Here is a 57,671-nt window from a genome sequence, read left to right on the forward strand (position 1 = left end):
AGCGGGCAAAGAAAGCTGGAAATGGGCGCCCAACAGCCGAAAAACTCGATTCCGGGGCGCGTAGTTTCCGGATTGTGAAATCAAGCAGTGCTCACCTGCTCGGGCGGAAAGCATACCGTGTGTGCGGCGAGTACTTCAGCAGCCTGCTAGCCACCGGGAGGACATTTGAATTTAGCCTGGACAATAAATGTTAGCCCCAATTAGTAATGTCACCTCTGAGCCAAATAGAAATGTCACCTAGCGACTTTAGCGGCCTATCCTGACCAGCTTTCCTTCGTACACGGGAGCCAGCCATGCATGGGCAAGGAACCATCACCATGAGCATGCGTGAACTGGACCGGCTTAAGGCCATTCAGGCCGTGTTGGATGGACGTCTGGCGCGTTGGCGCGCGGCGGAACGCCTGGGCATCAGCGCGTGGATAGCGTCAAGCAGGATGTCCGGTTTACCGACAAACATCTTGGCCGGCGCATTGACTCATCAGAACTGCAACCCGTGCTGACCTGTTGCCTCACGTAGTTTGCTACCAGTCGGATTGTCCGGCGGGAGCAGCACAACGTGACGAGGCAAATCAGCATGACGACACGCAAGGAGTTGCTCGAAGCGCTGCGAGTGCGGTATCGCAGCGCGGCGTTCGGTGACCGGATCACGATTCTCGATGAGTTCGTGGCCCTGACTGGGTATCACCGCAAGCACGCCATCCGGCTGCTGCGGCAGCAGGTGGCGTCCGCGGCGACGAAGGCGACGCGCGACCGCGACCGGCTGTACGACGAGGCAGTTCGCCAGGCGTTGACGGTGTTGTGGGAAGCGGCCGACAGGGTCTGCGGCAAGCGCCTGAAGGCGTTGATCCCGACGTTGGTTGATGCCATGGAACGGCACGGCCATCTGGACCTGGATCCGGTCATCAAGGCCAAGCTCTTTCAAGTCAGCGCGGCGACCATCGATCGCATGTTGGCCGCTACGCGTTCACACATCGACGGGCAGCGCAAACGCCGCAAAGGCGTCGGCTCGGCCATCCGACGCAGCATCCCGGTACGCACCTTCGCCGACTGGCGCGATCCGCCACCCGGCTACTTCGAGATCGACATGGTCGAACACTGTGGCGGCCCGAAGACCGACGGTGACTTCGTCCACACCCTCACGTTGACCGACATCGCCAGCGGCTGGACAGAATGCGTGGCCATGAGGACGCGCAACCAGATGCTGGTAATCGAAGGGTTCGACAAAGTGGCTGCCGATCTGCCATTCGCGATGCTTGGAGTGGACTCGGATACCCATCGAGCCAGCATTCATGGTCGCGGTAACCAACGACAGCGAACTCTTCATGGACGCTTGGCAAAAGAGCGTTCTGCTTGTCAGCCCGTCTACGCTGCTCTTCGTCGTTAGAACCGTTGCTCACCTTTGGCGCCAGGAGTATCAGAGCAGAAATGCGCAGGACATCGCGAAACGTGGCGCTGAGCTGTACGACAAGCTATGCGGATTTGTTGGCGATCTGCAAAAGGTTGGCGAGAAGCTGGGGCAGGCAAAGGCAGCGTATGACGATGCCCATAGCAAGCTGGCCACCGGCAAGGGAAATGCGATTCGGCAAGCTGAGATGTTGCGTGCCTTGGGGGTGAAGCCGGGGAAGAACTTGCCCTCCGCGTTGGTTGAGGGCGCTCACGCCGATGACGAGATCATTGTGCCGCCCTTTGCGGAACTTCCTTCGGCGTCGCCTAGCGAGCCCAATAGTTTGGCTGGGAACGCCTAATTTCGATGCCTCAGAAATATCCGCCCAGTCGCGAACACGACCTTCTGCCTTGTGCGCAGACGTCGCCAGCAACTCATGCCGGCGCCACAACCGATTTCCTGGGGCAGCATCTCCTAGGGAATGCCGGACTTCAGGACGAAAAGAATGCCCGTGAGCACGGCCGTATCGTCCAGCGGCTTGCGCCCGGGATTGCGGGCGCGCCGAGCTTTCGGTGGCAACAGTAGTGGCTGTATGAGTGCCCGCAGGTCGCGTTGCCAAAGCGGAACGCCCCTGACCAGCAATGCCGCGGTGGCATCGGACACCAATTCCGCTGACAAGACTATCGGGGCGTAAGACTGACCTGCCGTCCTTCACGCAAAGAAGGAGCGTCACACCCCACCGCCGCTCCGGTCGTTCGTCGCCATCCGCGGCATACATCCTCCGGCCGGCGAGAGCTTGGGGTCATCCGTCGGCCGCGACTCAGCTTTTCGGAGGCTTATCGCCCCGCCCCCGCCACTAGGCCCCTGCTCCGATCGGCATATCTGTGGATACGGCGAACAGACCAGTCAGCAAGTGATTGATTTCATGGGCATTCCTTGTGGGCACCAGCCGGAACCCCGCATGAATGCTAGGGGCAGCTACCTCAGTAGATTGCATCGAAATCAAAGGGATACCAGATAACAGCACGGTCCGACCAAGAAGAGCAGCAGGAGTGTTACTCGCAGCGAGGCAAGCGGACAGAAAACACCGTTTCTTACATGGCACAAAAGTGCCGCGCCGAGCACGTTGAGCAATCAATCCATCAATCCTTGTTGGGCAGCCTTGCCACAAGCAGCCGCAATTTCTGCTGACGCGCCCCCGTGCGGTGCGGTACACGTAGCTTCAGTAGGCTCATGAGAAACAATCAGACGGCTTTCAAAGCTAGCGGAACGGTTAGGGTGATCTGGAAACCGAGGGCAGTCGCGCTCCGGCGCCGCGCGACTGCCCTCGGTTTCCAGATCACCCCAGCCGCGTAAATCCCTTGAAACATGGGGCTCTCCTGATTGTTTCTCATGAGCGACCGCGACGGCGCCACCGACAAGGCGCTGGCGGCCACCTGACCGGTGCCGCCCGGCAAGTCATCGCGCCGGCGTCCTCACACTGTCGAGTAACGCTTGTTGGGTAGGCCGGCTCCAGGGCCTATCATTAATAGCTGACCTATCAAACAAGCGTTTGGCGCTTATGAACTATATGACCACACCTACGGCCCGGACGCGGCATCCGCCAGCACCGGCAAGACGTCGGCCCGAACAACCCGACGAGGCTCGCAAGACCGCACAACCCGGTCAATTTGATCCGCAGAGCAAGCAGATAGCGGATCTTCGCGAGGGTACCTGCACGCAGTAGTTCCAGACTGCACCATCACCAAGGCGCTATAGCGTGTGCAAGCGGCTGACAAGCGGATCGGGGTTTCGCCACGATCGTGGCGTCTCCTCTCAGGCCCTACCATTCCTTGCGGCATCTTGGGCGACAACTTTCCGGGTACCACGGTGCCCGGTCAACCGAGGTGCAACATGGCATTGAATTTTCCCAACCCGAGCCGAAGCTTCGATGCAGCCAAGCACTGCGTATGGTTCTGGGGTTACGACAATGCGCGCGAAGTCACATTCCTGGTCAATGACGCCGTGCTCGCGAATCTCGAACTGGCAATGGGCTCGGCTGAGCCCAAAGTGCTGGCGGCCTTCGACCGCGCCGCGACCAGATCCTCGAACTCGCCAGGAACCGCTATGCCAACGAGCGCCAGAACCATGCTCTGCTGAAAGCGGTGCATTGCGCAGACGATGGTGCCTGACATGGAAACCACCACCAAAGCTCCAGCCGATGATTCCGCCAATGACTCAGCCGGATTCTGGCTCGGCTAGCTCGGCCCGGGACTGATTACCGGTGCCGCCGACGATGATCCCAGCGGTATCGCCACCTATTCACAGGCGGGCGCGCAGTTCGGCTTCAACATGCTGTGGACGGTGCTCTTCACCTATCCGCTGATGATCGGCATCGAGGTAGTCAGCCCGAGGATCGGGCGGGTGAGCGGACACGGGCTGGCCACCAACATCCGGCGGCACTATCCGGCATGGCTGCTATACGCCGTGGTCGGTCTGGTACTGCCGCTCATCAAGCAAAAAGCCGCCTCCACGCATGTACGCGGAGGCGGCGCCTAGCGGCGGCAATCCATACCGCCGCGAGCTTTTAGCCTTTATGCCAGCCGGTAATTAGCGCTGGCCTTGCTGGCCACCCTTCTGGCCTTGCTGGTTCTGCTGCCCAGCCTGGTCGGTCCGTTGGCCTTGTTGCCCTTGCTTGTCGTGCTGGCCGCCTTGTTGGCCTTGGCCACGATCCTGTTGCTGTTGTTGGCCGCCCTTCTGGTCTTGGCTGCCGGACTGGCCACCTTGCTGACCGGATTGCTGCTGTTGCTTACTTTGGTCTTGCTGGCCTTGGCCGGGTTGCTGTTGCTGTCCCATCGTGCTCTCCATGGCGCGGCGGAATGCCGCGTTTATGAAAGGGGGCAAGCTGCGTGCCCCGCTTCGGGCCGCATGCCACCTCTCGATCACTCGAAATCTAGCGCCAATAATTATTGCTACGCAATAATTCACACTAATTCCTGGCCAGCCAACGCGCTACCAGCCCGCCCTCCGTGCAGGCCCCATCGGAGAACACGTCGCGCCGGTCAGTCACCCGGGCACCTTCCCCATAGCATAGGCCCGTAAGCGCCACGCCGGCGCATCGCAGCAGACAGTTTTCTTATCGGGCTTATGACGCGCGGCTATATGAGATCGCGGGACCGCTAAGGTCGACGTGGACGACGTTGGCTTCGTCAGCCCCTATCTCACCAGCAGCCTGCTAGGCCGTGGCGGTTGTCGCTCAGGGTATGGCCCATGTAGCGCAGTTCACTCGCAGTCTTGCCCTTGCGGTACAGCCTGGCATCGGGATCGCTCTTGGACTCGTGCGTGTCGTTGCTGCGCTTGCGACCCTTAAAGTTGCCGCCGTCGTTATTGTCCTTGTCGCCGCCGTCCTTGCGCACGAAACTCTTGTGGCCTGCCCACGCCTGTATCAGCGTGCCGTCCACGCTGAAGTGCTCGCCCGACAGCCAGTTCTTCTTCTGCGCAATGGCCAGCACCTCGTTGAAGAACTGGATCACCGCATCATGCTTGCTCAACCGTTCGCGGTTCTTGGTAAAGACCGTGGGCACCCAAACTGGATCGTCCATCGACAGCCCGATGAACCAGCGAAACAGCAGGTTGTACTGCGTCTGCTCCATGAGTTGGCGCTCGGAGCGAATGCTGTAGAGCACCTGCAGCAGCATGGCGCGCAGCAACTTCTCCGGCGCGATACTGGGGCGGCCACCCTTGATATCGGCCTCGTACATCTGCGCGAACAACCGGTCCATCTTCACCAGCGCCTGATTGGCCATGGTGCGGATCGAGCGCAGCGGATGGGACTTCGGCACGAAATCCTCCAGCCTCCGCATAGTGAACAAACTCTCGGTGAAGGTGTCTGCGCCGCGCATGAATGTGGGGTTGGGTGGGGTCCTCAAATCAACGCTTCGGCCAGTCGTTGCGCTGACTTCCGCTGGAGGTATTTCAGCGGCCTGCTAGTGTTCTGTCCCACAAGAAACTTTATTAATGGTTGCGGGGTCTGATGGTCACTGTCTTTGTGAGGAGCGACCATGGGACGACCAGGAATCAAAGTGGAAGTGTCAGCCGGTGAGCGAGAGCAACTTACCTCAATGAGCCGTTCAAGATCGTTGCCTCATTCGTTAGTGCGTCGAGCAAAGATCGTATTGATGGCCGCCGACGGTCAGCTCAATTCAGAAATTGCAACGCAGTGTGGGGTGACGGCACCAGCGGTGACTTTCTGGAAGAAGCGATTCTTGGCACATGGACTGGCTGGCTTGCACGATCAAGCCAAGTCGGGGCGACCTCGTACCCATGACGATGAAGCAGTGGCCGAATTGCTGAGCAAGGTGCTACATGACACCCCGCGAGGCTCCACACATTGGAGCGTGCGGTCGGCGGCCGAGGATACGGGCATCTCCAAGAGCTCTGTAGCGCGATACTTTGCTCTGTTTGGTGTGCAGCCGCATCGCGCCAAGAGCTTCAAGCTGTCGAGCGATCCGTACTTCATTGAGAAAGTACGCGACATAGTCGGTTTGTATCTCAGCCCGCCTACGAACGCATTGGTCTTGTGCGTGGACGAGAAGAGCCAGTGCCAGGCGCTCGAGCGCACACAGCCCGTACTACCCATGGGCTTGGGCTACGTAGAGGGCGTCACGCATGATTACATTCGTCACGGCACTACTACGCTGTTCGCTGCACTCAATGCCGCCACGGGCGAGATCATTGCGCAATGCAAGCCCCGGCATCGGCACCAAGAGTTCATCTCGTTTCTGAACCACATTGACAAGGCCGTTCCAGCAGCACTTGACGTCCACATGATCGTGGACAACTACGCCACTCACAAGCATCCCAAGGTCAAGGCATGGCTGGCCAAACGCCCGCGCTATCACATGCACTTCACGCCGACGTACTCGAGCTGGCTCAACCAAGTCGAGCGCTGGTTCGGGCTGATCACGCAGCAGGCGATCCGCCGTGGGTCGTTTGACAGCGTGCGCCAACTGGTCCTGCAAATCCAACGCTACGTCGAGCACTACAACGTTCACAAACGCCCCTTTGTCTGGACCGCTACTGCAGATTCGATCCTCGCCAAAATCGAGCGTCTATGTAAAGTTATTTCTGGGACACAACACTAGGGAAGTCACTACTTGGGTAACCCTCTCAACAATTGCAATCTCATTGCCATTGGTCGACACGACCGACAAGGAAGCCAGACCCAGGCCTGCGGGACCGAATTGCCTATCTTTTATCTTTGAGCCCAATATGTGGAAATATGCAACGGTGTCGATTCTGGCTTTGCTCGCGATCTCAATCGGGAGGTTGACTGAGGCGGGGGCAGAATCACCTAAGGTGATCGAAAACTCCCTCGGGATGAAGTTCATCTTGGTCCCGTCTGGGGAATTCATGATGGGTAGCAACGAGTCGCCAGAAGAACTTGCCAAGGCATTTCCGCAATATGAGCGTGACCGGTTGCTGGGAATTGGCGACGAAGCACCGGTGCACAAGGTTCGCATCACTCGGTCGTTTTACCTGGCGCAATACGAAGTCACGGTGGGCCAATTCAAGCGGTTTTTGGAAGCATCTGGCTACACGCCCGAATCGGAAGCTGATGGCACGGGCGGCTACGGCTACAACCCCAAATACGACCCCGAGAAATCGGATCGGCGCGATGCCTTTGAGGGGCGGAGTCCAAAGTATTCATGGCGCAACCCTGGCTTTCGCCAGGGTGACGATCATCCAGTCGTGAATGTCACCTGGAACGATGCCGTAGCGATGGCAAAATGGCTCAGCGAGAAGGAAGGGAAGACATATCGCCTCCCAACCGAAGCCGAATGGGAATATGCCTGCCGTGCCGGCACCAGCACACGCTATTACAGCGGAAACGATCCGCAATCGCTTCTTAAGGTTGCAAATACGTTCGATGCCGATACCCAAGAGAACTGGCCGAAGTGGAAGAGCTATGCGACGCAGGGGCACGATGGCTTCCGATTCACCGCGCCGGTGGGCAGCTTCGCACCAAACGCACTGGGCCTGTATGACATGCATGGCAACGCGTGGGAATGGGTGGCAGACTGGTACGACGAAAACTACTACGCAAGAGCGCCCATTGAAGATCCCCGAGGTCCCGCGTCCGGCGACGTGCGCGTGCGTCGCGGTGGATCGTGGCACACTTGGCCCTTCTACGCCAGGTCGTCGTTTCGCAACTGGAACACGCCGCAGACGCGTTACGCGCTGGTCGGTATGCGCCTCGTAAGGGAAACGGATGCCGATGCGCGATAGCCGCTGATGCCGATACCTCGACCAGCGGGCAGCGAGAGAAAGGGCCTTCGTCGGTCTTTTGCCCTCTGTCTCACCTGGGCCGAGATTCGGGATAAGGTCGACTACAGTGACAGCTACATTGGATCGTTGGAGCAAGCGCGCTAACGCGGAGCGGTTCGCTGGCTTGTTCACTCGCCATGCCGGGCGTGCTATAAGGCCGTCGCTGGTTGGCTAGCCTATATTTCAAGTTGAGCGTTCTTGAGCTTCCCATTAGTCTTCTCGATGCGACCCCTCACTTCCCCGCGCAGCTTAGAGCATTTTTCCTTGCTGGCTGCCTCCGACGATGGACGAGAAAGGCCTCGCCGGCACCGGGTGGAGCGGCGAGGCGAATGAAAGGTTGAGAGGAACCTTCCAATGGGACTTCTAGGATGCACTTGGCTCGGCGGCGCGAATGTCTGCTAACGCACCTAGCAAACACGCGTTTCGGCGGGTTCCTCCTCTGCCTATTCTGAAGAAGGCACGACCCTCCCTTAGGGGCCCTGCTTTTTTGTCGAGCAGCGACCCATGGAAGCCATCGTGGCACCAGCCGCAATATAGGGAACTCCCTTTGCCCGTACTGCGCGCCGGTGTCGGCGACTATCTCGATTTCATATCGTTCCCCTCTGCTGGACCTCATCCTTAAAATGGGCTCGAGGCAATGCCTTCCACAACGGAGCCGTGGCCAACGATCCAGCAAACTCTCCGAATTCCCGTTGCTGTCTTCTTCTGCGCCTGCTCGGTGCCATTCGCGGCACGAAGACGCCCCCCGCAATTTCCACCGCCACGAGCCGAGGCGTCCCGGCGCGAGCGGAAGCGGTGCCGGTGCGTGTGCAGCAGCCGCGTGAGCACCGTCTCCGGGCTCGGCGCCTGGTCTGCCGGCACCGTGCGCAGGCGCCCGCGCTCCGAGTATTCGATCGCCGCGTCGTTGCGCCAACAGCAGCTTGAGCACGGCCAGCTGGGCGGCCTGCCTCGGCCAGCGACCCATAGCGGCGCTTGACGCGCGCGAGCGTCCAGTGCACGTAGACCGGATGCCCCAGCGCCTCGGCCATGGATCTGACGTCGACGCCAAAGGTGTGGCGTCGATGATTCCCGGCCTGACGGCCAGCCAGATTTCAGTCTCCATGGGGGCGCTTGAGGCCAGCGGCCGGCATTCGCCGGGCCAACGAGCGCTTGGCAGAGTATCAGAGCCGCATCCCGATTGCCGCGCTTTGGGGCGACGGCGACAAGGCCTCGGCCGACAGGATGTCGCTCGATGCCTCTAGGCACTGTGGAACGCTCGCATCGATCCGCGCCGACGCACCTACGCCGCCGGCATCGATACGCACGTCCGTGACCGCTGGGGCATCGTCTACGACCAACCGATCGTGCTCAACGAACGGCAGGCCCTGCCTCGCGTCTTCTCGATTCCCGAGGGCATGGAGCCCGCCACTGTCCGGCGCGTCTCGCTCACCGCCATCGAGCGAGGCTGGGATGAACTGTTGCGGCTGGCGGCATCGATCAGATCTGGACGTGTCTCTGCTTCGCTGGCGCTGCAGCGCTTCGGCGCGGCCGCCCGCTGCACCGGGCGGCGGAGCATCTCGGCAGGCTGCTGCGTGGTTTTCCTGTGTAATTACATCGCGATTGAGGAGTTCGGGCGCGAAATCCAAACGTTGTTGATTCGCGGCGAATCTGTTCGTCATCTTCAGCGTGCGATTTACTATGGAAAAGTCTCACACGAGCGTGGCCGGCGCCGCGACGAGATGAAAGTAATCTCGGGATCGCATGCGCTGCTGACCAACATTGTTCTGGCGTGGAACACCGCCCAGATGCAGAGCCGGAGCGCTACGCGGATGCGCTCCTACAATGATCCCGGACGGCGACGCGTCGGTCTGCGTGAGTCCGAGGGTACGAGGAGTCCTTGCACTCAAGGTGCGGGCCGAGCTAAGGTTGAATTAGCGGCGGACTTTCAAGTCTCTTCGTCGGACGTACGGCGCCCATCTTGACTCAGCGCGCTCCTACGCTGCTCAAGTCGAGCAAGGGGTCGACAACCCTCGAAATGCCAGTCTTCGCCCACCTGGGATCGTTTTCAACAACATGCTGTAGGTAGAAAATGTTGGATCCCAGGTTCCGTTTGACAACTCACGAGGCGGGCCCCGCGATGGCACCCAATTCCGGTGGCAAGGCCGAACAGGCCGGCGACAGCGCGTCGCTGAAGGTGCTCGCCCGCGTCGGGTTGACCGCTTACGGCGTTGTGCACCTCTTGATCGGCTGGCTGGCGCTGCAGATCGCATGGGGCGCGCCGGCCGGCGAGAGCGCCGACATCTCCGGGGCGCTGAGAACATTGGCTGATCAGCCCTTTGGCAGGATCCTGCTATGGCTGGTTGCGGTCGGCATGGTGGCGCTCGCGCTCTGGCAGGCCAGTGAAGCCATCTGGGGCTATCGCAACCGCGTAGGTGCCAAACGGGTCCGCAATCAAGTCACCAGCGGGGCCAAGGCCGTGATCTACGCCGCCCTGGGGGTCAGCGCAGCTTCGGTCGTGCTCGGCTGGGGATCGTGGGACGCGCAGTCCCAGCAGCAAACCACCTCAGGTGTGCTGGCGTGGCCCGCCGGGCGGGTGATCGTCGTGGTCACCGGGCTGATCATCATTGGCGTCGGCGTGGCCGGGGTGGTCAAGGGCGTGAAGAAATCCTTCAACGAGGAGATTGACACTTCGTCGATGTCTCCAGTTGCCCGGAAAGGCGTGGCGCGACTGGGCCAAGTCGGATACATCGCCAAGGGGGTGGCACTGGGCGTGGTTGGGGGCCTGCTCAGCTATGCGGCGCTGACCTTCCACCGGCAGAAGGCGCCGGGGCTGGACGGCGCGCTGCATGCGATCCTGGCGCAGCCGTTGGGGCGGTTTCTGCTTACGGCCGTGGCGCTTGGATTCGTGGCCTTCGGCCTGTTCGCGATGCTCGAGTCACGCTACCGCCGGATGTAGCCCTTCTGGACCGAGTGAACGTACGCTGGTTCAGCAGTCGGGAGCGGGCGCGCGTCCCGACCGTCATCTCCAAGGGTCCGCTGCGCGAGGTGCAGAGAAGCTCGGAGATTGTCTGCGGCAGAGGGGCTCGCACATCAAGGACCTCAGGCTCGGGCGAATGGCGTCGACCGCGTTCAAGTTCCAGCGCTGTGTGCAGTTGGTCAAGTGCTTCCACGCACTCCAGCACGATGGCCTGGACGCGACTCGCTCTCTCGTCATGCACCTGCGACCCGGGCGTTGCGGCGAGCCGCTTGCCGACCGCCAGCTTGAGCCTTGCCTGCCTCGACGGCGCGGAAGGAGATCCCAATCATCTCAGTTCGAGCAGGTGGATCCGAGTGTTCGGGCGGTGCTTGCGCAAGCGCGTGCGCTGCTGCCGGTCGGCGCTCAGCATGACGTGGTGCCTTGGGAAAGGCTCCAGGTTCCGCAGGATGTCGACGGCTCGCGCTGCACGAGTCCGCCGCGACACAGAGGGCGTACCGCAAAGAGGCCGAGCGACTGATTCTCTGGGCCGTGCTCGAGCGTGGCCGGGCGCCGAAGATGCGATTGCATACCATGCCTTCTTGCGGCATCCGGGGACATCCTGCTTGACGCTATCCAGCCACCCACTCCTTGGTCACCATCCCGGTGGTGAGCCACAGCCAGAAACGCAAGAAGTGGCTGGCGATGGGATGCAGATCAAGGGCCCGGTGGGCTTGGTGACGATGCAGAAAGATGGTGACCGACGCGATAGTGACGTGGGTCAAGCCCAGCGTCACCAACGCATAACCCCACCATGGGAGATTGAGCAGGCCAAGTTGCATCACCGGCTCCTTCGCAGGATCGAAACGCGTAAGGGACATGTACGCCGAGTGCGCCGTCAATTCTGTCCGCTGGCGCACATAGGCTAACCCCAGGCGCGGCCGCAACCGCGCGTCCATTCCCCGTCAGTTTCCAGTATCTGTTTGTGATATCAGCGATCGACCACTTCAACGCCGCTCGTCAGCGTCAGCCACCGCCCCACTCTCCTTAAGTATCATCAACAGGTGCTGGAGCTGACGGGAAACGGGGAATGGAAGCTGCACCCCTCGCAGAGCTACCACTTTAGCTGGTAACCGCTGGTGCCCTCTCGCACGGCGGCAGAGCCGATCGGAGAAGGCTGCTTTGGCAATGCCTGCACTTGAACGCGCCACGAAGCAACGCGTCAGAGCGGCTCCCGCCGGCGCCGCCCTACTGCTGCGTCTTGGATTCCTCCGTGGCGTCACCATACGAGGCCTGTGTCGTGCCGACGATCTGCTCGATCTTGCCAGTCATCTGGGTCTTTGTTTCCCGTACGGTCAAGTGAGCGGTCGCATCGAGAAGACTAAGGGGAGGATCAAGGTGGCAAAGGTGCCCGGGATCGCCGAGTGTCGAATACCGAAGCGATGTCCCGCAACGCCGCTTCCCTCGTCCTTGTCCGGTGGCGGACAGACGCGAGCCGGGATTCGGCACACAACAACTATGCGATCGCGCCGCCAATGCTGGAGAGCGCCCGGCGAGGTCAATCAAGTTCCACGGAGATCGATCATGAAACTCACTGCGCCTTCATTCCGGCCGAAGACTGTATTCGTGCTGTCAGCCACGCTACTTTCAGTGCTGACGCTGGCGGGCCCCGCCGGGGCCATTACGGCCACGGATTCGCAGGGGTCCGCGCAAGTTTTGAAGATGGCGAAGCAGGACCGCATCGAGGCACACATCCGCGATCTTCATACGAAGCTCCAGATCACCGCCGCCCAGGAACAACTCTGGCAGAAGGTCGCGCAGGTCATGCGCGATAACGCGAGCAAGATGGAATCGCTACGGCAAGCGCGGGAAAATGATGTCAAAGACATGACCGCTGTGCGCGACCTCCAGTCCTATGGGGAGATCGCCGACGCGCATGCCGATGGCATCAAGAAGCTAACGCCCGTGTTCCAGGAACTATACGACAGCATGTCGGACGTCCAGAAAAGGAATGCCGACCTGATCTTCCGGACCAGGCACCCGCACGCCTCAAGGAATGGCTGAGGGCTGAACCTGGGCAGCAAACGCAGACGCAAGCCACGCGGTGCGGCTCGGGCTCCCGCTCAAACACTGGAGATCATTGTGAAAACCTCAATAGCTTGGTCAAGTCGGACTCGCTCGGCGAGCGCGAGGATCGCCAAGGCATTTGGCCTGACGATGGTAATTGGTGGCCTGTGGGCGACGCCGGCGTTCGGCGAAGACAACCACGACTATCCCAGCCAGCAGCGGCGCGGCCAAAATCATGACTATCAGCACCGTCCGGGCCAGCAGGAGCCTGGCGGCAACTGGCACGGCAATCAACGCTACGACCGCCGTGGCGGCAATGGCTATGGCAACCAGCGCTATCGCTATGACGACCAGCGCTCTGGCTACGTCTATGCGCCGCCCCCCGTCACCTACGTACCGCAACCATCACCCGGAGTCACTTTGGTCTTTCCTCTGCAGTTTCGCTAACCGGGTGAGCATAGCTGGCATAGCTCGCCAGCGCTTGGCCTCAAACAACGCCGCGAGATAATGTCTAGTGCCCTAGGGCAGCTCTATCCATTAGCGTTGCGCTACCTATGGGATCCCCCTGCTCATGTCGCGTCTCCGTACGCTGTCGTACCACATGAGCGTTCGCGTTGGCGTAGCCTTAACAAATGGGGGGACAGCCCCGAGACGATATTGCGGAGCGGATAGTTCAAACTGATTGCGATTGGACCGATTGTTGCAGCCCACACGGGGCTGGTACGCATGAAGAGGAACGACATCGCAAACCTATGAGTAGTTATGTCTGATTCAGAAGATCCGCGCTTTGCGAGGCAAGCGGCGCATCTCAAGCCTTCTGATCTCTCCAGCGTGCAGGGCCTGATCAGCCTCGCCGTCGGCGTGACGGTCGTCGCCGGTCTCTATTTTGGGCGAGACGTTCTGATCCCGATCACACTTGCGATCTTGCTCAGCTTCCTTGTGGCACCTCTGGTCAATTTCTTTTGTCGTATAAAGCTAGGCCGGATTGTTTCGGTTCTACTCGCTGTGATAATTTCGGTTTCGGTGATGGTCTTGTTGGGGGTCGTGATCACCGCGCAGATTACGGATCTCGCCGTCGGCATCCCTCGTTATCAGGCCACCATCGAAGAAAAGATTCATACCGCGCATCGATTGACCGTTGGAAGGCTCAGCAGTCTGGCCGGCACCGCTGGCAAGGCGTTTCAGCGGGCAACCGTGGATCTGCCACAATCGTCGGAGGCTCAACCGCCCGCAGCGCTTGCCGTCGAAGTGCGCGAGCCGGCTCCGACGGCCTTTCAGTTGGCACGGCAAGTGCTATCTCCCGCCATCAGGCCGCTTGAGACCGCCTTCATCGTATTCATCGTGACCATTTTTATCCTGCTGCAGCGTGATGACCTGCGAGATCGGGCAATCCGGCTATTTGGCTCGGGCGATTTGCATCGGACCACCACCGCAATGGACGACGCCGCGCGGCGTCTCAGTCGATACTTCGTTTCGCAATTCGGCGTTAACGCGACCGTGGGCGCTGTCATCGGGACAGGGCTGTTCTTCATTGGCGTTCCAAGCCCAGTGTTGTGGGGCATCTTGGCCGCGCTGCTGCGTCTTGTACCCTATGTCGGAATCTGGATCGTCGCTATTCTCGCTACCGCACTCGCCGCCGCAGTCAGTCCTGAGTGGTCCATGGCGATCTGGTCACTGGCGCTTTTCGCGACCGTCGAACTGCTAGCCGCTCAGGTCGTTGAGCCGATGTTATATGGCCATAGCACCGGCCTTTCCCCGTTTTCAGTGGTGGTCGCTGCGATTTTCTGGAGTTGGATATGGGGCCCGGTCGGACTCATCCTGTCCACCCCGCTGACTCTTTGCCTGGTTGTCCTCGGCCGGCATGTTGGGCGACTCGAAGTTCTCGACGTGCTGCTGGGCGACCAGCCGACGCTGACTCCGGTTGAGAATTTCTACCAACGAGCGCTCGCCGGCGATCCGGATGAAGCACTTGAGCAAGCCGAACTCCTGCTGCGCGAACGATCACTCTCCTCCTATTACGATGAGGTCGCCCTCAAGGGATTGCAGCTCGCGGCCAACGATGTGTTGCGCGGCGTTGTAACAGCCGCGCAACTGGCGCGAATAGAGGCCACAACGAACGATCTCGTCGAGGGTCTGGACAGCTTCGTGGACATTGATCCGGTCCCAGCCGACGCTAATGGCCACGAGTTCGCGTTGGCACCGTACGTCGATGAACAAGGAGTTCCGCGCCAACCGACTCCATACGGCCCGTCGCCAAGCATCGAAAATCTTACGGCGCGAAGCGCCGAAAGCCTCGTCCTTTGTATAGCAGGAAGGGGACCGCTCGACGAGTTGGCATCGACCATTCTTGTCCAACTCCTTGGAAAGCACGCTCTTGATTGTCGAGTTGTCCCCCACGAAGCGGCCTCGCGCGCCAGAATGCACAATCTGGACGTCACCGCGGCGACAATTGTGTGTATTTTTTACCTGAACATTGACGGCATTCCGTCCCACCTGCGCTACCTTGTGCGGCGCGTGCGGCAACGTTTTCCGGACGCGTCGATCGTCGTGGGCCTCTGGCCAATAGGCGATACAGATCGGTGGAGCGAAGCTCTCCAGAGCGCCATCGGTGCCGATCACTATGCCACTTCGATTCGGGGTATGGTTAGCGCCTGTTTGGCCTCCACCAGAACTGCAAGTGCGATCGCACCATGAGCCACATCTTGGCGGCGTGGTGACGTAATACCAGGCACGCCACACAAGGGAAAGATCACACACCATATCGAGCCATTCTTCACCGCATGCCACAGTCAAGACTAGTCGGCAACAAACGGTGAGTGGCGATCTACCCGCCTCCAAAGCCGTATCCCGTGAAGTCTTCTCCATCCCCAGGGTTGATCGTCAACGCTCGATGCGTGCGGAGACGAGAATGATGCTCGAGCCATGTTCTTCGGCTGCTTGCGCATTGGGAATATCGGGCTTAGCGCCGCAAGCGCGGCTGTAGGCCCCGCAATCGTGCGCTGGATCGCGGCCTTGCGGCTCACCCCCTGTGCATGCCGACTTTGGCCAGATGCTCGTCTGCGACGGACATCCTGTACCCAGCTAAATCGTCGGCGCAGGCTGCCCCGGCGTGAGTGAAACCGCACCGACGTCGGAGGCACGTTCGATCTGCCTTGGCCAGCTGCGGCTGTTAGCTAGCGATACGCGACGCGCTTCACCGGCTTCCTCACAGCCATCGCGACGAGTGGAGTCGGCATGATTACCTGCGAAGGCGATTTCACTGCCGAGTCTGTGATCCTCTGCATCGCGGCACCTCAACTGCGGGCCGGCATGTCAGATGCTTCCGCTGTGCCAGCCTCGCAGGAAGTTAAAGGAGGCCGAGTCGTCGCGGGTCACGTGTTTCCATTATCGTGTCACGGCGAGGTCGCGTCTGCAGCTGTACGCCGCCCCGGTGGCGGCCTGCACTCTCGTGCAATGTCGACTCGATAGCGCACGCATGATCGGGGGCGGCAACCGCTGGCGGCTTGCGCCGGCGCACCATCGAATGCCAGAGATTGGCGCCGAACACGGACTCCGTCCCCTCTTCGGCCATTGGGCGCGAACTGGCGACGTCCCGCGGCACGCGCTCCTGAAGCAGGAATATACTGGCCTGGATCATAGGCTCGCGATGGAAGCGCTCCCGCATCTTTCCACCGTGAAGCGTGTTCGCGATAGCAACAATGGTCATGCCTTGATGGTGAGCCATGAAGCTGCGGACGATCTCGACGTTCTCACGATCGGAAAGCCGCGTCCGAGTAAAGTCGAGGGCCTCATAGAATCCGTAGCGTCCGCTCGCTCCTATCTCCGTCAGACGGCTATAGTTTCGTCGCGCGCCTTGCGGGTCCACCATGGCCGCCAGGGCCGTCGCATAGGGTGCAACCACCACACTATCGCCAAGGCCCCGCTTCAGCCCAAGCCCGGGAACACCGAAATTGGAATACTGATAGGTAAACTCCATATCGCGGGCGTTGTAAGCCGACTCGGAGATGCCCCAAGGAATCCCCAGCGACTCTCCATACGACTGCTGGCGTCCCACGACGAGGCGATTGGTCTGCTCAATCAGGCTCCCCGGGGGTGCGCACATCACCAACGAAGGCATCAGGTACTCGAACATCGAGCCTGACCAGGAAATCAGCGCTGATCCCGTCCCCAGAGGTGTCGCCATCCGGCCCAGGCCAAACCAATGGCGTGTCGGCACGTCGCCCTTGGCGATGGCAAACAGACTGGCGAGCCTGGCTTCCGAGGCGAGCAAGTCGTAGCAGCACGTGTCCAGGCGGTTGTCCTCCAGCGAGTATCCGATCGACAGCAGTTTGCGTTCCGCATCGTAGAGGAACGCGAAATTCATCGCCAGCGCCATTTCGCGTGCCGTACTGGAAACCGCCTTTAGCCTGGCCGCCAGCATGTTTGCCGCATCGGCGAGCTGAATCTGGTCGCGGTCATGTTCGGCCGCGGTATTCCTGAGCGCCTCAGTCCAGAACACCAGGTCAATGGACATTTCGTCATCGCCAGTGGACGAGATAACGCGAGCCGCCCTGGCGGCCTCCTCCGTCAGGCCTCTGAGCGTTGGCGAGAGCGTTGCGATTGCGGGTGTCTCACCCAATTGGGCGTCGATCCGCGCAAGGAGGTCGTCGATCGGACATCCTTGCCAGCCGCTCCTCCGAGACAATCCCGCAGCGGCCTCGCGCGCCAGCCGCACGGCGTCCACCATGCCGAGCCGGGTATCCGGCGCAACAGGGGCAGCGACCCACTCTTCACAAGCATTGGCGAGCACAATCAGATGGCCGGCGAGATTCCCGCTGTCGACTGATGAGATATAGGCGGGGTCCAGCGCATGCAAGTCCCGTGTCCCGTACCAATTGAAGAAATGGCCCATGCAGCGGGGCAACTTGCGCATGGCCCCCAACGCCGCCTCTAGCCGCTCAACGGTCTGCATCGTGCCAGCCCAGCCGAAGTCACGCGCGGCGATGGCGGAGAGCAAGTAGAGGCCAATATTGGTTGGGGAGGTCCGGTGTGCAATGGTCGGCTTCGGAATCTCCTGGAAATTGTCGGGTGGAAGCATATTGTCCGCCGGCGTCACAAATGTCTCGAAGAACCGCCAGGTGCGGCGCGCGGCCAGGCGCAAGTCGCCCGCATCGGCATCCGAAACCGGGCGCCCGTGCGCGAGCGTTGAGGGGCGGCTACTCCACTTGGCGAGCGCAGGCGCGCCAAGCCATAGCAGCGCGAAAGGTACGAGATACGGCCAGGAAGATGGAGCGAAGCCAATGCCCGCGGCGATCACCAACAACGCGAGTAACGTGCCGCCCGCCATCTGCCGATAGAAGCCGGTCAGATCCAGTCGCGGGCTTGTCATCGACTGCGCGGCGGTGGTCCATTCGAGCAAATGCTGGTGAGTGCCATACAGACGCGCCAGTGTTCTTAGGATGGCATCGCCCATCCGGAAGGCCTGGTCGGGCAGAAAAGCAAGCGTAAGGAAGGTCTGCGTCGCCGCGAGTTGCAGATCGGCGACCAGCATCCAAAAGCGGTGGCGCAGGTGAAAGCCGGCGGGATGCGGCAGCAGCGAAAGTAGGCTGGGAAGGAATGCCGGGATCGCAACAACGGCGAGGAGAAGCCGCGCGCCCCACGCACCGGAAGGCATGGGCGGCAGGCAGCTCGCACCAAGCGCCAGCAACAAGAAAGGCGAGAGCAGGGAGCGCCGCAGGTTGTCCAACATCTTCCAGCGGCCCACTATCGGCACCGTCCGACTTCCCGTGCCGTGCCCGAAAATCCAGGCCAGGAGTTGCCAGTCGCCGCGTGTCCAACGATGCAGGCGCTTGGCGCAAACGTCATAGCGCGATGGAAAATCCTCAATGACCTCGACGTCGGAGGCAAGGCCTGCGCGGGCGAATATGCCTTCGAGAAGATCATGACTGAGCAGTGCATTCTCCGGGACTCGGTCACGCAGGGCTGCCTCGAAGGCGTCGACATCGTAAATGCCCTTGCCGGTATAGGAGCCTTCGCCAAAGAGATCCTGATAGACGTCGGAGGCCGCCGCCGCATAGGGATCGATGCCACCAGGGCCAGAGAAGATCTTTTGATAGAGCGAACCGTCGCAGCCGAGCGGAAGCGAGGGCGCGACGCGTGGCTGAAGAATGGCGTAGCCGCCCACGATACGCTGCGATGCAGCATCGAATCTCGGCCTGTTTAGCGGGTGCGCCATCTTGCCGATCAGCTTGAGCGCCGCATCCCTTGGCAGCCGCGTATCGGAATCCAGGGTGATTACGTAGCGCACCGCGTTAGGCACCTGGGGCGCGTGCCCGGCGACTGGCGTGTAGCTCGTATCGGTGGCGCCGCGTAGGAGCCGGTTGAGTTCGTGCAGCTTACCTCTCTTGCGCTCCCACCCCATCCATTTGCCCTCGGCAGCATTGAAGACGCGCCGGCGGTGGAGAAGCAGGAAGCGCTCGCCAACGGGTCCCGGCCCGTAGCGGCAATTCAACTCTCCAATTGCCTCGGAAGCTACCGCTAGCAGCCGCTCGTCGCCCGGCTGGATTTCCTGGTCGGAATCGACCCCGTCCGATAGTAGCGCGAAGGTCAGATCACCGCTCCCGCCGGCGAGGTAGTGGAGTTCCAGCCCCTTGATCTGCTCCCGAAGGGCCGCTTCGTTGGTCAGCAGGGTTGGCACGGCAACTAGCGTTCGCAGCGATTGCGGAACGCCTGACTTGAGTTCCAGACCTGGCAAGGTCTTCGCGCCAAGCCTCCAGGCCACTGCGCGATTGACGAGCGCGGTCGCTACCTCGCTGACGGGCAGGAACCAGAGAAGCGCAAGCAGCGCGCGCCACTGGCCCACCAAGCCGCGCATCGGCAGCGCCCACAGCGAGATAGCCAGCAACCCCAGCGTGACGAGCAGGATTGCGCCGACATAACCGCCAATGCCTAAGCCAATGCCAAAGCGGCAGATCCGTAGCCGCGCAGGGGGCCGAAAGCCTATCGAGCGCTCAAAAGCCGGCCGCCCCTCGGCAATCAGGTAATAGCCGGGATCCCCGGCACGCTCCGCCTGCGCCGCATTGGCCGCGCCAGCTGCCGCGGTCTCGGCAAGCTTCAACACCAGGTCGGCTATATCGAGCTCCGACGCTGACGAACCCCGAGCCAGTTGTTCGATCGCGCTTCGGTAGAGGTTTCGGGTTGGAAAATCCATCGCGGCGAACGCGCTTCCCGCGCGCAACCGCGCATCAACGCGGCTCACGCTCTCGAATAGCGCAGCCCAGTCGATCGCGGAAATCAGCCGCATGCTAGTGATGACATTGCGTACGGAGACATTGCACGCGCGCTGGGTGCGTTGGGCGCGCAGCACCACCTCACCGATTGAAATGTCCTCCAGTCCAAACCGCTCCGCCAGCCAGCCGAGTGCTGCAGTGGCGTTCGGAACCTGGGCCTTCAGCTGTTTCGCGACCTGCGCGACGAAGAGATCGGACAAGGGGGCGGACGAGCGCATGGCGATATCCGTGTCGAGGATGGCTCTGGTGCATCCCGAGGCGAGCATCCGCCTGGCCAGCGCATCTGCGTTGCCGCGGTCGACTATGCCGGCCACGATCTGTTCGGCCAGCCTGCGCAGATTCTCGATCAGAACAATGCGCATGGTGATTGCCACGGCCCACAGCTCGGCGATCGTAAGCGGCCGCACCTGCTGATAAGCGGCGATGAAGCGTCGCAAAGTGTCCGGATCGACATGGCTGTCGGTGTGGGCGACAAAGGCCCAAGCTATTCCGAACACCCTCGGATAGCCGGCGAACTGTCCTTCGGCCAGCTTCGGCAGCTGGCGATCATAGCCGTGGAGCTGATCATCCCGGATCGTGCGGATCTGCGCCTCGACGAAGTGATAGTTGTCGAGCAGCCATTCTGCTGCCGGTAACCCATCCGGTCCGCTCGTCAGCTCTTTAGCACTTGCGCGGTAGGCGGCAAGCAGAACGCTGGCGTTGTCGTTGAGTCGGCTACGCAACGAAGTGACATGTGGCGGGGTTATCGTTACCGACTGAGCCATTGCCAGGCATTGCGCGTGCAGTTCGAGTTGTTCGATGTCGAACGGTTCCTCCCTGACTGGTGCCTTGCTACTCCATGGGGACGATGCAGAGGGGTTGCCGAAAGCGCGTCGCAGAACGGAACGCATGAGCGACTTCCTAACCGGCGCGGGCGCGGGTGGTAATGGGCCGGCTTGGCCAGGTTTGTCCGGGGTTGCACTATGGCGCACCTTCTGGTGGAGTTCTACAGATTGATTGTCGGTACTCTGCGCCTTCATTGCCGCCTCCGTTCCATGCCAGAACCGTTCTAGTTCGCTAACAGAATCCCCCAGTTGGTTCCGCATGCTCGCCTGGTATCACTCCTCTTTCCAGGATGGTGGCTCCCTACGCTGTCAAGTCCAATACTTGATGATCAGCGCTATCAGCCTTATGGCCGCCGCTTGGATTCTGCTTTGCATCTCCATACGAGATTTGCGCCCGGCCGAAGCGTTGCTCGGCCTTGCCGTTCAACTCGGCCGTCCTGTCTTCCTTGCCATCGGCGAATACCTCCTTCACTCTTCTCTTTGCCCGTTCGACGCGGCCCTGCATTTGAGCTTCGTTCATGACGATGCTCCTTGATAAAGATGGATGACCGCTCGAAACGGTCGGTGTTTCGCGGCCTATACCTCGCCAAGCAGCACAGCCACCAGTATGAACAACAGCGTTCCTATCACACCGCTGGAAACGATCGCCAGGACCGGTTGTAGGGCCAGGTCGGCATCGCGCCCCTACTCGACACTGTAAGGCTGGCAGCCGTTTTCCCTGCTGTCGGTACGATGACGGACATTTGCGATGGCTCTTTGCTGTCGCCGCGGGTTCGCAGGCGCCGCTTATCTGCGAGCAGGCTGCGGGGGAGCCGGTCGCGAGTCCATCAGGCGGACTCCGCCATTGCTAAGTCCGACGCGGGGAAACTAGAAAGTCACTTAATTAATACAGGGCAGCAACGCAGCAAATAGAACAAGACCGGCTCTGACATTCAGGGACGGAACCGAGCAACCATGCCGCCTAAACCGCTGATGAAAATTATCCAAACTGTACGGCCCCGGACGGCGGCGGGCGCCTGGGACGGGCTATACATAGAGGAACGAATGCACCCAAAGCCTTGCGGATCACGTGAGTCTCGACAAGATACGTCTTGCAGGATTGAAGTCATCCGCGCCACAGATGGGTAACGTGCAGTCATGACGCCATGCGGGGACTACGCATCGGACTTGCCTGCCTGCTTGCCTATCACTTCGTCTTCCTCGCCTTCAGTCATGGTCACCACTTTCAACTGCGATCTCGCCGCGACACCGCTCCCACTGGCACACCCCTGGCAACACACCGTGGGAAGCTGTCACGCACCCATAGCGCTGCGCGCCGATTGGCAAGCCCAACTGTGCCGTGCACATCTCGATCTCGGCTTCCGCCATGTGCGCTTTCACGGCATCCTGTGTGACGACATGAGTACCGTCAGTTATGGCGGCAACCGGTGGTCGTACTCATTCTTCAATGCCGACCAGATACTCGATTTCCTGTTATCCATTGGCATGAAGCCGCTCATTGAACTGTCATTCATGCCGACGGCGCTGGCGTCTGGCACGGCTACCGTATTTCACTATCGTGCCAACATAACCCCTCCAGCGGATTATCGGCAGTGGGGCCTGTTGATCCATGAACTGGTAAGCCATTGGGTCGCGCGCTATGGCATCGCCGAAGTCTCCCAGTGGCTGTTCGAAGTCTGGAACGAACCCAATCTGCGACAGTTCTGGACCGGCGACCAGCAGGGCTATTTCGCGCTCTATCGCACCACAGTCGACGCGATCAAGCGCATCGACGATCGCCTGCAGGTCGGCGGCCCCGCCACCGCGCAGAATGCCTGGATTGACGAGTTCATCGGCTATTGCGAGCAGAACAGGCTTGCCGTCGATTTCATCAGCACACACTATTACCCCACCGACGCGTCTCCTCAATTTGGCCCAGACTCAATTTCGCAACTGGAACACGCGCCGAAGGATGTGATGCGAGAGCGTGCCTTGCAAGCACGCGCCCAGGCGCGCGGACGTCCTCTTCTGTATACCGAATGGAATATCACCGCCAATCCGCGTGACCCGCTGCTCGACCAGGCATTTGCCGCGGCGCTGGCGGTGCGGATTGCAATGAGCGTGGACGGCATCGTGGATGCGTATGGCTATTGGACGTTCTCCGACCTCTTCGAGGAAGGCGGCTTCCCGAGCGCTCCCTTTCATGGGGGCTTCGGCTTGTTGACTTTGCACGGCATGGCCAAACCGGTTTATCGGGCATTCCAGCTGATGTTGCGTCTTGGCGATGGTCGCCTTCCCGTCCTGGGCAGCCATGAGACAGTTGCCGTCTGGGTAGGAAAACTGAACACTGGCCAGCGCCCCACCTCCAGTGTATTGCTGGTCAACCAGGCGATGCCGCGTCATCCCATTTGCAGTGAAACGGCACAGCTGAGGCTCTCGGGGACGGCCGGCCGGCGCCCGTGCCGGGTAACCGTATCGCGCATCGATCCGGATCATTGCAACCCGGTGGCGGCGTGGCGCGCGCTTGGGCAACCGGAATACCTGATCACTGAAGATGTCGAGCGAATCAGTGCCGCGGCGACGCTTTCGGATGACGTGCATGCCTTCTCTTTCGATCGCGAAACGACAGTGATCGAGGTCGTCCTGCCGCCCCAATCGGTGGCATCGCTGCGAATTGAATGGAGCCAGCCGTGACGGATGTCGTTCGCCAGGAGCAGAATTCCGCAACTGACATGCTGCAAAGCCTGCAGCGGGATTCGTTTGCGTACTTCATACACGAGGCGAATCCGGCAAACGGTTTGGTGTCCGACAAGACGCTCGACAACTGGCCGGCCAGCATAGCGGCAATCGGCATGGCGCTCACGGTCTACCCGATCGGCGTCGAACACCATTTCATATCGCGCAACCACGCCGTGCAACGGACGTTGGCGACGCTGCGGTTCCTGGCAGGCAGCGAGCAGAGCACTGCGCCCAATGCGAGCGGCTACAAGGGGTTCTATTATCATTTCCTGGATATGACGGCAGGTCGCAGGGCCTGGCATTGCGAGTTGTCGAGTGTCGATACAGCGATCCTGATCGCCGGAGTGCTGACCGCTGCCGCGTACTTCCAGGAGGCTTCAGCCGGCGAAACCGAGATCAGGCGGCTGGCGGATATGCTCTACAAGCGGGTTGACTGGCGATGGATGCTTGGAGCCGCTCCGCTTGTGTGCCACGGTTGGACACCGGAACATGGATTCCTGAAATGGCATTGGGAGGGTTATGACGAAGCGCTGATCCTGTATGTCCTCGCGCTTGGGTCGCCGACCTTTCCCATTCCCGAACGCTGCTACCTGGCATGGTCCAAAACCTATCGATGGAAGACCATTTACGGAATCGAGTATCTATACGCCGGTCCGTTGTTCATCCATCAGTTGTCGCACGTCTGGATCGATTTTCGCGGTATCCGCGACCCGTTCATGCAGGAACATGAGTGCGATTATTTCGAGAACAGTCGCCGCGCCGCCTTTGTACAGCAGCAATATGCGATGCGGAATCCGCTCGGATTCATGCAGTATGGGGAATTCTGCTGGGGCACGTCCGCCAGCGACGGACCCGGCGCGGTCACCAGGAACGTCAACGGCCTGCCGCGCATCTTCTTCGACTATGTTGCGCGCGGGGCGCCCTTTGGCCCCGATGACGGCACACTCGCACCATGGGCCGTGGTGGCCTCCCTGCCGTTTGCCCCCGAGATCGTATTGCCGACGATCGAGCACTTTAACCGGCTCCGGCTCTGTGAAGCCAATCCTTATGGCTTCAAGGCGTCTTTCAATCCAACGTTCCCATGCGAACCCGCCCGCAAAGCCGGTTGGGTGTCGCCCTATCACTTCGGCATCAATGAAGGACCGACGGTCATCATGATTGACAACTACCTGACCGGGCTGGTCTGGGCGCTCCTGCGGCAATGTCCCTACCTCGTAAGCGGCCTGCGCCGCGCCGGCTTCAGCGGCGGATGGCTGGACTGAATCCCGGGACTAGCGGGTACACCGGAGCGCCATCTCCCGTCCGCATGTGTTGCCGGCAGCAGGCGCCGTGGGGGCCGGCCCGGCCGACGGCCAGCGCAACCGTACGTTGGCGGACCGAAATTGCATATCCCTTGCGGTAGATTGCTCACCATACGCTACCCGCCGCGCGGCCCAGCCAAGAATTGAGCCGCTTCATCATGGCCCACGAAGTAGACGACGAATCCGCGCATGCCGGTGGATCTTCGGACTCGGTTCTGCGGAGCACGGCCATGGCCGCCGCTGCCCGGACAATGCCGTGCCGCAGCTTCGACAGTCCTGCCGCGCCGGCCCCGCAAGTACACCTTCTCTCGAACGGCAACTACCACGTGATGGTCACGAGCGCTGGGGGCGGCTACAGCCACTGGAACGATATCGCGCTGACGCGATGGCGCGAAGACGCAACCTGCGACAACTGGGGCTCATTTTGCTACGTTCGCGACCTCGCGAGCGGACACTTTTGGTCCTCCACCTATCAGCCGACGTCAGCGCAGGCGGATGCCTGGGAAGCAGCATTCCCGGAGGGCCGCGCGACATTCCGGCGCTGCGACCGCGACATCGAAACGACGACCGATATCGCGGTCGCGCCGCAAGACGACATCGAGGTGCATCGGGTTCGCGTCACCAACCGTTCGCTCGCCCACAGGAAGCTCGATCTAACGAGCTATGCCGAGATCGTGCTGGGCCCGCCGGCGGAGGATGCCGTCCACCCTGCCTTCAACAAGTTGTTTATCGAAACAGCAATCGACCGGGAGCGCCAGGCGATCCTGTGCACCCGACGGCAGCGCACCCCCGACGAGCCCACGCCTTGGATGTTCCACATGCTCGCCGAGCATCCTCCGACAACGGGCGACATCAGCTACGAGACGGATCGCATGCGGTTCATCGGCCGCGGCCATACCACGGCGGATCCCCAGGCGTTGCGCGGGAATGCAGCATTGTCCGGGAGCGCCGGGCCTGTCCTGGACCCGGTGGTCGCGATACGCTGTTCAATTACGCTTGGCCCAGGCGAAACCGCGATCGTGGATTTGGTCAGCGGCGTCGCGGCAACCCGCGAGGCATGCCTTGCACTGCTCAGGAAATGCCAGGATCAGCAGTTCGCGGACGGCGCTCTCGCCGCGGCGCCCGCCTATAGCCGCGCGCTCCTCAACAGGCTCCATGCCACCGAGGCGGACGCGCAACGTTTCGAGCGCCTCGCCAGTTCCGTGATTTACGCCAATGCCTTGCTGCGTGCCGGTCCGGACATTCTCGCCAGCAACCGGCTAGGCCAGTCTGGCTTATGGGCCTACACCATCTCCGGCGACCTTCCGATCGTGCTGCTGCAAATTGCAGATCCGCGGCACCTCGAGCTTGTACGCCGGCTGGTGGATGCGCATACCTACTGGCGCTTGATGGGACTGGCGGCTGACCTTGTTATCGTCTGCGAAGACCGCGCTGGCCATAAGCCCCTGCGCGAACGGATCACGGCCCTTGCCCGCGCCTGCTGCGTCATTGATGCGCCCGGCCGGCATGGAGGCATCTTCGTGCTCCGCGCCGAAGCGATCGACGATCAAAGCCGGACCCTGCTGCAAACGGTTGCCCGGATCGTGATAAACGACGGCGACGGCGCGTGGGAGAACCTCGGCGAAAGAAGCCTCCCTGCCCGGCAATCGATTCGCCCCGTACCGGCCGAGCGTAGCGCCGACGCGACCGCCGCTGCTTCCACCGCTACTTCTGCGGACCGGCCACAGCGGCCCCTGCTCTTCCCCAACGGGCTTGGCGGATTCACGCCGGACGGGCGGGAGTATGTGATAACGGTGACGTCCGGAAAGCCAACGCCGGCGCCGTGGGTCAATGTACTAGCGAACCCGTCGTTCGGTAGCCTTGTCTCAGAAAGCGGCAGCGCCACCACCTGGAGCGAGAACGCACAAGAGTTTCGTCTCACGCCGTGGTCGAATGACCCGGTCGGCGATACGAATGCCGAGGCGTACTTCCTCCGCGACGAAGACACCGGCCACTTCTGGTCGGCCACACTGCTGCCGAGTGGCGGCAAGGCAGCGTACGAAACGCGCCATGGTTTTGGTTACAGCGCATTCGAACACGGCGAGGACGAAATCGAATCCGAGCTATGTGTGTACGTCGCGCTTGACGCACCGGTAAAATTCGTACGCCTGACCCTGCGCAATCGCTCGTGTCGCCCCCGCCGGATATCCGTCACGGGCTACCTGGAATGGGTGCTCGGCGACCAGCGCGAGAAAACGCGGATGCACGTGGTCACCAGTCTCGATCCCAACAGTGGCGCCTTGCTTGCCCGCAACCCCTACAACACGGACTTTGCCGGACGCACGGCCTTCTTCGATACCGACGACCAGGCGGACCGGAGCTTTAGCGGAGATCGCGAAGCGTTTCTCGGCCGCAACGGTTCGTTGCGTCATCCCGCGGCAATGTCGCAGCTTCGGCTTTCCGATACCGTGGGCGCAGGGCTCGACCCCTGTGCCGCGATTCGTGTCTGGCTGGATCTGGCCGAGGGCCAGGAGCGCGAGATCGTCTTCCGTCTTGGCGCCGGACATGACATCGAGGCGGCCCGCGAGCTGATCGCCCGCTTCCGTGGCGTCGCTGCCACGCGCCGCGCGCTTGCGGCGGTCAAGCGTTATTGGCGCCGCACGCTGGGCACCGTGCGGATAAGAACGCCGGACCGGGCTCTTGACGTACTCGCCAATGGCTGGCTTGTCTATCAAGTCCTGGTTTGCCGGCTGTGGGGACGCAACGCGTTCTATCAATCGAGCGGCGCGTTCGGCTTCCGCGATCAATTGCAGGACGTGATGGCCCTCGTGCACGCCACGCCGGAGCTGGTACGCGAGCACCTGTTGCGCAGCGCGTCCCGCCAGTTTTCCGAAGGCGATGTCCAGCACTGGTGGCATCCACCGGCCGGACGCGGGGTGCGCACTCGCTGCTCGGATGACTACCTGTGGTTGCCGCTGGCGACATGCCGCTACGTGGCGGTTACCGGCGATGCCGGCGTGCTGGACGAGCCCGTTCCGTTCCTCGAAGGCAGCGCACTGAAGGCCGGCCAGGCGTCCAGCTACGAACTGCCACGGCAATCGCAAGAGGTGGACAGCCTGTATGGACACTGTGTGCGGGCCATCGAGCACGGCTTGCGCTTCGGAGCGCACGGCTTGCCGCTGATGGGGTCCGGCGACTGGAACGATGGTATGAATCTGGTCGGCGCTGGCGGCAAGGGCGAAAGCGTGTGGCTCGGCTTCTTTCTGTGCGCGGTGTTGACGCGGTTCGCCGAACTCGCGCATCGACACCACGATCCATCGTTTGCCGAGCGCTGCCTGGGCGAGTCGGCCCGCCTGTGCGCTGCCATCGAGCGGAGCAGTTGGGACGGTGACTGGTATCGCCGCGCCTGGTTCGATGACGGTTCGCCATTGGGCTCCGCGGAAGACACGGAATGCCGAATCGACTCGATCCCGCAGAGCTGGTCGGTCCTGTCCGGCGCGGGCGATGCCCAGCGCGCGCGTCAGGCAATGGACGCAGTCGACCGGCAACTCGTGCACCGCGAGGCAGCGCTGGTCCAATTGCTGGATCCTCCCTTCGACCAGTTCGAACCCGATCCCGGTTACATCAAGGGGTATCTGCGTGGGGTGCGCGAGAACGGCGGCCAATACACCCATGCGGCGGTCTGGGCCGCGATGGCGTTCGCGGCCCTGGGCGACGCCGGGCGAGCCTGGCAACTGTGCAAGATGATCAATCCGATCCATCACGCCGCATCGGCGGCCACCATAGCTGTCTATCAGACGGAGCCTTACGTGCTGGCGTCGGATGTCTATGCGCGTGCGCCGCACATGGGGCGCGGCGGCTGGACGTGGTACACCGGCTCGGCCGGCTGGATGTATCAATTCATTGTCGAATCGCTTCTGGGCGTGACACTTGCAGAAGACCAAATGGATGTGGCGCCGTGCGTGCCAGCTGACTGGACGTCATTCGAAGTGAGCTACCGCTATCGGAGGACGCCCTACCACATTACCGTCCTGCCGCACTCCACGGATGGCAAGCCGGGAATGACCATCGATGGTATCGAGCGGCCCGGCCAGGCCATTCCGCTGGTGGACGACCACCGGCCACATTCGGTCGAGATCAGGATCCAGGGTGGATCCCGTCGCAACGTTCCTCGAGCAGGAGGTACAAGATGCAACTCGGCGTGATTGGACTAGGGCGCATGGGCGCCAACATGGTGCGGCGCCTGACGAAGCACGGCCACGAATGCGTGGTCTATGACGTGCGCGGGGAGGCCGTCGCCGCCGCGTTGCAGCCCGGTGTCGCCGGGGTGTCTTCCCTGAAAGACCTGGCAGCCGCGCTGCGCAAGCCACGCGCGATCTGGCTGATGGTACCTGCCGCCGTTGTCGATGAAGATCTGGCGATACTTGTGCCGCTGCTCGACGCCGATGACATCATCATTGATGGGGGCAACTCCTACTATCGCGACGACATCCGGCGCGGTGCCGCGATGGGATCACGCCGGATTCACTATGTGGACGGCGGCACCAGCGGCGGCGTGGCCGGATTCGAGCGTGGCTATTGCCTGATGATCGGTGGGGAAGAGGCAGTTGTCCGGCATCTCGCCCCGATCTTTGCCGCGCTCGCCCCAGGCAAGGATGCGGCGCCGCCCACGGCGGGGCGGCAAAAATCAGACAGCACAGCCGAGCACGGCTACCTGTACTGCGGCCCGCACGGGGCGGGACATTTCGTCAAGATGGTTCACAACGGCATCGAGTACGGCATCATGGGAGCGTATGCGGAAGGGTTGAACATTCTGCGCAACGCCAGCGTCGGAAAGCGGAAAAGCGATGCGGATGCCGAAACGACCCCACTGCGAGACCCGGACTACTACCAATATGACCTGAATCTTCCGGAGATCGCGGAGCTATGGCGCCGCGGCAGCGTGATTGGCTCGTGGTTGCTTGATCTTACCGCCAGCGCATTCCTGAACGACCCGAACCTGGAGAGCTTCACTGGCCGCGTGTCGGATTCCGGAGAAGGCAGATGGACGATCACCGCCGCCATCGACGAAGCTGTCCCGGCCCCCATCCTGAGCGCCGCGCTCTTTGAACGCTTCAGCTCGCGCGGCGATGCCGACTTTGCCAACAAGGTATTGTCGGCCATGCGCCACGGTTTCGGCGGCCACGTGGAAAAGACTGCCGCGGCATCGGACGAATGATGACGGCATCCCTTTCCGACGCCTTGGTCTTTTTCGGCGCCACCGGCGATCTGGCCTACAAGCAGATATTCCCGGCGCTGCAGGCGATGATCAAGCGTAGCCACCTCGATCTGCCTATTATCGGCGTGGCGAGATCCGGCAGGAGTCTCGATGAGTTCCGCAACAGCGTGCGCGACAGCCTGGAGAAACATGGCGGTCTGGATGCCGTTGCGTTTGCTCGGCTCGCGGCCCGGCTCCAGTACATCGGCGGCGACTACCGGGACAGCGCGACATACGAACAACTGTGCCGGGCCTTGGGCAACGCGGCGCGGCCGCTGCATTATCTTGCCATTCCACCCAGCATGTTCGAGCCGGTCACCCAAGGTCTGGCCAGATCTGCCTGCGCCCGGAATGGCCGGGTGATCGTCGAGAAACCTTTCGGCCGCAGCCTTGCTTCGGCGCAGGCGCTCAATCGGACATTGCACGCCTGTTTTCCCGAGGACGCGATTTTCCGTATCGACCACTATCTCGGCAAGGAAGCAGTTGAGAACCTGCTTTATTTTCGCTTCTCCAACACATTCTTGGAGCCGGTCTGGCACCACGGCTATGTGGCAAGCGTGCAGATCACCATGGCCGAACAGTTCGGCGTGCAGGGACGCGGCGCCTTCTATGAGGAAGTGGGGGCGATACGCGACGTGGTGCAGAATCACATGCTGCAGGTGATGGCGCTGCTCACGATGGAAATTCCCATGGATGGCGGTCCCGATGCGATACGCGACGAAAAACTGCGTGTCCTGAGTTCGATGCGCCCGCTTTCCCCGAACGAGGTAGTGCGCGGACAGTTCTGCGGATATCGCGACGTGACAGGCGTGCCGCGCGACTCGCAAGTCGAAACGTTCGCGGCGCTGCGCCTGCATATCGACAACCCGCGATGGGCCGGGGTGCCCTTCTATATCCGGGCCGGTAAGCGATTGCCGATCACCTGCACCGAAGTCACGATCGAGCTCAAGCCGCCGTCGCCCGCTGTGTTCGACGCCAATGGTCCCGGCCAGTCGAACTATTTCCGCTTCCGGCTCAGCCCGGATGTGGTGACGACCATCGGTACACGGACCAAGGTGCCGGGCGAGCCGATGGTCGGCGCTGCAACGGCGCTTGTCGCACGACACTATCCTCGCGACGAAATGACGCCGTATGAACGCCTGCTAGGAGACGCTCTGCGCGGAGATGCTGCGTTATTCACTCGCGGCGACACGGTCGAAGCGGCCTGGCGTGTGGTAGACCCGATCCTCGGCGACGCGGTGCCGGTTTTCGAGTACGAGCCGGATACGTGGGGGCCGCCAGCGGCCGGGCGGATCCTGGCTGGCGACGATCGATGGCACAACCCCACATCAGAGGAGAATTTGCCATGAAAACGCGAGAGAAGCTGGTCTTCCTGCTGGACTGCGATAACACGCTGCTTGATAACGATCGCCTCCAGGACGATCTCCAGGCACACCTCGACCATGCGTTTGGCGCCGCGAACCGGGAGCGCTATTGGCAGATCTTCGAGGCGTTGCGTGCCGAACTGGGATACGCCGATTACCTGGGCGCGTTGCAGCGCTACCGCCTCGACAACCTGAACGATCCGCGCCTGCTGCTGATGTCTGCGTTCCTGGTGGACTATCCGTTTGCAGACCGCTTGTACCCCCGAGCGCTCGAGGTCATCGAACACCTTGGCGCCTGGGGGCCCACGGTCGTCCTGTCCGATGGCGACGTGGTTTTCCAGCCGCGCAAGATCCAGCGTTCCGGCTTATGGAAAGCAGTCGAGGGGCGCGTGTTGATCTATATTCATAAGGAGACCATGGTCGACGACAAGCCGCGCATCCTGGCGGCAATGAAGGCGGTATGGAAAGACAGGCTCACAACCGTCTTTCCGCGGCAGGGGCACTACGCCCACGACCCGCATGCCGTGACCGCATATCCAGCCGCCGACCTAACGGTCGAGCACATCGGCGACCTGCTCAACTATGACTTGGCGGTCCTGCTGGATGCCGCCCGGGCGGGTCATACCGAACAGAGGTCTCCATGAACGCCACCGAACGTCTTCAAGCACTGGGTCAAAGCCTGTGGCTCGACAACGTCTCGCGCGGGCTGCTGGAAAGCGGTACGCTGCAGCGCTATGTGCGCGAGTTCTCCGTCACCGGGCTCACTTCGAACCCCACGATCTTCGATCATGCCATTCGGAACACGAATTTCTACGATGAGGCAATTCAAGCAAAGACTGCTGAAGGGAAGTCAGGGGAGGCCCTCTTTCTCGAGCTGGCGTTGGAGGACCTGACCCATGCCGCCGATCTCTTCCTCCCCATCCATGAGGCGACGGCTGGCGTCGACGGCTGGGTCTCGCTGGAAGTCTCTCCCTTGCTGGTAAACGATGCGGCGGGCACGGTGCGCGAAGCCGCGCAACTCCATGCTCGCGCGCGGCGGGCCAATCTCTTCATCAAGATTCCGGGCACGCCTGCCGGCGTCATCGCCATCGAAGAATCGATCTTCGCCGGCGTGCCGATCAACGTCACGCTGCTGTTCTCCAGTGAGCAGTACCTTGCGGCGGCGGCGGCCTACCTGCGCGGCATCGAGCGGCGCATCGCCGCCGGTCTCGATCCGAAGGTCGGCTCGGTCGCCTCGATCTTCATCAGTCGATGGGACGTGGCGGTCAAGGACAAGATTCCCGGCGCGTTGGCCAATCGTCTTGGCATCGCCATTGCGCGGCGCGCATACCGGGCCTATCGCGAACTATTGAACTCGCCGCGCTGGCGCAAGCTGGCGAACGGCGGCGCGCTGCCGCAACGCCTACTGTGGGCCAGCACCGGCACCAAGGATCCTGCCGCACCGGACACGCTATATCTGGAGGCGCTCGCCGCACCCGACACCATCAGCACCATCCCCGAAGCCACCCTGCTCGCCTTCGCCGATCACGGCGCGGTGACCGGCACCATGGCGGCGGATGGCGGCGATGCGCAAGACGTGCTCGCCGCCTTTGCACAAGCCGGCGTAGATGCAGCGGCGCTGGCCAGCCGGTTGCAACGGGAGGGCGCAGAATCCTTCGCCAAATCCTGGGCCGATCTGATGGCTGTCCTGGCTAGCAAAAGCGCGGCGCTCGCGCACAGCGAATCGGGCGGCGTTGGCGATCATGTTTGACCCGGCATCCATCCCCCACCCGCGGCCGTCCGATCGGCCGGCGTGGCCGGCGCTCGCGGCGCATCACTGGCAGGTGCGTCATCTGCACCTGCGGCAGATCTTTGCCGACGATACGCAGCGAGGCGAGCGCCTTGTCGGCAAAGCCGCTGGCATCTATCTCGAGATGGAAAGCAACGACAAGCAAGTCACGCCCGATGGCGATCGCCGAGCGCCCGACCCCGAGGCGCTGGGGACACTGGTTGCTCGAGCGCCGCGTTTTGGCGCAAGGGTGAGCTGGCGCATCGTCTCCTTCGAGCATTGGGGGGACGAACTTGGCTGCGCATCATTCCGGAGCTCGAGGACGCCGGGGAGCCGACGCCCCGACACGACAGTTCCATCAACACATTGATCCGGCGTTGTCGCCGGCTTCAGGAGGGACCATCATGAATCTCGGCTACAAATCACCGCTCTACCTATTGCCGTTCGATCATCGCCAATCCTATGTGACCGGCATGTTCCAGTTCAAGCCGCCGCTGACTCCGGACCAACACAAGACGGTAGCGGGCAGCAAGCAACTCATCTACGATGGCTTCAGGGAAGCCGTCGACGATGGGGTGCCGGCGTCTTGCGCCGGCATTCTGGTTGATGAAGAATTCGGCGCCGGCATTCTTCGCGACGCGATACGCAGTGGCTACGTCACCGCGGTCTCGGTCGAGAAGAGCGGTTCGGACGAATTCGAGTTTGAATATGGCGAAGCGTTTGCGGAGCACATCGAAGCCTTCGTGCCGACCTTCGCGAAAGTGCTGGTGCGCTATAACCCGGATGGCGATGCCGCGCTCAATCTGCGGCAGACAGCCCGCCTGAGACAGCTGACCGACTACTGCAGGAAGGCCGCTCAACGCTTCATATTCGAGTTGCTGGTGCCCGCCACGAAGGTACAATTGGAGCGGGTCCAGGCGGACAAGGATGCCTACGATCGCCGAACTCGCCCTGCCCTGATGCGCCAGGCCATCCGTACCCTGCAGGATGCGGGCATCGAGCCGGATATCTGGAAGATCGAAGGACTCGATGACCGCGAAGATTGCAAACAACTGGTCGAAACCGTGCGGCGTGACGGACGGGGTGAAGTCGGCTGCATCGTGCTGGGGCGCGGCGCCGACGAGCCGCGCGTGGTGGCATGGCTCGAAACCGCGGCGCGGGTGCCGGGGCTGATCGGCTTCGCGGTCGGGCGGACCACTTTCGGGGACGCGATCGCCGACTACGAATCAAAGAAGATGACGAGGCAGGCCGCCGTTTCCCGCATCGCCCGATGCTATGGCGAATGGGTGGCAATCTTCGAACGGGCGCGCACATCCCGCCCTGGCGCGGCGCCCGGACTCTCGGAAACCACGGCACCAAGGACAGTGCCATGAAGATAAGTCTCCTGGCCGGCAAACCAGCTCCAAGGGCAATCCTGGTGAATGTTCCAAGGCTCGTCACGGCCTACTACACGGATGTGCCCGATCCTTCGGTGGCTGAGCAATGCGTGATATTCGGCACGTCCGGCCATCGGGGATCGTCCCTGGAAAGGAGCTTTAATGAATGGCATGTGCTCGCCATCAGCCAGGCCATTTGTGAGTACCGCGCCAGGCAAGGTATCAACGGCCCGCTGTTCCTCGGCATCGACACGCACGCGCTGTCAACACCCGCCTGCACCAGCGCGGTCGAGATTCTGGCCGCCAACGGCGTGGACATCATGCTTGCCGAGCACGATGAATACACACCCACGCCTGCGATCTCGCTCGCCATCCTGGCGCACAACCGGGGACGCACCGCCGGCTTCGCCGATGGGATTGTCGTGACGCCTTCGCACAATCCGCCGGACAACGGGGGATTCAAGTACAACCCGCCCAACGGCGGGCCGGCCGATACGGCCGTGACCAGCTGGATCGAAACCAGGGCCAACGCGCTTCTAAAAGACGGGCTCAAAGGTATCAGAAGGGTGCCCTTCGAGAAGGCACTGTGCCTGGCCACGACACATCGGTACGACTATCTCAACGCCTACATGCGCGAAATCGGGCAGATGATTGACATGGCCGCGATTCGTRAATCCGGCATCCGTCTCGGTGTGGACCCACTCGGCGGCGCCGGCGTTCACTACTGGAAATCCATTGGCGAGCGTTACCGCCTGCGCCTGACCGTGATCAGCGACGAAGTCGATCCTACATTCCGCTTCATGACGGTCGACTGGGATGGCCGCATCCGCATGGACCCGTCGTCGCCCTACGCCATGCAGCGCCTCATCGACCTGAAGAGCCGTTACGACATTGCTTTTGCGTGCGACACCGACCACGACCGGCACGGTATCGTCACCCAGAGTGTGGGATTGCTGCCCTCCGATCACTATCTCGCGGTTGCCATCGACTATCTCTTCCAGCACCGCGCAAAGTGGTCCGGGGRGGCCGGCGTGGGAAAGACCGTCGTCAGCAGCCAGATGATCGACCGTGTGTCTGCGCGGCTCGGCCGCAGGCTGTATGAGGTGCCGGTTGGCTTTAAATGGTTCGCCGATGGCCTAGGCAGCGGAACCCTGGGTTTTTGCGGAGAAGAGAGTGCGGGCGCATCCTTCCTGCGTCTTGACGGTTCGGTCTGGACGACGGACAAGGACGGTCTTGCGCCGGCTTTTTTAGCGGCCGAAATCACGGCGCGCATCGGCCTCGATCCGGGCGAGATTTATCGCAAGCTGACGCATGAACTGGGCGACCCGGTTACCACCCGGATCGAGGCGCCCGCCACGCTGGCGCAACGAAAAGTGCTGTTGGAGCTATCGCCACAACAGGTGAAATGCACGGACCTCGCGGGCGAGAAGATTCAAACCATCCTTACCAGGGCACCTGGCAACGATGCCCCGATCGGTGGCATCAAGGTCATCGCCGAAAGCGGCTGGTTCGCCGCGCGGCCGTCAGGCACGGAAGAAATCTACAAGATCTACGCTGAGAGCTTTCATGGCGAGGATCATCTGCGCCGGATCGCAAAGGAGGCGCAGGCAATTGTCGATGCCGCGCTTGGAGCCTGAGAAGGCTGCCAGTATTCACACAGCCTCTGCTACGGGTGGAGCAGCAAAGCCGCCCGCCTGCAAACGTTCTCGACGGTAAAACCGTATTCGCGCATCACGATCTCGCCCGCGGCCGATGCGCCGAAGCGGTCTACCGCCAGCACATCGCCGCGGTCGCCGACAAAGCGGTGCCAGCCTTGCGAGACGCCTGCTTCGACCGCCAACCGTGCAGCGACCTCAGGGGGAAATACCGCCTCACGGTACGCCTTCGGCTGGGCATTGAACAGTTCCCAACTTGGCATCGAGACAATACGTGCCTGGATGTTCTCCCGCGCCAGTTTGATCTGTGCGGCGACGATCAGCGAGACTTCCGAGCCGCTGGCTATCAGGATCAATTCCGGATTGCCGTTCGGGGCGTCGGCCAGGATGTAAGCGCCTCGCTGCAAGCCGTCCGCGGCGGCGAATTGCGTACGGTCCAGGGTGGGAACGTTCTGCCGCGTGAGCACCAGTGCCACCGGCCGGTCGCAGGTTGCCAGCGCGACGCGCCAGGCGATGGCGGCTTCGTTGGCATCCGCAGGACGAATCACGACTAGGCGTGGCAACGCGCGCAAGCTGGCAAGCTGCTCCACTGGCTGATGCGTGGAGCCGTCCTCGCCCAGCGCGATGCTGTCGTGGGTGAAGACGTAGATAACGTGCAGGCCCATCAGCGCGGCAAGGCGAATCGCCGGGCGCATGTAGTCGGAGAAAATCAGGAAGGTCGCGCCGAAAGGCACCATTGCGCCGTGCGCCGCCATGCCGTTCATGATCGCGCCCATGGCATGCTCTCGCACGCCAAAATGCAGATTGCGGCCGGCGCGGCTCCAGCCCCCGCCGTTGGAACCCTGTCTGTCAGCTGCGCTAATGTTGGTTGGCTCAAAGTCCCCCAACCCTTTCAGCGCGGTATAGGTCGACGGGTCCAGATCCGCCGAGCCGCCGATCAGCGCGGGAAACAGCGGAGCGATGGCGTTCATGACCTTTCCCGATGCGGCGCGCGTGGCCATGCCTTTGCTGTCCGCGGGAAACTGCGGGATCGCCGCCTCCCATCCGGAAGAGTCCCCAGTGACTCCGCCACGCATGCGTTGTCCTAGCTCCACCGCAAGATCAGGAAATTGCACTTCGTAGGCGGAGAATTTTTGGCGCCATTCCCCTTCGGCCTGCTCTCCCTCCTCGCTCGCCTCAAGAAAATGCGAGCGCGCAGGTTCGGGGATGTGGAACGGTGGATCCACCGGCCAGCCGAGGATCTGCTTGGTCAATCGGACCTCTTCCACGCCGAGCGGCGAACCGTGCGCTTCGAACGTGTCTTGCTTGTTGGGCGACCCGTAACCGAGATGCGTGCGCACGAGGATCAGAGACGGTCGCCTGGTCTCGGCGTGGGCGGCATGCAGTGCCTGCTCGATGGACGGCAGGTCGTTGCCGTCCTCCACCAAATGGGTATGCCAGCCATAGGCATCAAAGCGCTGCGCAGCATCCTCGGTAAAAGTGATACCCGTGCTTGCGGAGAGCGTGACGCCATTGTCGTCGTACAGGTAGATCAGCTTGCCCAAATGCAGATGCCCAGCCAGTGAAGCGGCTTCGGACGCGATGCCTTCCATCAGGTCGCCGTCGCTCACGATGCCGTAGGTAAAGTGGTTGATGATCTCGAAGCCATCGCGGTTGTAGCGAGCGGCCAGATTCGCTTCCGCCATCGCCATGCCCACGCCGTTGCCAAATCCCTGACCGAGCGGTCCGGTTGTCACTTCGACGCCCGGCGTCAGGCCTCGCTCCGGGTGGCCCGGCGTGATGCTGCCCCACTGACGGAATTGCCGAAGCTGTTCGAGCGGCAGATCATATCCTGCGAGGTGGAGAAAGCTGTATAGCAGCGCCGAGCCGTGGCCTGCGGATAGCACGAAACGGTCCCGGTCGAACCAAAGCGGATTGGCCGGATGATGCTTGAGAAAACGGGTCCAAAGCACATAGGCCATCGGCGCCGCACCCAGCGGCATGCCGGGATGGCCGCTGTTGGCGTTCTGCACAGCGTCGACGGACAGGAAACGAAGCGTGTTGACGCAAAGGTCATCCAGTGAGGCCGTCGGGAGGTCGGTAGAGCGCATTGAGTTCAATCTGGAGCCTCTGGATCCTGACGGAATGCCGCGCCAATCTCTCGCGGCGCTTCCCGATTGTTCAGCGCAGAGAGCATTCTCCCGCCTGCACAAGATTAGTGCGTCCAATACGCCATTTCAAGGCCCGCGCCGTTGCCACCAAATCCCGGATTGGGATAGGCGGCGTCCAGCATCGGATCGACCAAGCGCGACCAGCGCATCTATCTGCGCAACGAGGAACGGATGGCGCCGTCGATCTGGGTTCGGAAATCGATACATAGATGCAAACCATGGTCAACGCGGATTCAGCCCGGCATCACACCAGGCGGCGCGCAAGCATGGTTCTGATCTAGCCTATCGCATAGGCGGGGTTCAAGTTCTTCGGGCAAATGTCTGTGCAGTTCAGAATGCTGCGACAGCGAAAGAGACGGTACGCCTCAAGACTATCGAGCCTTCGGCGGTGGCAGTGTCGCGTGAGTCGACGATAAATCGGTAAGCCTGCAACAGGCCAGTTGGCCCGACATACTTGTCAGGAGAATAGACCAAAGAGCATGAAAACCGTCACCCCGCCGAAGGTGCCGCCCCCCAATCGCTGCCGTAGTCCCGCGAAATCAACAAATCCGACCGCCTTCCGCGACGATTGACACGGACTCACCACATCGTGGCAACAACAGACCGCCTTCACTTTGCGAATAGAATGGGGCTGTGTGAGCCGCTCATCCCCCCACATTGAGTTGAGTCTAGTGCCCTCCACGCCCGTGTACGGCCAGCCAGCCCTTGAGCGCGGCGATCACCAGCGGCACCGCGCCGAACACGATGAACACCAGGTCGCCGGGGAGACGCAACCATTCAATCAGTTGCGAACGGGGGCTACCGGTGTAGGCGAAACTGCGTGCATGCCAGTAACCTTGCTCGATCACATCCCAAACCTGCAGTACCCCGCCCGGAAACAGGCTAAGCGCGACCATCAGCAGCAGTCCTATGTTGGAGCCCCAGAAGGCGACACGCACATACCTTTCGATCTCTTGCCAGTGTATGTCGTCACTGGTCTCGCGCAGCACGAATACCAAAAGCGCGATCGCCAGCATGCCGAACACGCCCATCAGCGCTGCATGGGCATGATTCGGTGTGAGGATGGTACCTACCTCGTAATAACTAACGATTGGAAGGTTGATCAGGAAACCAAAGACACCAGCGCCAAGGAAGTTCCAGAAGCCCACTGCCATGAGGAACCAAAACGTCCACTTGTGCGGAATCGCGATTGGCCTTCCGTACTCGTCGCACACGCCGCGGGTGGTGCGTACGAAATCCCATGCGTCAAGCGTCAGTAGCGTCAACGGCACCACTTCCAAGGCAGAGAACATCGCCGACGCGGCCATGTTGATGTTGGTCTGACCGGTGAAGTACCAGTGGTGGCCGGTGCCAATCAGACCGCCGAGGAAATACAGGATCGCGTCCAGATAGATCACGCGCAGCGCGGTGTTGCGCTGGGTCAGCCCGAGTTGGAAGAGCACCAGCGCCACCACTGTAGTGGCGAAAAATTCGAAGAACCCCTCGACCCACAGGTGAATGATCCAGAAGCGCCAGGTGTCGACCACCGTGAAATTGGTATGCGCGCCGTAGAACAGCGCCGGCACGTAGAACACCGGAATCGCCAGCGCCGCCAGCAGGAACACTTTCGCCAGCGGCTTTGCCTCCGGATTGGCGATCTGACGCGGGTCTGTCACCCAGAGCAGCAGGGCGAACCAAGTGAAGAGACCGAGTATCAGAAGGATTTGCCAGAAGCGGCCGATCTCGAGGTACTCCCAGCCCTGATCCCCGAACCAGAACCACCAGCGCCCAAGCAAACCAGACATGCCCGCCCATTCGCCAAGCAGGCTCGCCCCGATCATCACGGCGAATGCGGCAAACAGTAGGTGCACCCAGCCAGCAAAACCTCTCGGCTCATCGGCACGTAGCGAGCGGCCGAGGAATAGTGCCGCAGCGACGTAGGCGGTGGCGATCCAGAAGATGGCCGTCTGCAGATGCCAGGTGCGCATCAGGTTGCTGGGAAAAACTTCGGCCAGGCGGAAGCCGTAGAAACTGCCGGGATCGGCGCGATAGTGTGCCGTCGCGCCGCCTACCAGGGCCTGAATCAGAAGCAGCACAGCCACCACCACGAAGTACTTCACCAGTGCGCGCTGCCCCGGGCTGGCGTGCCCCGGGAGCCGTTGCGAGCGCACCTGCCGTCCGGGGCTCACCCAGCCCAGATAGTCGAACTTACCGAACACCAGCAACACCGTGGCAATGCCGCCCAGCAGCGCAATCAGGCTAAGTGCACTCCACAGCAGCGCACCGCCGTTGGGGCGATTCCCGACGCTGGGATCGGATGGGAAGTTGTTGGTATAGGAGTAGCCGGCGCCGGGGCGATCGGTCACGGAAGCCCAAGCCGCCCAGCTGACGAAGGCAGTGAACTGCTTCAACTCCTGCGGATTCGTGATGAGGTCCGGTGCCAGGCCCCCGTTCGTTTCAGGGTGTTGGAAATAGTCGGTCCAGCGATGGATCTGCTGGCGATATGCCTGCGCCTCCGCTAGCGTCAGTGTGAGTGCGCCGGTGGCAGCGTTGTAGCGGTTGGTCTTCAGCGTCAACGCAACTTCCGCCCGGATCGCGGCCTGTTGAAGCGGCGTGACTGCAGCCATCGGTTGGCCATACTGCTGCATGGCCAGCGCGGTGGCCGTGTCGTCGCCGATACGATGCAGCGCCTCGGCCGAATAGTCCGGGCCGAGATAGGCTCCATGGCCCCAGATCGAGCCGTTGTCCATCAGACCGTATTTCAGAAATACAGCCTGACCGGCGCGAATATCGTCGCCGCTGAACACGCTGACACCGCTCGCGTCGAGCACCTGGGCCGGGATCGGTGGTGCATTGCGGTAGGCCAGAGTGGTGATGGTCAGCAGTGCGGCAAAACCCAGCACTATCACGATCAGCACGCTGCGCACCCACCAAGGCGATAATGCCGGCTCGGCGGATTCGGTGGTTCCGAAAACGGTGCTCATCTATCCCTCTGTGCGCATCAGTGACGCCAGCCCGCAGTTGGCGTGCATCGACTATCCCTATAGGGTCAGGTCCCCCCGATCCCGCACCGGGAATCGATACCGGCCGAGTTGTCACACCCCATTCTAGTCAGTATCCGCAATAACTTAACAGACCATGCGCCGACATTGGGTCGGGTGCCGGTAGATAGGTATCGTAGCGGGCAAAGGCGAACAATTCCGCCTATATTCCAATGAGATCTCGCGTGGCTGGAGTTGGACATGCTGGCGCCAGGTCTGCAAAAAATCAGCCGAAGTTGCGATCTGCACGGTGCACCGGATTGTTCGCGACTGGGCATCCGAGACGCCAATGCACTACTCCCAGTCCATCGTATTGACCGTAGGCCATTCGACGCGCTCCCTTGGAGAATTCATTCTGTTGCTTGCGGCGCATTCAGTGACGCAGCTTATCGACGTGCGTACTGTGCCTCGCTCTCGCCGAAACCCTCAGTTCAATCGTGACACCGTCGGGCTTGCACTTGAAAGCATCGGCATCCGCTACGAGCATGCCGCCGGACTAGGAGGCTTTCGACGCACTCACCCGGGGTCCCAGAATATGGGATGGCGAAATGCGTCCTTTCGTGGTTTCGCCGACTATATGCACACACCTTTTGCCAAGGTGGATGGCTCACTCATCACTTATCCGCAGCAAGTATCGTCGCCCGAGCAATGAGCAAAACCTTAGTGCCAAAAGACCATCATGACAGCTAATTTCAAGGTAGGTGATCACGTGACATGGAATTCGGAAGGGGGCCGTGTGAGCGGAAAGATTATCAAGGTGCACACAAAAAATGTCGATTACAAGGGATATACGCACCATGCGAGCACCGATTACCCTCAGTATGAGATCAAGAGTGACAAGACTCACCACATCGCGATGCACAAAGGCGCTGTGCTAGCGAAGAAAGGCAATTGAGGCATTGCAGTCCGGCAAGCTAGGCTTTGGTCGAAACACCCAAGGCCTGGTGGCCGACGGCGTTGCCGGATGACTGGTCCGCATAGCCCCGGCCTGCGTGGTAGCCGATGGAGATCAGGACGCGCTGAAGATCAGCGCCGATGAAGATAAGGGAGCAGGCGTATTTGGCTTCCGCGGGTGTCTGGGCCTGTAAGTGCATTGCAGCAAAATTTGTCACCCACGGCACAGCAGCCTGCCATAGTTTGTCTCTCGCTCGTGACGCCGCTTCAGCAAATCTGTTCGTCAAGGCATTTTCTGGTGTGGCCCGCTTCGCACCGGCATGTAAATTGTCTTCGCCTAGCCTATATTCGATGTGCTGCCGTAGCGCCTTTAGGGATAGCCCAACGCTTCTGCGGGTGCCGTTAAATCCATGCACGGAATCGGCACCAAAGCCCACTGCCACGCGGGGCAAGAATGCGTGGCTAACTCCTCGCCGAGGAGCAGAACAATGAAAAGCATCTCCATAACTCTGGGTGCGATCTTGGCCGTCGTCGCAGTTGGAGCCGCAGCCCAAACACCCAACGACGCGCAGATTTCCGCGATCGTCGTAACCGCAAACCAAGTCGACATTGACGCGGGAAAACTGGCGGAGAAGGACGGTCACTCTCGCGACGTAAAGGCTTTCGGAAAACAGATGGTCACTGACCATACCGGTGTGAATAAACAGGCAGTGGCACTGGTCAAGAAGCTAAAGGTCACTCCGGAAAAGAATCCAACGAGTGAGAGCTTGCAGTCCGGCGGCGACGAGAACATAAAGACCCTGAAGGGACTCAAGGGTGCGAGTTTCGACAAGGCATATATTGACCACGAAGTAACGTATCACGAACAAGTGATTGATGCACTCGACAAGACGCTCATTCCCAATGCTCAGAACGATGAGCTAAAGGCGCTGCTGGTTGCTGTGCGCCCCGCGTTTGTGGGGCACCTGGAGCATGCGAAGAAGATCCAATCGTCGCTCGGCAAGTAATTCTCTGCATGAGCATGACGTCGATGCGCCAACTACCGACACGACCCGATGGGCGGCGGCGAAGACTCCTGCTCGCGGTTGCACTAGTCCTTGCGTGGGGCTTGCTCTGCGTTGGTCCCAGCGCAATCGCGGCCGAGAAGACGGCAAGACACACGGTGGTGATCCAGGGCGCGAAGTGTGAGCCCGAGGCCATCCGCGTCAAGCGAGGCGATACGATTATGTGGGTCAACAAAGATCCGTATCCCCATACCGTCACCGCACCAGGGGTGTTCGACTCGCGCAGCATCGTTGCTGGCGGGTCGCGGCGATCTATTGCGCACAAAGCAGGCGAGTTCCCCTATGCCTGCACGCTGCACCCGAATATGAAGGGTATGCTCAAAGTCGAATAGTCGGCTATATCGAGCGTGCGACTCCGGGTGGTTGTGTCTTCTGGCTACAAGCGTGTCCGCAGGTAAGTGTCAGCGGAACCCGCGTGGCGAGTAGCGGGCGGTGATGAGAAGGCAACGACTTCACGGTAGGCGGGAGTGAAGCGATGGTCGGTACTAGCGGACGAGCAGGGGCAAGGTATTGCCGACACAATGAGGCCTTCTGGGAGACCTTGCCAAAGCGAGGGCTAAGTGGCGACGCGATGAATGCATTCACCAGCGATGGAGGGATGCCATCGCTCGAAGTGAGACCGGAACCGGTCATTAAGCAAGGCGGTCCGGATTTGCAGAAGCGTATGCGCTCGCTGTTCATCCGTTGCCGCTTAACAAAGCGCTTGCTGAGCACCAGGTTGACGACCGACTCGACGAAACCGGAGGCAATCGGCTCCCCATGGCGATATTGATCAATGTAGTTCACGATGAAGCGCTGGTTGTTCTCCAGGTAGACGATGAATTATCGAGCTTGGCAAGGAGCTTCGCCTCCTCGGGACTGGCCTCGGCATCGAGATCCCAGCCGAGACTATCCAGCCGTTGCAATGCTGGATAGGGCCAGCCGTGCCAGAGGTGCCCCTTGGCCCCTCGCAGCGCCTTGATCAAGGTCGCGTTGCTCGGGCCTTCGCCGTGTGCTAGCCGGCCCTTGATCATCTGTTCAAGGCTCTGCACTCGCATGGCGAGTGGAACCAATCGAGGATACATTCGACACGGTCACCAAAACCCATTTGAGCACGCCGGAGAGTATCGCCGCCATTCGAAAGAAGGGGTAATCGTACTTTTCGTGCATGTATGGATCCGCGACGCCTTTCAACGGGTCACATAGTTTTTGCCGGTGTTTAATACGAGCGAAACGGCTTTATCAACTTGAAGCGCGAGGCGTTGGAGGTGATACCTCGCGTCGGGCGTGGGTGACACCGACGCGCAGCCGTATGCGCAGGTCGTGCAGCATACTGGATCAGTCAGCGGCAGAAGAGCGACGCGAACTCGCGTCTTCCGATAGGCACTCCCAACTGATAAACGAGACCGCACCGAAAAACACGAATCCGACAAGGCAAATCAACGCATCGACCGGGTCGATTCCCTCGTCGGAGGCCACTCTGAAGAGCTGCCACCCGACCAAGCCAATCCAGATCACCGCCGCCAAAGCGCTAATGACACCTAGGCTCAAGCAGAGCCTCGAAACCATCGCGCGCCATGGCAGGTGGAGCGAAGCGATGATCGTATTCATGGAATACTCCTTGCTCTATGTAACGAGCAGCTTGTCCGCTGGCGTGGATGGCCCGGTGGTAGTTGTAATTGGCGTACCGAAGAGGCAATTCTGTTCTCCTCTGATACCTACTTGGCCCCAATGACCTGTGATCGCCTGCTTCCGGAGTGGTCGCCAGTGTTCGATGCGCGTGGCGAATTTCTCTAAAGGTGAATCCGACTCGGATAGCGATGACGAGCTCTCCACCTTGGACGACGGCCTTACCTCAATCCCAAATAGCCAAGCAAGAACAGAACAATAACCACAGCTCCGACAAGCCAGACGATGTTCATGACGCTCTCCTTAAATTTCCCACTAGCTTAAACGGTTGTGCGATGCGTGGGCCACGGACCCACTCACGAAACGTGCAGCGAGAGCTAGCGCTCCGTCACAACACAGACCTGCGGCGCTGCTAGTTACGGGATGTGCGAGGATTACATGCCTCGTGTGCGCGATCCTAGAACATCGCTGGTGCGCGCAGGGTGTAGTAGAACCCTCTCACATGCCACACGGGTGCGTCTGTACGGTAGCAGTCAAAACGCCCTTCACCCGATGCGTCAAGTCGCTGTTCCTGTCCCCTTGGGATGATCAAGTCACTTAGGCCGGCCGCAGCACGCGCCATGAAAACTGAGACCTTGCAGATCCAACTCAACACGCGATATCCGAATGATGAACTGCGAGATCGGGGACGGGAATGATGCTCCAGTCGTGTTCAGCGGCCGCTTGCTCACACTAAACACGGGCGTCTGCGTCCAGACAGGTCCAGCAGTTTCGGGGGGTGTCCTCAATGCATTTGAGTGACAACCTGTCGCACAAATGATGGTGTAGGAGTAGCCGACGCCGGGGCGATCGGCCACCGAAGCCCATGCCGCCCAACTGACGAAGGCGGTGAACGCTTCAACTCCCGCGGATCCGTGATGAGGATCGGTGCCAACCTGCCGTTCGCTTCGGAGTGTTGGGAAGGATCGGTCCAGTGATTGATTGCAGGCGATGGGCCCCTGCTCCGCAGGCGTCAGCGTGAGTACGTCGGTGGCGTTGTAACGTCTTAAGCATCGGTTGTGTTGTGGTGGCGCCGGCGCGGCCGTGATCTTCAGCCGCCTGATAGAAGTGGCCGCCGCTGGCCGTTGTGCTGAGCGGAAGCGGGCATGGCCCCGCACCGCGCCCGCCCCGGCTGCTCACACCTTCCCGCTGGCCCCTTCGCAGGGCGGCCCGAGTTAATGCCGATCTTGCCCTTCTGAATACTGAAGGACTATATCCTCGCCCTAACTTTCCAGGCGCGCTCGCGCGCCACTTGGATGAGCGATGGCCACATCGCAGTGCGGCGCACGACCAGATCGAAGGACAGGGGAAGAGCCGCGTAACAGCCGCGCAGCTCTCTTGTGGATGTCCGAAGGTCCAAGGATTACGTGCCGGTCACGTAGACTAAAGCCGCCAAGTCCGCGCCGATCACGTTGGTCTGGATCGTCGGACTTAGGCACAACTCCTTTACCAGCCAAGACTTGCCGGCGGCGTCCGGCAGGCGAATGACCACGCCAATAGCGAGGTGGGGGATGGGCGCGTCTGCGGTCAACTCAGCCACGAGAACAGGAGCGCCGGCGGGCGTGGCGTTGGTTACATCAATGAAGGTGTATTTGAAGGCCATAGGATCTCCTAGGTATTGTCTGTTGCCGCACCAGAGCCACGACGTTTCATTTTCAAACAGCTGCTTCTTGGTGAATGGCTGGAGAAATTGCTTCGTTACTGGATCGGCTCCGGTTTGGCGAGCCAGCAACGATCACTGGCCACAACCCGGCGCGCAAAATTTGCGGCACTTTGAAAGCACCGTCGGCCCTGGAAACTAACTCCACCATTATTTTGGTCCCCACTTGGTACGATACCGGCCGAGGGCGCGGTGCTCGCCTACCCAGAGTCCGCGCTCGCCTCATTTAGCCCTTCGGCCACTCGCTCGGAGCATGACCACTATTTCATTAGGTAAATCACAATGACAATCACCGCGATTGCCGCGAGGGTAACGAGAACGAAGGGAAGCATCGGCTTGTCCAACAACTGGCTTCTTCAGTCTCGTTTACACCACACGCAAATGCTATCGGGCACGCACTGATTTCATACCGGATTCGTCCTACAAATCTCGGTCTATGCGGGGCGGCATGGCGGCAGACCGGATAGCGAGCCTGTCGGATCTGGGCTGATCTGGACTTCGGTGCGTGGGCCGCACGTATTGAGTTGGGATCCCGACCGTGCACGTCGACAATGATGCCGGGCGGCTACCCTTTGAGCTCTGACCGAGCCGCCGACGAGTCCGTGCCCGGGTCCCCGCCCAGGCGTGCGCTCGTCGAACGTAAGTTGCCTCCACTGGCCAGACCATTGAACCTAACAATCGCGTGACGATCCTTGCGGCGATATGGTGCGTCTGCGGAGGCACGGCCGGCGGGGATGGTGCGGCATCACCGCTTTTCCGGGTCTGGCAATTTGCCGGCGGCGGCGTGTATGCGGGCTTTACCGAGTGTTCGGCAGCCCGACGACCCCTTTGACTGTTTCGATACCGCAATCGGCCACCGCACGCGGGATGCGCCTCTGCCGCAAGTCCTCGCAGATGTGACGCGTGACAGCCTTCACCTGGTGCGATCGAGGATATGTTCACCTCAGTGGCTCCGATCAAGCCCGCATTCTGCAGCTTCAAGGCCGATTGGGTTACCTCGAAGCGGCGAACCCGAAGCGTATTTGGGATCAGCTCCTGTGTCATCGTCATCTCGTTTGGATGGCAGGTGATGCTCAGTAGCAGCAGCCAGGCGACGGCGGGGGCGCCCAGAACGCGTCGACACGGGACTGCAGCGCGGCCGTGACGGCGTCCGTCCGCAAGTCATAGACCACGTATTCGTGGTAGTGCTTCTCGATGCGCCGCACCATATTGTTGGCTTCGAGGGCTATCATGTGTCACCACGTTTACTGGCCGACGCCTAAATGCCTCCCACCCCGGTCGACGCTGCAGCGCCATTTCATATCGTCCTGAATGTGGGGTCCGGCAGCAACGATGCTGCCGCCACGCGCAGCACGATCGAGACCATCTTGGCCCGCGCTAAGCGCGAGCACCACGTGCGCATGATCGAGCGGCCCGAGCAGATAGACCAAGTCGCACGGCAGACCGTCGATGAAGCACGCTCTCGCGGCGGCGTGGTGGTCGCGGCCGGCGGTGACGGCACGATCCGCACGGTCGCCCAGGCGACGCTCGGAAGCGGTTGCCTGTTCGGCGTGCTGCCACAAGGTACCTTCAACTATTTCGGCCGGACCCATGGTATCCCGGCCGACACGGCTGATGCGACGCAACTCCTGCTGTCGGCACATGCGTATCCTGTACAAGTCGGGCTGGTCAACGATCGCGTATTCTTGGTCAATGCGAGCCTTGGACTCTACCCGGAACTGCTCGAGGACCGTGAGGCCTACAAGCGAATATTCGGCCGCAGCCGAATCGTGGCGGTACTGTCGGCACTGGTCACGCTGCTGCAAGAACATCGGTCGTTGCGGTTGCTAATTGAGCACGATGGAGACACACGCCCGATGCGCACGCCGACGCTGTTCGTCGGCAACAACCGGCTTCAACTCGAGCGGATCGGCATTCCGCAAGCGTCGGAGCCGGAACATGGCTTACTCGTCGCGTTGACGATGCGACCGGTCGGCATGCTGACACAGTATTGGCTGATAGTGCGCGGTGCGCTCGGCAAGCTTGGCACTTCCGACGACGTGATCAGTTTTGCCTTCCGGCGGATCACGGTCACGCCCTCAACGCGCCGTCGAGCGCGCGGCATGAAGGTCGCGACCGACGGCGAAATCGTCTGGCTCCAACCGCCCTTCGAATTCCGGGTCGCAGCTGAGCCGCTCTATCTGTTGAAACCCGAGCCCTGCGGCGCACCGTCGCCTTCTAACCGCTCATGACCTTGCTACTTCAGATTTCCGATCCCCACTTCGGCACTGAACTGCCAGACGTCGTTGAGGCGCTGGTGCGCCTCGTGCACGAAGCCGCGCCGGAACTGGTTGTGCTATCCGGCGACATCACGCAACGCGCGCGACGCAAGCAGTTTCTCGCCGCGCGCGCCTTCGTCGACCGGCTCCACGTCGCCGCAATGCTGATAATCCCGGGTAACCACGATATTCCGCTGTTCAATCTAGGCTCGCGTTTGTTCCACCCGTATGCGAACTACCGCCAGGCATTCGGCGATGAGCTCGAGCCGATATTCGAATCGGACCAATGGCTAGTTATCACGCTGAACACCACACGCTTCTATCGCCACAAGAACGGCGAGGTGTCCACCGAACAGGTCGAGCGCGTTGCGGCGCGTCTCGAACAGGCTGCCGAGACGCAGTTGCGCGTGGTGGTCACGCACCAGCCGGTCGCGGTGACCAGTGCGCACGACAAGACGAATCTGCTGCACGGTTGCGCGGCGGCAGTGCACCGCTGGTCGCAGGCCGGCGCGGACTTGATCCTTGGCGGCCACATCCACTTGCCTTTCGTCACCGCGCTGCACGAGCGCTTTGCTACGCTGCCCCGCAAGGTCTGGGCCGTGCAGGCCGGTACGGCGGTGTCGTCGCGCGTGCGCGTCGAAGCCGGCAATTCTGTCAACCTAATTCGCCGCGAGTCGTCGGCCAGTCGACGGCGCAGCGCGTTGGTAGAACGCTGGGATTACGTCGACGGACAGCACCGCTTCCAGCGCGTTGACGTTATCGAATTACACTTCGATGCGTCGCTCGAACGTAGACTGAGGGATGGTACTAACAGTGCGAGGTAAACTGGGCATTCGTACGGCCAAGATATCGGCCGGCCGGCCGGTCGCGAGCGGAACTGGAAAGCCCCGGTAACGCAATTCTCGGATGAAGGGAACGGTAGACCTCGACTATGAGAGCGCCTGTGAAGATGCGTCTGAGCTTGGAAACGGCGAATACGCCTTTTCTTGCTCGCTCCCGCAATTTGCACCAGAGCCAAATTTAGGGCTTACGGTGCCTCTCGAACTACTGAGCCAACTCCCCATAATGCAGTGATGGCAAACATGTTCAATTAGCGTCCATTCGGACCATGCTCTTCGTTCCTGTTCTCGCCATGCTTGTCCTGCGGTCCACTCTGGGGGTGTTGCATTTGTGACGGCGGTTGCGCAGAGTGCGTCTGATGCGTTGGTTGTGCGGGGGGCATCTGCTGCACAGCTTGCCCGGTTTGTGACTGCGCTGGCTGCTGTTGCCGTTGCTGATTCGGTTGCGAATGCTGCTGTTGAGTCGGCAATCGCTGACCGGGCGCTTCCTGCTGCGGCTCGGGGCGCGCAATGTCCGCGCTGCCGTGCTGTTGAGCACGCTGCATGGTGTCCTGTGGTCCAGGCTGGGGGCGTTGCATTTGCGGTGGCGGCTGCACAGAGTGTACGGTCTCTGAAGGCGGCATCTGCTGGACAGGTTGTCTGGGTCTCGGTAGCGGAGGTTGAACCTGCTGCGGTTGCGGATTCGGCTGCGAATGATCCTGTTGTGTCGAAGATCGTTGCTGCACAGGGGCTTGCGGCTGCGGCTGGACGCGGAAGCTCCCCGCGTTGCCCTGTTGTTGATAATGCTGCTGCGTTACGGTTTCACGCGGCTGGTAGTGGTAGTTCTCGGATCGAATCGCATTTTGTTGTTCTGTTGCGCGAGGATATCGGACCCCCGAATACTGCCGCTGGTAGTCGGGCAACCGTGCGGAAGGTGGAGCGGTGCGATGGTCCCATTGGTCCCACCCGCTTCGACGATCTTCCCAGTCGCGGCCCCAGTGYTCACCCCAGCGTGGTGGTGCGCCAGGATCCCAGCCGCGAAAGTACGCTGGAGGTCTCCGATAGTAGCGGATCGGAATGCGCAGCACGAACAGCGGCACATCATAACGTCCCACCAACTGCCACGGCCCGTTGTACCAGCTACTCGCATACCAGCTATCTCCCTGGTACACCCAGTACAGGCCGTCGTAGAAGAAGTAATTCGATTTCAACTGAGGGGCATAGTAGACGGGATAGCCCGGGACCGGGACGAGCGCCGGATACGCCGGCAAGTTAATACCAATGCTGACGCCACTCGATCCGACGTATACGCTGGTCTGAGCGCTAACTGAACTCAGCGGGCAGAGCACGATCGACAACGCAATAAGCAGGCAACGCATTTTCGCTCTCTATATTCAGCAATTACTTCAGCGTAAGCGCAGCGCGCGGCTGCTCATTACCCTAGGTCAACGGTTCTGGGCGGTACGGGCCGCGACGGAAGCAACGTGGGCGAGCGCAGCCTCAGCGACGATCCGCCTCACCTCAGTGGCATCGCACTGCGGTGGAGCTTTTCACGGCGAGTCGTGTCAGTGATTGGTACTCCCCTTTTTGCCACCAATCGCTCCGGTCCTGGTAGAGCCGCGTTTGAAGTGAAAGTAGATGGGAACTTGAATCGAGTCGGTACGCTACCGTGCAATAGCGGTGGCTCTCAGTTCGCAGGTGGATTTTGGCGAAGTCAGGTCGGCCCCGCGCTCTACGAAATCAGGCAAGAGGTCCGCGTAGATCATGGCGATTGCCTTCATGGACTTTCTTTTCAGTGAAGGAGCTGTTGGCCTCAGTGCCCCTCGAGAGTGATGCGATCTTTCCACGCGCCACCACAGGGGAATCTTGTAGAGCATATCAACCAGTTCCCGACCATGGCAATCGTATCTCTGCTTCACGTGATGGAACCCGACGACGAAGTGCATGCTCTGGATGGGTCACACGGACAAACGAAGACCACCCCAGGAACAACGGTCAGCGAGTTCCAAGTGTGCATATGAAGTTCACCGTGTCCGCCATCGTACCGACTTCAAGATGAAATGGTGTCAGCCTGAGTTCTTCGGGGGAGCTGCGTGACGAAGGAGCGGATCTTTCGTGATGCCAAGCCGGCCGGCCGCCATTTTCAGGGCAATTTGATTACCGGAGCACTCCGTCTGCAATCACTGATTCGATCCAAATCGAGGTAGTTCAAATGAAATCCAGCCCTCTCATCAAATTCGCCACGGGCGCCGCATGCATCATGCTCGCGGCGAGCTTATATGCTCCGCTTAGCCAAGGTGCAACTGACGCCCCGGCGGCGTCGCCCATGAACCCCAATCCCACGCATGAGACGGCTGGTGAGGGCATCAACGATACGGCGATCACGACCAAGGTCAAGGCTAGCCTGTTCGAGCAAAAGAATCTGAGTTCGACCAACATCCACGTGCGCACCCGCGAAGGCGTGGTACGGCTAACCGGCAGCGTTCCGTCAGCGGCACAGAAGCAGACGGCAGCCGATGTTGTCCACGGGGTCGCCGGCGTGAAGTCGGTAGAGAATCAACTACGCATCCACAAGTCGTGATGTTCGGACAGCGCCCCGCGAGTAGTAGGGGGCTTCGCATGTCGTGCCCCAGCATTCCAAGAAACAAGTTGCGAGCCTGGTCCACTTGCGCAGTGAAAAGACCGATCGATCGGGCGATTCAGGCTGACAATCGTCTATCCATAGACGAAGAACGCTTGCACGCAGAGCCCGGTACTCAGCGGCCAGTTGATTGATGTCGAAGCCGCTTCGCAAGCGAAGATGGGCATGCGTCTGTGCTGCGGTTTCCGTAGCGTCGAGCAATTGGGGGGCCATCCCCCTCGACTGCCTGGGCTATCTTGGTCTGGAAAGTAGACGAATCCTTTGCGACTGCCCGCAGAATTTGCTCCGTGTGGTCGCGCAATGCGCTGGTTCATACTCGCCGCGGCCGGCAATTGGGTACCCGTAAACGCTTCCCACTGCACCAGGATGGTCTCCATGTCGCGCAGAATGAAGTCAGCCAGTCGCATTTTTGCCATGGGGACCCGGAGTGGTTCGCACGTGCTAACCTGACAGGCTCAAATCGCTCGTAGGTCGGGCAACAGACGATCGCATTCTTGCTTCACGACGGCATAGCATTCGCACACGCGCTGCTCCAGCCCAGGCCGGTCGAGTACCTCGATATGCCCATGGTGGTAGCGGATCAGGCCGGCGCTCTGCAGTTTCAGCGCCGCCTCTGTCACGCCAGATCTTCGCACGCCCAGCATGTTGGCGATTAACTCCTGTGTCATGCGCAGTTCGTTGGACGGCAAGCGGTCCATGCTCAGCAACAGCCAACGGCAAAGTTGCTGGTCGATTGAATGATGTCGATTGCAGACAGCGGTCTGCGCCATTTGCGTGATCAGTGACTGCGTATAGCGGAGCAGCAGTCGCTGCATTGGGCCACCTCGATTGAATTCTTGCTTCATGGCGGCGCTGCTCAGCTTATAGGCACGGCCAGCGCTTTGCACGATCGCACGGCTCGGTGTGGTTTCCCCTCCCATGAAAAGGGCAACCCCCACGATGCCTTCATTACCGACAATCGCAATCTCGGCTGACGAGCCGTCCTCCATTACGTAGAGAAGAGAAATGATCGACGTGGTCGGGAAGTACACGTGATCGAGGCGGTCTCCAGACTCGTAAATCACGTGGCCTAGCGGCATATCGACCGCGACCAGTAGCGAAGTTAGGCGATCCCACTCCACTTCGGGCAGAACAGACAAGAGATGATTTTCCCTAGGGTTTTCATGCGTCTGCATGCGTCTGGCCTCATTACTCGTGAGATGCCCGTTGCGGCACTTATACGCGGGCAATTGGCGGGGCGGTGCCGCAATCTAAATATACGCCGACTAGCGAACGACTAGAAAGGGATCTTTACCAGATACCGGGCACTCCAAAATTCTTCTTACGCGGCCGGCCTTGGCATTGCTAGAGTGACCCATCAGGCGCGGCCACGGCCGCTAGGGTGCGGCGTCGGATCTCGCCCTCGACCCCACGCCACCCTCGGTGCTAGCAAGGTGCTTTTCGCCGCACTACTTCGGCCACCATCCAATGCCGTAGGGTCGTCGACTGCGCGGCACCGCGGGCCGCTTTGCCAGCACGTTGGTCAAGTCGCCGCCGAGGGGCACGCCGCGCTGGATTACACTTTCAGGCCCGACGTGGTGCTTCTGGATATCGGCTTGCCAGACATGGACGGCTATGAGGTGGCGCGCCGAATCCGATCTATGCCCGGTCACGCCCACGTGCGGTTGGTCGCTTCGTTGGTCAGTAGGGTCGGCACGGCAACCAGCGTGCGCAGCGATTGTGGAACACCTCAAGGCCAGGTAACTTCTTCGCGCCAAACCTCCAGGTCACTGCGCGATTGACGAGCGCGGTAGCGACAGCGCGCACCATGAGGTTCCAGGCACCCCAACATCGCACGGCCGCGCTAGAGGCGACCTCGCGGGTGGACCCGCGTTGCCCAATTAGGGCAAATTATTCCCGGCCAATAATCATTGGCCAGCCATAATTTTTCGTAAATGCTCCTTGCATCACAGCCTTGGGGCAGGCTGCACGCCTCGCCGTGCGCTCTCGTCAAGATTGATGCGCGCGGCGTACCCAATCATGCTTTGGGCGCTCGACTAACATTTCCTTAGACATGGCCAATTTGTCGGTCGCGGCCTCGCTCCAATGTAGCCCTGCATCCGCTTCGGCCTCGCCCACTCAGAATTTCCAGTCACCCCAACCCGCATCGTCCGCGGCTCCGCGGGATGGAGATGGTGGTCATTGATGCCGGTGGGCGCGAAGTTGGTGTCGACCGGCGAGGTCTGGCCCTTGAGCAGGGAGGCATAGCAGTAGTCGATATCGTTGACTCGCTTGTCCAGCACGTTGAGCACGTCCGCAAAGATCCACACGATTTGTGCACGCGATAGCCCACCTTGACTACGCTTTCGACCGGTGGTCCGCCTGACCGCAGGGCCGGCGCGCCAGTCCGACCGAGCACAGTGCCTAGCATTCTGCGGCTGGCCGGCATAGTCGCCTGTGCACATATGTCCGCTATCGTACCGACAGCACTGCGGACTATATGTCAGCCTTTCTGGTTAGTTTGACGCCGAGTCGTGCAGATGCCCGGGAACAACCGAATCTAACGGAGATGCCTCGCGAAGGACACGACGACACAGGAAGGATATAGATTATCGGCGCGATTCATTGCTTGGAAATCACATTGTGGATCAGTGCTGCCGGGCACTCACACTCAATGCTGAATTTGAGCACCAGACGTTTGTTCATATGCTCGGTAATTCACTCATATTAAGGAGAAAGATCATGGACAAGGTTACCGTCCGGGCGAGTTCTGCACTTGCACAAGCCTTGGCCGCGGGTGCGAAGGCAGATTACGACGCCGCGCTGAAACAGGCCGACGCTGATTACAAGACAGCGAGCAACAAGTGCGGCGACAGGAAGGGCAACGACAAGGACGTCTGCAAAGCCGAGGCGAAGCGGGATCGAGATGTTACGAAGGCCAACGCCGATGCCTCGCGCGACGGCACCGCAAAGGCGCAAGCGAAGGCACACAAGGTCAAGGCCGACAGAGACTATGACGTGGCTAAGGAAATGTGCGGCGACGACAGGAAGGGCAACGACAAGGATGTTTGCTTGAAGGAAGCCAAAGTTGTTCACGAGAAGGCGCTTGGCGCGGCCAGGGTCGAGAAGGCCGCCTCAACCGGCTCCAGCACAGATGTCGCGGCGGCTCGTCGCGAAGCCAAGAAAGACACCCTGGACGCAAAGTACAGGGCCGACAGGGAGAAATGCGATGCCATGTCCGGCGATGCCAAGGACAAGTGCACGGCCGATGCGAAGGCGAAGTACGGCAAGTAGTCGGGCAGAGCTTGGCGGTCACTCCCCTCTCCAATCTTCCTTAAAGCGAGTTAGCGCGCGCGAGCTGTGGCTCGGGATCTTTGCTTCGCACAACGAATTCGCTGTGCGTATCATCAGCATGTCCCGGAAGGTGAACTGGTATTGACGACGTACCCCTCGCATCGGGGCGACGACGTCGTCCACGATTGGCCTAGCGGCAACGGAGACCTTGATGCTCAGGATGGCCTGGCGTTTCCGTAGGATGTATGTGGTCATTGGCGGGTCACTTCTTCTCGGCAGCGCGGCGGGGGGCTGGCGTCGGGGCCGCCGTCGCCTGCGAGTCGAGCGGTCTTCGACTTAGGGGCGGTGCCCGGGCCGAAGGAGAGTCGTCCCGGGAGCTTTCCGGCGGTCTCATTTGCGCTCCAATACCACGGCTCCGGCGACTGCCAACAAGGCGACCAGTACGGTGACTCGGCTGAGCTTCATTGCTGGCGACTCTGTTTGGACACCAATCGGTATCCTCGCTTCAATGGCGATTGCGCCCTGGCGGGATGATGCGGAACCGTCAAAGCAAATGCCGCTGACGATGTCGGTAAGAGCACTGGCTCGCGACGCCCTGCGCGATCGCCATCGCAAGCTTGTCCGTCGCGGGCGACGGCTGCACAAGCTGGACGCGCCGCAGCGCCATCTTGCCCGTATTGCCGCAAAGCCGGCACGGCAGGCGCCGGGGCCGCCTATCCTACTAATCCGAAGGCCAGAACGAGCGGAAGTGGCCTGCCCGGGTGGCCGCGCGGTCCAATCCTGTTTCAAGGAGATTCAAGCTTGTTTACCCGACAGTCCCAGCGAAATTCGACGCCACGTGCGTGCACGTAGGATGCATGCCGATAGCTAGGCACGCCGGGGTAGCCGAGGATTACGGTAGACGCGGTTCGAAGTCCTGGTTCGAGGCGCAGATGATCGCGTATGAGCAGCAACGTTTCTGGCGCGTTACCTCATTCAAGGCCAAACCTACCGCAGTTCAAATGCGCGAGCCCACTCCACTTCGGGTAGAACGGATAAAGGATGGTTTTCCCTCTAGGCGTGTTGCGGCCTATGGGGATAAACCTCACTGGTGGCACCGGGCGCAAACGTTCCTTACTCAATGACAGGCGCCAGCGCGTTGAGCAATGTCTACCACTTGGTGTCACGCTCCCAAGCTTTCATTTCTTCCTCAGCCTGTTCCTTCGTATAGCCATAGCGTTCCTGGATTTTTCCAGCGAGTTGATCGCGCTTACCTTCTATCCGGGTTAGGTCATCGTCAGTCAGCTTTCCCCACTTTTCCTTGACCTTGCCTTTYGCTTGCTCCCACTTGCCTTCGATCTGATCCCAGTTCATGATCAACTCCCATTCGGGTTCCTGATGGTGAATCCGCTGCCGGACCTGCCCACTTCCTCAACAAGCGGCGACGGCATGCCCCGCCCACCGAGGCAATGACTACGTGCCGAATCTGGCCTTCGCGTCCGAAATGCATTTGTCCTTGGCGCTGCCGAAATCGCACTTGTCCTTATCAGCCAGATAGTTAGCGTCCGAGACCTCCGTCTGTGACTTGCCCGATTACTTGCCGTACCGTGCCTTCACGTCCGCCGTACACTTGTCCTTGGCATCGCCGGACAGGGCATCGCATTTCTCCTTGTCGGCCTTGTACTTGGCGTCCATGGTGTCCTTCTTGGCTTCGCGACGAGCCTCCGCGACATCTGTGCTGGTTCCCGTGGCGGCAGCCTTCTCGACCTTGGACGCGCCAAGCGCCTTCTCGTGAGCAACCTTGGCTTCCTTCACGCAAACATCCTTGTCGTTGCCCGTCTTGTCGCCGCACATTTGCTTAGCCACGTCGTAGTCTCGGTCAGCCTTAACCTTGTGTGCCTTCGCTTGCGCCTTGGCGGTGCCGTCGCGCGAGGCTTCGGCGTTGGCCTTCGCAACATCGCGATCCCGCTTGACCTCGGCCTTGCAAACATCCTTGGCGTTGGCCGTCATCTCGCCACACCTGGCGCTGGCTGCCTTGTAATCAGCGTCGGCCTGTTTCACCGCGGCG

Annotated in this window: 45 protein-coding genes and 11 pseudogenes (1 of these 56 running past the window's edge); 35 read left to right on the forward strand and 21 right to left on the reverse strand. The window is 60.9% G+C overall.

The annotated features are described in order from the left end of the window. From AB4061_RS29525 to rmuC, 4 genes are all read left to right on the forward strand, one after another. Positions 1-194: hypothetical protein (locus tag AB4061_RS29525; RefSeq protein ID WP_441639776.1), on the forward strand; the 194-nt coding region annotated here is incomplete at its 5' end. A gap of 123 nt (positions 195-317) precedes the next feature. Continuing rightward, on the forward strand, positions 318-500 hold the full coding sequence (locus AB4061_RS29530) for a hypothetical protein (RefSeq protein WP_441639831.1): 183 nt from the start codon (positions 318-320) through the stop codon (positions 498-500). A gap of 74 nt (positions 501-574) precedes the next feature. Further along, positions 575-1,384, forward strand: a complete 810-nt coding sequence (locus AB4061_RS29535) for a hypothetical protein (protein ID WP_441639777.1) — start codon at positions 575-577, stop codon at positions 1,382-1,384. Further along, on the forward strand, positions 1,323-1,745 hold the full coding sequence (gene rmuC, locus AB4061_RS29540) for a DNA recombination protein RmuC (protein WP_441639778.1): 423 nt from the start codon (positions 1,323-1,325) through the stop codon (positions 1,743-1,745). The genes AB4061_RS29535 and rmuC overlap by 62 nt, the downstream gene beginning before the upstream one ends. Positions 1,746-1,789: 44 nt before the next feature. Here rmuC and AB4061_RS29545 read toward each other — a convergent pair. After that, positions 1,790-2,023, reverse strand: a pseudogene (locus AB4061_RS29545) (transposase); the annotation flags it as partial. Positions 2,024-3,277: 1,254 nt separating this feature from the next. Between AB4061_RS29545 and AB4061_RS29550 the strand changes: the two are divergent. Both AB4061_RS29550 and AB4061_RS29555 read left to right on the forward strand, forming a co-directional pair. Next, positions 3,278-3,555, forward strand: a pseudogene (locus AB4061_RS29550) (DUF1488 domain-containing protein). A 118-nt stretch (positions 3,556-3,673) separates the two neighbouring features. After that, positions 3,674-3,868: pseudogene (locus AB4061_RS29555) on the forward strand (divalent metal cation transporter); the annotation flags it as partial. Between the two features lie 105 nt (positions 3,869-3,973). Here the strand turns inward: AB4061_RS29555 and AB4061_RS29560 are convergent. Together AB4061_RS29560 and AB4061_RS29565 are read right to left on the reverse strand one after the other, a co-directional pair. Then, entirely contained in the window at positions 3,974-4,219 is a 246-nt protein-coding gene (locus AB4061_RS29560) for a hypothetical protein (protein ID WP_441639779.1), read from the reverse strand. Between the two features lie 380 nt (positions 4,220-4,599). Continuing rightward, positions 4,600-5,265: pseudogene (locus tag AB4061_RS29565) on the reverse strand (IS5 family transposase); the annotation flags it as partial. Positions 5,266-5,424: 159 nt separating this feature from the next. Between AB4061_RS29565 and AB4061_RS29570 the strand changes: the two are divergent. The 7 genes and pseudogenes from AB4061_RS29570 to AB4061_RS29600 all read left to right on the forward strand — a co-directional run. Continuing rightward, on the forward strand, positions 5,425-6,507 hold the full coding sequence (locus tag AB4061_RS29570) for an IS630 family transposase (RefSeq protein ID WP_441639780.1): 1,083 nt from the start codon (positions 5,425-5,427) through the stop codon (positions 6,505-6,507). Between the two features lie 127 nt (positions 6,508-6,634). Continuing rightward, entirely contained in the window at positions 6,635-7,651 is a 1,017-nt protein-coding gene (locus AB4061_RS29575; RefSeq protein WP_441639781.1) for a formylglycine-generating enzyme family protein, read from the forward strand. Between the two features lie 859 nt (positions 7,652-8,510). Beyond that, the gene (locus tag AB4061_RS29580) at positions 8,511-8,666 is read left to right on the forward strand and encodes a hypothetical protein (RefSeq protein ID WP_441639782.1); all 156 of its coding nucleotides are present in this window, start codon (positions 8,511-8,513) and stop codon (positions 8,664-8,666) included. Between the two features lie 188 nt (positions 8,667-8,854). Next, a pseudogene (locus tag AB4061_RS29585) lies at positions 8,855-9,051 on the forward strand (Tn3 family transposase); the annotation flags it as partial. A gap of 33 nt (positions 9,052-9,084) precedes the next feature. Then, positions 9,085-9,651 carry a Tn3 family transposase gene (locus tag AB4061_RS29590; protein ID WP_441639828.1) on the forward strand — a complete coding sequence of 189 codons (567 nt, stop codon included), beginning with the start codon at positions 9,085-9,087 and terminating at the stop codon, positions 9,649-9,651. A 155-nt stretch (positions 9,652-9,806) separates the two neighbouring features. Then, complete coding sequence (locus AB4061_RS29595) at positions 9,807-10,625, forward strand: DUF1206 domain-containing protein (RefSeq protein ID WP_441639783.1); 819 nt, start codon at positions 9,807-9,809, stop codon at positions 10,623-10,625. A gap of 394 nt (positions 10,626-11,019) precedes the next feature. Further along, positions 11,020-11,236, forward strand: a pseudogene (locus AB4061_RS29600) (integrase); the annotation flags it as partial. 24 nt (positions 11,237-11,260) lie between these two features. Here the strand turns inward: AB4061_RS29600 and AB4061_RS29605 are convergent. Beyond that, a pseudogene (locus AB4061_RS29605) lies at positions 11,261-11,464 on the reverse strand (acyl-CoA desaturase); the annotation flags it as partial. A gap of 742 nt (positions 11,465-12,206) precedes the next feature. On the opposite strand from AB4061_RS29605, the gene AB4061_RS29610 reads away from it, so the two are divergent. The 3 genes from AB4061_RS29610 to AB4061_RS29620 all read left to right on the forward strand — a co-directional run bounded on the left by AB4061_RS29610 (position 12,207) and on the right by AB4061_RS29620 (position 15,383). Further along, positions 12,207-12,686, forward strand: a complete 480-nt coding sequence (locus tag AB4061_RS29610) for a Spy/CpxP family protein refolding chaperone (RefSeq protein WP_441639784.1) — start codon at positions 12,207-12,209, stop codon at positions 12,684-12,686. Between the two features lie 78 nt (positions 12,687-12,764). Next, positions 12,765-13,136 carry a hypothetical protein gene (locus AB4061_RS29615; RefSeq protein ID WP_441639785.1) on the forward strand — a complete coding sequence of 124 codons (372 nt, stop codon included), beginning with the start codon at positions 12,765-12,767 and terminating at the stop codon, positions 13,134-13,136. Between the two features lie 315 nt (positions 13,137-13,451). Next, complete coding sequence (locus AB4061_RS29620) at positions 13,452-15,383, forward strand: AI-2E family transporter (RefSeq protein WP_441639786.1); 1,932 nt, start codon at positions 13,452-13,454, stop codon at positions 15,381-15,383. A gap of 652 nt (positions 15,384-16,035) precedes the next feature. Here AB4061_RS29620 and AB4061_RS29625 read toward each other — a convergent pair. Together AB4061_RS29625 and AB4061_RS29630 are read right to left on the reverse strand one after the other, a co-directional pair. Beyond that, positions 16,036-20,847, reverse strand: a complete 4,812-nt coding sequence (locus AB4061_RS29625) for a glucoamylase family protein (protein WP_441639787.1) — start codon at positions 20,845-20,847, stop codon at positions 16,036-16,038. Between the two features lie 235 nt (positions 20,848-21,082). After that, entirely contained in the window at positions 21,083-21,301 is a 219-nt protein-coding gene (locus AB4061_RS29630; protein ID WP_441639788.1) for a CsbD family protein, read from the reverse strand. Between the two features lie 692 nt (positions 21,302-21,993). Here AB4061_RS29630 and AB4061_RS29635 point away from each other — a divergent pair. The 10 genes from AB4061_RS29635 (at position 21,994) to pgm (ending at position 36,181) form a co-directional block, all read left to right on the forward strand. Next, the gene (locus tag AB4061_RS29635) at positions 21,994-23,454 is read left to right on the forward strand and encodes a GH39 family glycosyl hydrolase (protein ID WP_441639789.1); all 1,461 of its coding nucleotides are present in this window, start codon (positions 21,994-21,996) and stop codon (positions 23,452-23,454) included. Positions 23,455-23,492: 38 nt separating this feature from the next. Continuing rightward, positions 23,493-24,761 (forward strand): glucoamylase family protein, encoded by a 1,269-nt coding sequence (locus tag AB4061_RS29640; protein ID WP_441639829.1) that lies wholly within the window; start codon positions 23,493-23,495, stop codon positions 24,759-24,761. Between the two features lie 269 nt (positions 24,762-25,030). After that, on the forward strand, positions 25,031-28,984 hold the full coding sequence (locus tag AB4061_RS29645; protein WP_441639790.1) for a GH36-type glycosyl hydrolase domain-containing protein: 3,954 nt from the start codon (positions 25,031-25,033) through the stop codon (positions 28,982-28,984). Further along, positions 28,969-29,997 (forward strand): phosphogluconate dehydrogenase (NAD(+)-dependent, decarboxylating), encoded by a 1,029-nt coding sequence (gene gnd / locus AB4061_RS29650; RefSeq protein ID WP_441639791.1) that lies wholly within the window; start codon positions 28,969-28,971, stop codon positions 29,995-29,997. The genes AB4061_RS29645 and gnd overlap by 16 nt, the downstream gene beginning before the upstream one ends. After that, positions 29,994-31,385, forward strand: coding sequence for a glucose-6-phosphate dehydrogenase (zwf, locus tag AB4061_RS29655; RefSeq protein ID WP_441639792.1), 1,392 nt, complete (start codon positions 29,994-29,996; stop codon positions 31,383-31,385). Before gnd ends, zwf begins: the two co-directional genes overlap by 4 nt. Next, positions 31,382-32,044, forward strand: a complete 663-nt coding sequence (locus tag AB4061_RS29660; RefSeq protein ID WP_441639793.1) for an HAD family hydrolase — start codon at positions 31,382-31,384, stop codon at positions 32,042-32,044. The genes zwf and AB4061_RS29660 overlap by 4 nt, the downstream gene beginning before the upstream one ends. Then, complete coding sequence (gene tal, locus AB4061_RS29665) at positions 32,041-33,150, forward strand: transaldolase (protein ID WP_441639794.1); 1,110 nt, start codon at positions 32,041-32,043, stop codon at positions 33,148-33,150. Before AB4061_RS29660 ends, tal begins: the two co-directional genes overlap by 4 nt. Continuing rightward, the gene (locus tag AB4061_RS29670; protein WP_441639795.1) at positions 33,143-33,538 is read left to right on the forward strand and encodes a hypothetical protein; all 396 of its coding nucleotides are present in this window, start codon (positions 33,143-33,145) and stop codon (positions 33,536-33,538) included. The genes tal and AB4061_RS29670 overlap by 8 nt, the downstream gene beginning before the upstream one ends. Before the next feature lie 34 nt (positions 33,539-33,572). Then, positions 33,573-34,541, forward strand: a complete 969-nt coding sequence (locus AB4061_RS29675) for a 2-deoxy-5-keto-D-gluconate 6-phosphate aldolase domain-containing protein (protein WP_441639796.1) — start codon at positions 33,573-33,575, stop codon at positions 34,539-34,541. After that, positions 34,538-36,181, forward strand: a complete 1,644-nt coding sequence (pgm, locus tag AB4061_RS29680) for a phosphoglucomutase (alpha-D-glucose-1,6-bisphosphate-dependent) (RefSeq protein ID WP_441639797.1) — start codon at positions 34,538-34,540, stop codon at positions 36,179-36,181. The genes AB4061_RS29675 and pgm overlap by 4 nt, the downstream gene beginning before the upstream one ends. Positions 36,182-36,210: 29 nt before the next feature. Here the strand turns inward: pgm and tkt are convergent, their stop codons facing one another. The 3 genes and pseudogenes from tkt to AB4061_RS29695 all read right to left on the reverse strand — a co-directional run bounded on the left by tkt (position 36,211) and on the right by AB4061_RS29695 (position 41,312). Then, positions 36,211-38,289 carry a transketolase gene (tkt, locus tag AB4061_RS29685; RefSeq protein WP_441639798.1) on the reverse strand — a complete coding sequence of 693 codons (2,079 nt, stop codon included), beginning with the start codon at positions 38,287-38,289 and terminating at the stop codon, positions 36,211-36,213. 337 nt (positions 38,290-38,626) lie between these two features. After that, a pseudogene (sdhB, locus tag AB4061_RS29690) lies at positions 38,627-38,832 on the reverse strand (succinate dehydrogenase iron-sulfur subunit); the annotation flags it as partial. 185 nt (positions 38,833-39,017) lie between these two features. After that, positions 39,018-41,312, reverse strand: coding sequence for a nitric-oxide reductase large subunit (locus AB4061_RS29695; protein ID WP_441639799.1), 2,295 nt, complete (start codon positions 41,310-41,312; stop codon positions 39,018-39,020). 346 nt (positions 41,313-41,658) lie between these two features. Between AB4061_RS29695 and AB4061_RS29700 the strand changes: the two genes are divergently transcribed. Then, complete coding sequence (locus AB4061_RS29700) at positions 41,659-42,021, forward strand: DUF488 domain-containing protein (RefSeq protein ID WP_441639800.1); 363 nt, start codon at positions 41,659-41,661, stop codon at positions 42,019-42,021. 27 nt (positions 42,022-42,048) lie between these two features. Then, positions 42,049-42,264, forward strand: coding sequence for a DUF2945 domain-containing protein (locus AB4061_RS29705; RefSeq protein ID WP_441639801.1), 216 nt, complete (start codon positions 42,049-42,051; stop codon positions 42,262-42,264). A 19-nt stretch (positions 42,265-42,283) separates the two neighbouring features. On the opposite strand, the gene AB4061_RS29710 is transcribed toward AB4061_RS29705, so the two are convergent. Continuing rightward, a complete protein-coding gene (locus AB4061_RS29710; protein WP_441639802.1) occupies positions 42,284-42,715 on the reverse strand; it encodes a hypothetical protein in 432 nt (143 codons plus the stop codon). 36 nt (positions 42,716-42,751) lie between these two features. Between AB4061_RS29710 and AB4061_RS29715 the strand changes: the two genes are divergently transcribed. Together AB4061_RS29715 and AB4061_RS29720 are read left to right on the forward strand one after the other, a co-directional pair. Next, positions 42,752-43,270 (forward strand): DUF4142 domain-containing protein, encoded by a 519-nt coding sequence (locus AB4061_RS29715; protein WP_441639803.1) that lies wholly within the window; start codon positions 42,752-42,754, stop codon positions 43,268-43,270. 8 nt (positions 43,271-43,278) lie between these two features. Continuing rightward, positions 43,279-43,659 (forward strand): cupredoxin domain-containing protein, encoded by a 381-nt coding sequence (locus tag AB4061_RS29720; RefSeq protein WP_441639804.1) that lies wholly within the window; start codon positions 43,279-43,281, stop codon positions 43,657-43,659. A gap of 224 nt (positions 43,660-43,883) precedes the next feature. On the opposite strand, the pseudogene AB4061_RS29725 reads toward AB4061_RS29720, so the two are convergent. The 5 genes and pseudogenes from AB4061_RS29725 to AB4061_RS29745 form a co-directional block, all read right to left on the reverse strand. Next, positions 43,884-44,450: pseudogene (locus tag AB4061_RS29725) on the reverse strand (ISKra4-like element ISBte1 family transposase); the annotation flags it as partial. A 194-nt stretch (positions 44,451-44,644) separates the two neighbouring features. Beyond that, positions 44,645-44,917, reverse strand: a complete 273-nt coding sequence (locus tag AB4061_RS29730; protein ID WP_441639805.1) for a hypothetical protein — start codon at positions 44,915-44,917, stop codon at positions 44,645-44,647. Positions 44,918-45,528: 611 nt separating this feature from the next. Further along, positions 45,529-46,092 (reverse strand): hypothetical protein, encoded by a 564-nt coding sequence (locus AB4061_RS29735; protein WP_441639806.1) that lies wholly within the window; start codon positions 46,090-46,092, stop codon positions 45,529-45,531. Positions 46,093-46,337: 245 nt separating this feature from the next. Next, entirely contained in the window at positions 46,338-46,577 is a 240-nt protein-coding gene (locus AB4061_RS29740) for a hypothetical protein (protein ID WP_441639807.1), read from the reverse strand. Positions 46,578-47,707: 1,130 nt separating this feature from the next. Beyond that, positions 47,708-47,866: a hypothetical protein gene (locus tag AB4061_RS29745; protein ID WP_441639808.1), complete on the reverse strand. Its 159-nt coding sequence runs from the start codon at positions 47,864-47,866 to the stop codon at positions 47,708-47,710. A gap of 30 nt (positions 47,867-47,896) precedes the next feature. Here AB4061_RS29745 and AB4061_RS29750 point away from each other — a divergent pair, with 30 nt between their 5' ends. Beyond that, positions 47,897-48,865: a diacylglycerol/lipid kinase family protein gene (locus AB4061_RS29750; RefSeq protein ID WP_441639809.1), complete on the forward strand. Its 969-nt coding sequence runs from the start codon at positions 47,897-47,899 to the stop codon at positions 48,863-48,865. Next, entirely contained in the window at positions 48,862-49,716 is an 855-nt protein-coding gene (locus AB4061_RS29755; RefSeq protein ID WP_441639810.1) for a metallophosphoesterase family protein, read from the forward strand. The genes AB4061_RS29750 and AB4061_RS29755 overlap by 4 nt, the downstream gene beginning before the upstream one ends. Before the next feature lie 266 nt (positions 49,717-49,982). Here the strand turns inward: AB4061_RS29755 and AB4061_RS29760 are convergent, their stop codons facing one another. Next, on the reverse strand, positions 49,983-51,089 hold the full coding sequence (locus AB4061_RS29760) for a hypothetical protein (protein WP_441639811.1): 1,107 nt from the start codon (positions 51,087-51,089) through the stop codon (positions 49,983-49,985). Positions 51,090-51,922: 833 nt separating this feature from the next. Here AB4061_RS29760 and AB4061_RS29765 point away from each other — a divergent pair. Further along, positions 51,923-52,291 (forward strand): BON domain-containing protein, encoded by a 369-nt coding sequence (locus AB4061_RS29765; RefSeq protein ID WP_441639812.1) that lies wholly within the window; start codon positions 51,923-51,925, stop codon positions 52,289-52,291. Between the two features lie 25 nt (positions 52,292-52,316). Here AB4061_RS29765 and AB4061_RS29770 read toward each other — a convergent pair. Together AB4061_RS29770 and AB4061_RS29775 are read right to left on the reverse strand one after the other, a co-directional pair. Continuing rightward, positions 52,317-52,758: pseudogene (locus tag AB4061_RS29770) on the reverse strand (RsbRD N-terminal domain-containing protein); the annotation flags it as partial. Between the two features lie 48 nt (positions 52,759-52,806). Further along, the gene (locus tag AB4061_RS29775) at positions 52,807-53,526 is read right to left on the reverse strand and encodes a Crp/Fnr family transcriptional regulator (RefSeq protein ID WP_441639813.1); all 720 of its coding nucleotides are present in this window, start codon (positions 53,524-53,526) and stop codon (positions 52,807-52,809) included. A gap of 402 nt (positions 53,527-53,928) precedes the next feature. Between AB4061_RS29775 and AB4061_RS29780 the strand changes: the two genes are divergently transcribed. Next, on the forward strand, positions 53,929-54,132 hold the full coding sequence (locus AB4061_RS29780; RefSeq protein WP_441639814.1) for a hypothetical protein: 204 nt from the start codon (positions 53,929-53,931) through the stop codon (positions 54,130-54,132). A gap of 351 nt (positions 54,133-54,483) precedes the next feature. On the opposite strand, the pseudogene AB4061_RS29785 reads toward AB4061_RS29780, so the two are convergent. After that, positions 54,484-54,689 (reverse strand): annotated as a pseudogene (locus AB4061_RS29785) (TonB-dependent receptor); the annotation flags it as partial. A gap of 383 nt (positions 54,690-55,072) precedes the next feature. Here AB4061_RS29785 and AB4061_RS29790 point away from each other — a divergent pair. Beyond that, positions 55,073-55,624 (forward strand): hypothetical protein, encoded by a 552-nt coding sequence (locus AB4061_RS29790; protein ID WP_441639815.1) that lies wholly within the window; start codon positions 55,073-55,075, stop codon positions 55,622-55,624. Between the two features lie 1,149 nt (positions 55,625-56,773). On the opposite strand, the gene AB4061_RS29795 is transcribed toward AB4061_RS29790, so the two are convergent. After that, positions 56,774-56,977, reverse strand: coding sequence for a CsbD family protein (locus tag AB4061_RS29795; RefSeq protein WP_441639816.1), 204 nt, complete (start codon positions 56,975-56,977; stop codon positions 56,774-56,776). 219 nt (positions 56,978-57,196) lie between these two features. Beyond that, positions 57,197-57,671, reverse strand: partial view of a hypothetical protein gene (locus AB4061_RS29800; RefSeq protein WP_441639817.1) — the 3' portion only. 110 nt of this gene lie beyond the right edge of the window; only the last 475 of its 585 coding nucleotides appear in the window; the start codon falls outside the window, past its right edge — the gene reads right to left on this strand; its stop codon occupies positions 57,197-57,199.

It is taken from the genome of Cupriavidus sp. YAF13 (assembly GCF_052113425.1).
In the GTDB taxonomy this organism is placed as follows: domain Bacteria; phylum Pseudomonadota; class Gammaproteobacteria; order Burkholderiales; family Burkholderiaceae; genus Cupriavidus.

What these genes read in the sequence shown, in the direction of transcription:
- AB4061_RS29625 (WP_441639787.1), bottom strand. Translation starts at nt 20,847, where the DNA reads ATGCGTTCCGTTCTGCGACGCGCTTTCGGCAACCCCTCTGCATCGTCC.
- AB4061_RS29670 (WP_441639795.1), top strand. Translation starts at nt 33,143, where the DNA reads ATGTTTGACCCGGCATCCATCCCCCACCCGCGGCCGTCCGATCGGCCG.
- AB4061_RS29790 (WP_441639815.1), top strand. Translation starts at nt 55,073, where the DNA reads ATGGACAAGGTTACCGTCCGGGCGAGTTCTGCACTTGCACAAGCCTTG.
- AB4061_RS29705 (WP_441639801.1), top strand. Translation starts at nt 42,049, where the DNA reads ATGACAGCTAATTTCAAGGTAGGTGATCACGTGACATGGAATTCGGAA.
- AB4061_RS29610 (WP_441639784.1), top strand. Translation starts at nt 12,207, where the DNA reads ATGAAACTCACTGCGCCTTCATTCCGGCCGAAGACTGTATTCGTGCTG.
- zwf (WP_441639792.1), top strand. Translation starts at nt 29,994, where the DNA reads ATGATGACGGCATCCCTTTCCGACGCCTTGGTCTTTTTCGGCGCCACC.
- AB4061_RS29740 (WP_441639807.1), bottom strand. Translation starts at nt 46,577, where the DNA reads ATGGCCTTCAAATACACCTTCATTGATGTAACCAACGCCACGCCCGCC.
- AB4061_RS29635 (WP_441639789.1), top strand. Translation starts at nt 21,994, where the DNA reads ATGGTCACCACTTTCAACTGCGATCTCGCCGCGACACCGCTCCCACTG.
- AB4061_RS29560 (WP_441639779.1), bottom strand. Translation starts at nt 4,219, where the DNA reads ATGGGACAGCAACAGCAACCCGGCCAAGGCCAGCAAGACCAAAGTAAG.
- AB4061_RS29745 (WP_441639808.1), bottom strand. Translation starts at nt 47,866, where the DNA reads ATGATAGCCCTCGAAGCCAACAATATGGTGCGGCGCATCGAGAAGCAC.
- AB4061_RS29755 (WP_441639810.1), top strand. Translation starts at nt 48,862, where the DNA reads ATGACCTTGCTACTTCAGATTTCCGATCCCCACTTCGGCACTGAACTG.
- AB4061_RS29700 (WP_441639800.1), top strand. Translation starts at nt 41,659, where the DNA reads ATGCACTACTCCCAGTCCATCGTATTGACCGTAGGCCATTCGACGCGC.
- AB4061_RS29750 (WP_441639809.1), top strand. Translation starts at nt 47,897, where the DNA reads ATGCCTCCCACCCCGGTCGACGCTGCAGCGCCATTTCATATCGTCCTG.
- AB4061_RS29730 (WP_441639805.1), bottom strand. Translation starts at nt 44,917, where the DNA reads ATGAATACGATCATCGCTTCGCTCCACCTGCCATGGCGCGCGATGGTT.
- AB4061_RS29590 (WP_441639828.1), top strand. Translation starts at nt 9,085, where the DNA reads ATGGAGCCCGCCACTGTCCGGCGCGTCTCGCTCACCGCCATCGAGCGA.
- AB4061_RS29660 (WP_441639793.1), top strand. Translation starts at nt 31,382, where the DNA reads ATGAAAACGCGAGAGAAGCTGGTCTTCCTGCTGGACTGCGATAACACG.
- AB4061_RS29645 (WP_441639790.1), top strand. Translation starts at nt 25,031, where the DNA reads ATGGCCGCCGCTGCCCGGACAATGCCGTGCCGCAGCTTCGACAGTCCT.
- AB4061_RS29765 (WP_441639812.1), top strand. Translation starts at nt 51,923, where the DNA reads ATGAAATCCAGCCCTCTCATCAAATTCGCCACGGGCGCCGCATGCATC.
- AB4061_RS29675 (WP_441639796.1), top strand. Translation starts at nt 33,573, where the DNA reads ATGAATCTCGGCTACAAATCACCGCTCTACCTATTGCCGTTCGATCAT.
- gnd (WP_441639791.1), top strand. Translation starts at nt 28,969, where the DNA reads ATGCAACTCGGCGTGATTGGACTAGGGCGCATGGGCGCCAACATGGTG.
- AB4061_RS29775 (WP_441639813.1), bottom strand. Translation starts at nt 53,526, where the DNA reads ATGCAGACGCATGAAAACCCTAGGGAAAATCATCTCTTGTCTGTTCTG.
- AB4061_RS29695 (WP_441639799.1), bottom strand. Translation starts at nt 41,312, where the DNA reads ATGAGCACCGTTTTCGGAACCACCGAATCCGCCGAGCCGGCATTATCG.
- AB4061_RS29630 (WP_441639788.1), bottom strand. Translation starts at nt 21,301, where the DNA reads ATGAACGAAGCTCAAATGCAGGGCCGCGTCGAACGGGCAAAGAGAAGA.
- rmuC (WP_441639778.1), top strand. Translation starts at nt 1,323, where the DNA reads ATGGACGCTTGGCAAAAGAGCGTTCTGCTTGTCAGCCCGTCTACGCTG.
- AB4061_RS29720 (WP_441639804.1), top strand. Translation starts at nt 43,279, where the DNA reads ATGAGCATGACGTCGATGCGCCAACTACCGACACGACCCGATGGGCGG.
- AB4061_RS29575 (WP_441639781.1), top strand. Translation starts at nt 6,635, where the DNA reads ATGTGGAAATATGCAACGGTGTCGATTCTGGCTTTGCTCGCGATCTCA.
- AB4061_RS29530 (WP_441639831.1), top strand. Translation starts at nt 318, where the DNA reads ATGAGCATGCGTGAACTGGACCGGCTTAAGGCCATTCAGGCCGTGTTG.
- AB4061_RS29620 (WP_441639786.1), top strand. Translation starts at nt 13,452, where the DNA reads ATGTCTGATTCAGAAGATCCGCGCTTTGCGAGGCAAGCGGCGCATCTC.
- AB4061_RS29535 (WP_441639777.1), top strand. Translation starts at nt 575, where the DNA reads ATGACGACACGCAAGGAGTTGCTCGAAGCGCTGCGAGTGCGGTATCGC.
- AB4061_RS29595 (WP_441639783.1), top strand. Translation starts at nt 9,807, where the DNA reads ATGGCACCCAATTCCGGTGGCAAGGCCGAACAGGCCGGCGACAGCGCG.
- AB4061_RS29640 (WP_441639829.1), top strand. Translation starts at nt 23,493, where the DNA reads ATGCTGCAAAGCCTGCAGCGGGATTCGTTTGCGTACTTCATACACGAG.
- AB4061_RS29570 (WP_441639780.1), top strand. Translation starts at nt 5,425, where the DNA reads ATGGGACGACCAGGAATCAAAGTGGAAGTGTCAGCCGGTGAGCGAGAG.
- AB4061_RS29715 (WP_441639803.1), top strand. Translation starts at nt 42,752, where the DNA reads ATGAAAAGCATCTCCATAACTCTGGGTGCGATCTTGGCCGTCGTCGCA.
- tkt (WP_441639798.1), bottom strand. Translation starts at nt 38,289, where the DNA reads ATGCGCTCTACCGACCTCCCGACGGCCTCACTGGATGACCTTTGCGTC.
- tal (WP_441639794.1), top strand. Translation starts at nt 32,041, where the DNA reads ATGAACGCCACCGAACGTCTTCAAGCACTGGGTCAAAGCCTGTGGCTC.